Raw genomic sequence first — 56,834 nt, forward strand, 5'->3', positions numbered from 1 at the left:
GTGCTGCGACGCAGGCGCGCGGACGAGGACGTGGAGACCGAACTGGACTCCAGGAACCTGGCCACCGAGAATCTCGCGACCAGCGTGCGTATTCGGCTGGTGGTGACCGCAGGCGGTCACTGCCGGTTCGCGGTCGCGGGTGCGGATGGGGAGTTCGTCGGACTCGGTGGCGGCGCCGACGCGATCTTCGCGGCGACCGCCGGTCGTTGGGTGGGCGCCAAGATCGGGCTGTTCGCGGTCGCCGAGCCTGCTGCCGAGCCTGCGGCGACGGAACCCGGTTTCCTTGCTGTCGACAGGGTTCGGGTGACCGCTCTGCCTGCGGATTCGCAGTAGGACGGCGATTCGGCACGACTAGCCTGCGTCAGTCACCCCCCGGCAACGGCCGCGACCCGCAGCGCCCTGACGGCGGCTGCGGGTCGCGGTCATGCAGTCATGGTGTGGCTGGGAGGAATTGCTCGCGTCAGGACACGCCCGCGCCGTTGCCGACGATCGAGGGGATGCTCGACGCGGAGTCCGCGTTGTAGGAGTAGGGCACTCCGACGAAGCTGCCTCGGGTGTTGGGCGAACCGGAGTTCGAGTAGACGTTGTTGCGCTCGACCAGGTCGCCCGGGTCGGAGCTGGCGTAGCCGACCTCGGTGGGGGTGTCGACGCCCTGGAAGTAGTTGCCCTCGACCAGCACCGAGGCGTTCTCGGTCGACGCGATGCCGTACTCGTTGCTGTTGAGGTAGTAGTTGTTGAACACGTGCACGCCCCGGCCGTAGCGGATGCGCGGGTTACGGGTGTTGGTGTTGTCGTAGAAGTTGTGGTGGTACGTCACCCGCAGGTGGTTCGCGTCCGCGCTGTGGTTGTCGCTGTGGCCGAGCAGCGAGGTCTTGTCCGTTCCGTCGAAGTGGTTCCACGAGACGGTGACGAAGTCCGACTCCCGCTTGATGTCGAGCGAGCCGTCATAGCCGGGCAGGAACGTGTTGTGGTCGATCCAGATGTTGGTCGAACCGTCCTGCACGTTGACCGAGTCGTCGTCGGCATTGGCGAAGGTGATGTTGCGGATGATCACATTGTGCGCGCCGTCGACGTCGATGCCGCCGCCGTTGATCCGGGCGTTGTTGATGCCGATCAACGTCTTGTCCGAGGCGATGTCGTTCATCCCGCTCAGGTTGATCGTGCCGCTGACCTGGATGATCCGGGAACCGCTGGCCTGCATGTTGCTGATGAGCTGGGAGGCGGAGGTCACGGTGACGGTGCTCCCGCCCGCGCCGCCGGTGGTGCCGCCGTTGGTGGAGGCCCAACCGATGGGGCCCGCCTGCAGCACGCCGGGGTCGGCGGTGGGCTCGGCCGGATCGGCCTGAGCGGCGGTCACGCTGGTGATGGCGAGCAGGAGGGCACCTGCGGCGGCGAACGCGGCGGTCAACCGTCTGTTCGGGCGCGAGGTACGTACTGAGGAAGACGTCATTGTCAATCCCTTTCCACGTGCAGCCGATGGGGGATAGCGGGGGTCGCTGCGAACCTTCGGTGGCTATTCGGGGGAATGGAAACCATATGCCGAAGGACTTGGAAAACGTTATCCAAGTTCCGTCATTCTTACCATCACTCCGCGCGATCGCTCAATGAGCCGAACGGTCCAAATTGTTGGTCCGCCGAGCGTATTCTCGCTCGTTTCGGTCTAGATGGGGAGCGGTTGGCTACCACCGTAGTCGGGTGTTGACCAGGAGTTCCCCGGCCAATAGGGTGACGGAAAGCGCTTACTCGGCTGAGATTGGGGCATGGGTGGACTCGCTGAACCGAATGCGAGAAAGCGTTTCTCGTGACCCGATTCCCCGGTTTGCACGGCGGGTGTCCCGAATGGCGAGAAATATAGTGCTGCTCCGGTTGAGTTTGCGGTCGTGCATCGTCGATATTCGACGATGCGGGCATTGTTGATAGATCGAATTGATCGAATGAATAAGGAGCACCATGCGAAGAGCGATTGTCATCGCGCTGGCATCGGCCCTGGCCGTGCCCGCAGCGGGACTGGCCGGGTCGATTACCGCCTCGGCGGACGATGCCATCGAACCCGGTCCGGGCCACCACGGCGAACTCGGTAGACAGGTCCTGCCCGCCAACGACGGGTGGGCCTCGGCCGACGGCGGCACCACCGGCGGCGCGGGCGCAGCCGGCGAGGACGTGTACCGCGTGACCGACCATGCCGAACTCACCGAGGCATTGCGTGCGGCGCAGGACAGGCCGAGCATCATCGAGGTCGAGGGGATCATCGACGGCGACATCGATGCCGAGGGCAATCAGCTGACCTGCCAGGATCACGCAGACCCCGGCTACACCCTCGACGCCTATCTCCAGGCCTACGACCCGGAGACCTGGGGCGATGCCGACCCGAGTGGGCCGCTGGAAGAGGCCCGAGCCCGCTCGGCCACCAACCAGGCCGCGCACCTTCGCCTGGATGTACCCGCGGACACCACCATCGTCGGGGTAGGCGACGACGCCGAGATCCGAGGCACCAGTCTGCGGGTGTCCGGTGTGGACAACGTGATCATCCGCAACATCGAGTTCGAGGCACCCGTCGACTGTTTCCCGCAATGGGACCCCACCGACGGCGAGCTGGGCGCCTGGAACTCCGAGTACGACGCGATCTCACTGGTGGAGGCGACCCACGTTTGGATCGACCACAACACCTTCCACGACGGTCGATTCCCCGACAGTGAACTGCCCGACTACTACGGCGTGCCCTACCAGGTTCACGACGGGCTGGCCGACATCACCAACGGATCAGACCTGGTGACGGTGTCCTGGAACGTGTTCCGCGACCATGACAAGACGATGCTGATCGGCTCCTCGAACACCCGCTTCACCGACCGGGGCAAGCTGCGCGTCACGTTGCACCACAACCTCTTCGACGGCATCCTGCAGCGCGCACCGAGGGTTCGCTTCGGACAGGTGCACATCTACAACAACCACTACGTGATCCGCGAGGGCGAGGGATACCTGTACAGCTACGGCGTCGGCGTCGAGTCGGCGATCCGCTCGGATCGGAACTTCTTCCGGATGTCCGGTGTGCCCGCGGGCGACGTGATCTACAACTGGGGCGGGACCACCGTGCACAGCACGGGCGACATGGTCGCCGACGACCGGGGACGGCGTCGAGTCGACCTGCGAGCAGCGCACAACGACGCACACGGCGGTGAACTGTCCGACGCGGTCGGCTGGAACCCCACCCGGCACACCCGGATCTGGCCTGCGGTCGCGGTGCCCGCTCTAGTGAATGCCAAGGCGGGCTCGGGGCAGCTGCGCTGATCCAGCGTGATCGACGGACCGGCGCGTGCGAAGAGCCGGTCTGAGTCGGAGGCTCCGGGTTCGAGCGACCCGTTGCCTCCGACACTCGATCCTGCGGGGCCGCTCGGCGGCCTCAGTCCTGCGGCGGCTGCGCTGTGGCAGGCAGGTCGAACCAGCAGATCTGGCCGGGCATGGGGCTGATGCCGTCGCGGATCATGGCGGCGACCTCGTGTTCGATGCGGTCGGCGGATTCGGTGGGGGAGGTGGGCCAGGGTGTGAAGCCCTCGGTCTCGGTGAGGGTGCCCGGGACGATGGTCTGCTCTCGGACGAACTGCACCGCTGCCTCGCCTGCCTGTTGCAGCAGGTCATCGGATGAGCCGGTGACCTCACGGATCATGCTCAGCATGTCGTCGAAGGAGAACCAGTCCTCCTCGGCTTCCTCGACGACGTAGCGACGAAGCTCAGCCAGCATCATCGATCCACCCTTCAGTATTGACGTGAATCTTCAACCGTCGCTGATCGGGAAGTTTGATGTCGATAGTGGGCTCGACCGTCGTCTTCGACTTCGTTCGGTACCCGATGCGCGTTCCGTCCGGCAACAAGACCGACGATCCAGCGTAGGTCGCATCGTGTAACCGCTCGCCACCACTACTGAGGGCGTCGAATAGGGCATCAAGCTCCTCGACCGACCGCACCTCCCGTATCGCATATTTCTTTCGGCGCGCAGGGTGCCGACCGATGGCACGTCCCGCATCGATCACATGCTCGGCCGCAGTGAGACCGTCCCAGGCGCCGACTCCTAACGCTGCGGTGACCTCACGTTGGGAACGACGAGTGTGAGCGCCCGGTTCCGACGAGGCGCGTGGTCCGGCAGCAGCCTGTGTTTCGTGTGTATAGGTCGCGCCACCCACCCCATCGGTTAACGCAAGGGCGGCATGGAAACCAAGCACGACGCCTTCGGCCTGGGCGAGACGGTGCTGCTCCTCCGTGATGGTCTGTCGAGCGCGCACGAGCAGCGCGAGGCCCTGTGCTGCGCTCGTGGCCCGTGCCCCCTCCAGGGCTCTCGTGGCGATGTCCAGCGCCTCATCGAGGCGTACGGCCGCTACCGATAGCGCCTGACGAGCCTGCTCGGTCCGCTGTGCGGCGGCCAGCGTTCGCGCGGCCACCTGCCGAAGAATGGACATATCGCACCCCCATGATCACGTTAAGCGATCAGAGGTGACGGACCGGCGATCATTTCCCGGGTTCACCCGGTCGGGACCGGTCCGCGCGACCGCGGACCACGGGACCCGCAGCCCGCTAGGACCAGCCGATGCCCAGATCCGAGAACAACGCGACCCGCTCCGCGCTGGCCTGCACCACCGCGTCGACGCCGTCGATGATCGGGCGACGGGTCGGTCCCTCTCCGACCATCCGATAGTGCTCGGCCGCGAGCTCCGTCGCCGGTCCGTCCAGCCGGATCGCCTCCAGCACCGCCATGAACGAATGGCAGCGGGTGGCGGGCGACAGCAGAGCGACCGATGGATCCGCGACGTGCTCGACGAGATTGCCCAGCAGGTTGGTGCGCGGCCACACCCCGCTCTCCTGCTCGATGCCGTCGACCTCCAGCCGCAGTTCGTCGCGGGTGTACCAGAGACGCACGGTGCCCGTGCTGCCATGCAGCAGGAGAACCGGGTCCCGGGTCTGCTCGGCGCACAGGGTGACCGCGATGGTCACCGGCAGGCCCGCAGCGGTCACCACCCGGACGCAGGCGGTGTCGTCGGTCTCGATCGGATGAGCGCGGAAGCGTTCCACCTCGATGGACCGCACGCTGCCCTGCTCCTGGGCATCGGCGATCCGCAACGCCGAGGCGACGGCGTGGGCGAACGGGTTGGTGAGCGCCCCATCGGTGACGGCGACTCCGTCGAGCACCAGCTTGCCCGCCCAGGCCGAACGCCCGTAGTAGGACGCATCCCGGATCCAGGTTCCCGCGCCGCCGATGCCGCGTAGCTCGCCGATCGTGCCGTCGGCGATCAACTCGCGGGCCCGGTCCAGCGCGGTGGAACCCAGACTCTGGAAGCCGATCTGGCAGGCCCGTCCGGTCTCGGCCGACACCGCGAGCAGTTCCTCGAACTCGGCGAGCGTCGCGGTCGGGGGCTTCTCCACCAGGACGTGCGAACCCGCGCGCATGGCCTGCACCGCGAGTGGCACATGGGTGTGGATCGGGGTGGCGATCACAGTGATGTCGGGGACCTGCCGCGCCAGCAGTTCATCGAGCGAGCCCGTCACCCTCGGCCCACCGAGCCGATCGACGAGTTCGGCGTGCGGCGGGGTGGGGTCGGCGATGCCGATCACCTGGATGGCGCCTCGGTCGGTGAGCCCGATCTGATTGTCCAGGTGGACCCGGCCGTAGCCGTGCGCGCCGACCTGGGCCACCGTCACCGTATTGCCGTTCACTTTCGCCCTCGCATCGTCACGGCCACCGCGGCGAGCAGCATGAGGCCGGTCACCAACGGCAGCATCAACCAGGTCTGTCCGATGATGACGACCGACGCCACCAGCGCACCCAACAGCAGTGCGCTGCCACCCGGATCCCGAACGGTGGTCAGCATGGCCTCGCGTACCGCACTGGTCCAGCCGCTCTCGGCCGTCCAGAGCAGCGCGGCGCGGAGACCGATCACGACACCGATCGCGGACAGTCCGATGAGCACCGGCCGATAGAACTCGGCGCCGGGCATCCCCGCCGCCAGCGCGATCGAATTGAGCACGTACACCGCGAGCACGCCGAGCGGGGCCAGCAGCACGGCCTTCTGCGCGCCGATGATCGCGCCGACGCGCCGCAGATACTGGCCGATCGTGAAGGTGCTGTCGTCGCGGACGCGATGCCGCAACAGATCCGCGCCCGCCGTCACCGCGGCGAAGGCGGTGACCACGGGCAGCGCGGCGAAGAACACCAGCACCCCCAGATAGAGGGTGTCGGCGAACAGCACGAACCGGCCGCCGAAGATGTTGCCACGCCCACCCGTGGTCACCGAGGCCATGGTCAGCCCTTCAATCCCGAGGTTGCCAAGCCTTCGACCAGGTATCGCTGGAAGGCGAAGAAGAACAGGCCGATCGGCACCAGCGTCAACACCGACATGGCGAACATCGGGCCGTAGGCCGAGACACTCGTCTGGTCGATGAACAACCGCAGCGCCAACGGCAACGTGTAGTTGTCCGGGGTGCTGAGGTAGATCAACTGGCTGAAGAAGTCGTTCCAGGTCCAGATGAACGTGAAGATCGCCGTGGTGATCAACGCGGGTCGGGCCAGCGGCAGGATGATGTAGTAGAACAGCCGCAGCGGGCCACAGCCGTCGATCGTCGCGGCCTCGTCCAACTCACGCGGTAGACCGCGCATGAACTGGATGATCAGGAAGACGAAGAACGCCTCGGTGGCGAGGAACTTCGGCAGGATCAACGGCCAGAACGTGTCGACCATGTCGAGGTTCTGGAAGATGATGTACTGCGGGATCAGCACGACGTGGTGCGGCAGCATGAGCGTCATCAGCATGAAGCCGAACATCGGCTTGCTCAGCTTGAAGCGAAGCCTGGCGAAGGCGTACGCCGCCAACACACAGGACAACACGTTGCCGATCACCGAACCACCCGCGATGAACAGCGAGTTGAACAGGTAGGTGCCGAAACTGGTGCCACCGATGCCCTGCAGGGCATCGTCGAAGTTCTGCCAGGTCGGGTTCTCGGGAAGCAACGACAGGCTGGTGATGACCTCGTCGGCGGGCTTCAGCGAGGCGCCCAGCAGCCAGGCGATCGGGTAGAGCAGTACGGCGATGATCGCCAGGATCGAGATATGCCAGATGATGCTGCGCACCCGGCCGGGCTTCTTACTGCTCTTCGGGACGACGGGGGAGGGCCCCCGGTTCTCGGGTGCGCTCAGGGTCGCGGTCGTCATCTACTTGTCCTCTCCGGCGTAGAACACCCACCGGCCGGACGTCTTGAAGAGCAGTCCGGTGAACAGTGCGATGGTCAGGAGCAGCAGCCACGCCATCGCCGAGGCGTAGCCCATCTGGAAGTCTTGGAACCCGCGCTGATACAGGTACAGCGTGTAGAACAGCGTCGAGTCGGCGGGGCCGCCCTGCCCGTTGCTGACCACGAACGCGCCGGTGAAGGACTGGAACGAGTTGATGATCTCCATCACGAGGTTGAAGAAGATCACCGGCGACAGCATCGGCAGCGTCACCGAGGTGAAGGTCTTCCAGGTGCTCGCGCCGTCCACGGCCGCGGCGTCGTAGAGGTCCTGCGGGATCTGCTTGAGGCCCGCGAGGAAGATGACCATCGGGGCGCCGAACTGCCAGACCGCCAGGATGACGATGACGTACATGGCGTAGTCGGGCTGATTGATCCAGCCGCCGGTGTTGATGCCGATGAACCCGAGGACATTGTCGACCGCACCGTCGTCGGTGAACAGCGACCGCCACACCAGAGCGATGCTGACGCTGGCACCCAGCAGCGAGGGCGCGTAGAACGCGGACCGGTAGAAGCCCTGGCCCTTCCTCGGTCGGTTGAGCAATAACGCGACACCGAGTGCGGCCGCCAGCTTCAGCGGCGCCGAGAGGAAGACGTACTGGAAAGTCACGCCCACCGAGGACATGAACCGGTCGTCCTGGGTGAACAGTCGGATGTAGTTGTCCAGACCGACCCATTCGGGCGCGGTGAACAGGTTGTAGTCCGTGAAGGACAGGTACAGCGAGGCCACCATCGGACCGATGGTGAGCAGCACCGCTCCGGCGATCCACGGGGAGAGGAACAGATAGGCGATGCCCGTCTGATCCTTCTTCTTCGACCCCTTGCCAGCGGCGCCAGCCTTATTGGGCTCTGGTGATGCCACTTCTTTGACTTGTTGCGCGACCATGACCTTACCTATCCCGGGGGTGCGGCCGCCGATGGCGACCGCACCCGCACAACGGGCTCTCCTCAGAGCTCTTGCTCAGCGCGTTCTAGGAACTGGTCCACCGCGTCGTCGATGGACAGTTGTCCGAAGCCGACCACCGAGTTGAGGCGTTGCCACTCGCGTTTGAGTGCGCTGTTGCCCGGTGGTGGGGCGGACGGGGGTTCTTCGAGTTGGTCGGCCAGGGCCTCCTCGTATTCGTAGACGAGTTGGTCGGGGCCTTGGAGTTCGGCGCCGACGGCCTCGCGGACCTCGGTGTTGACGGGCATGCCTCGGGAGGTGCCCAGGATCTGTCCGGCTTCGACGTCGTTGAGCAGGAAGTCGACCAGGGCGGCCGATTCCTCCGGGTGCTCGCTGTTGGCTGCGATGCTGATCAGCATGCCGGGCTTGGCGAACTGCCCGACCCGGTCACTGCCCTCGATCCGAGGCATCGGCGCCAGATTGATGCCGTCGGGCAACACCGAGAAGAAGCTGACCGCGGTGCTGTCCCAGGTGAAGTCGGCGAAGGCCGTGCCCTGGGCCAGTGGGGAGTTCTCCACCGCGCCATCGATCTCGGAGGTGATGTTGGCCGGGGTCGATGCCTCGGTGCTGCGGAATTCGTCGAGGAGTTCGAGGTAGGCGGTCAGGTCGTCGCGGTCGAAGCCGAGTTGGTTGTCCTCGGTGTAGAGGTCCTTGTCCTGCTGACGCAACCACACCTGGAACGTCTCCCAGGACCACCCGAAGTCCGTGGTCCCGAACGTCTCACCACCCGAGGCCTCGGTCAGCTCCTGACTGCGCTGCAACAACTCGTCCCAGGTCCAGCCCTCGGCCGGTAACTCCACCCCGGTCTCGGCCCACGCCTGCTCGTTATACGCCCACGCATGGGTGTTCTGCGCCATCGGCAACGCGAACATGCTGCCCTCGATCTCACCCGAGGACGCCAGCAACGGGGTGATATCCGCGGTCCGCAACACGTCCTCATCGAACTCGTGCAAATCCGCCAACACCCCCCGATCCCCGTACTCCCGCAGATACGCATAATCCATCTGGATCACATCAGGAGCGTTACCCCCGGCCACCTCCGTGGCCAACCGCTCGAAATACCCCGAGAACGCCGCATACGACGTGTTCACCGTGATATTCGGATGCCGCTGCTCGAACAACGCAACAGCCTCCTCGGTGATCTCCGCACGATCATCACTACCCCACCAGGTGAATCGCAACTCCACCTGACCGTCGGCGCCATCGCCGCCGTTGCCACCGCAAGCCGCTACCAGTCCAGCCACTGCGATCACCGCGAGCGCCGATCTTCCCCGTCGTAACGGTGAGCGTCGCTGCACACCCATCCGGGCCTCCTGTTTAGGACAAGTGCCGGCCAGGGTGACCGAGCACTCTGGAAAGCGTTTACCGAAAACTAGGCGGCCTATCCGGTGGTGTCAATCACACGGCCGAAACAAGACGGACTCGTGATCAGAGCTGGTGTCGGACTACTTGCGCGCTCACCAAGTCGGGGCTTGGCGCGCGGTCGCGCACCGGTTACGGTGGAAAGCGCTTTCCTGCTGAGAGGTAAGGACGTATGGACACTCAAGTGCTGGGTATCGCGATGAACGGGATCACCGGACGGATGGGCTATCGCCAGCATCTGCTCCGCTCGATCCTGGCCATCCGGGAGGCGGGCGGCGTCGCGCTGTCCGATGGGACACGGGTCATGCCCGAGCCGATCCTCGTGGGGCGCAGCGAGCAGAAGCTCCGCGAATTGGCCAGGCGGCACAAGCTGGATCGGTGGACCACCGACCTCGGTGAGGCCCTGGCCGCCGACGACGTGTCGATCTACTTCGACGCGCAGGTGACCAGCGCGCGCGAGGAGGCGGTGCGCCGGGCCGTGGAGGCGGGCAAACACGTCTACACCGAGAAGCCGACCGCCACCTCCCTGGAGGGTGCGATCGCCCTGGCCAAGGTGGCGAAGGCGGCAGGCGTGAAAACCGGTGTCGTGCAGGACAAACTGTTCCTGCCCGGCCTGATGAAGCTCAAGCGGCTCGTCGAGGGCGGCTTCTTCGGTCGCATTCTCTCGGTGCGCGGCGAATTCGGATACTGGGTGTTCGAGGGCGATTGGCAGCCCGCTCAGCGCCCGAGCTGGAACTATCGGGCCGAGGACGGCGGCGGCATCGTCGTCGACATGTTCCCGCACTGGCACTACGTGCTGGAGGACCTGTTCGGCACGGTCGAGGCGGTCACCGCCAAGGCGGTCACGCATATCGACCGCCGCTGGGACGAGCAGAACCAGGAATACCGCGCCACCGCAGACGATTCGGCCTACGGGATCTTCGAGCTCGAAGGCGGGATCATCGCGCAGATCAACTCCTCCTGGTCGGTCCGGGTCAACCGGGACGAGCTGGTGGAGTTCCAGGTCGACGGCACCGAGGGCAGCGCCGTCGCCGGACTGCGTTCCTGCCGCGTGCAGCACCGCTCGGCCACTCCCAAGCCGGTGTGGGACCCGGACGTCGCGCAGCCCGAGCCCTTCCGCGACCAGTGGCAGGCCGTGCCGGACAACGGCGAGCTGGAGAACGGCTTCCGTGTCCAGTGGGAGATGTTCCTCCGGCACGTCTGCGAGGACGCCCCCTTCCCGTACGACTTCCTGGCAGGCGCACGGGGCGTGCAGCTCGCCGAGGCGGGACTGCAGTCCTCGCGCAGTGGCAGCCGGGTGGAGATCCAACCCATCGCACCCTAGGGATGCGTGCCGGTTCGGCGGTTGCCCCTGCGTCCGTCGAACCGGGATCCTGCATTCGGACACCATGGACGGACACAGCCGATGCGTGGTGTCAGGTGTGTGAAGAGCGAGAACACAGGCCAGAACGAGACCAGGAGGTCGACCAGTGCGGGTGCTCGTCACCGGAGGCAGCGGCAGACTCGGGCGAAGCGTGCTGACCGCAGTGGCCGAAGCAGGCCACGAACCCGTGTGCGTCGACCTGGTCCGCCCACCCGCCGGGCAGGTCCCCTACGAGTCCTTCGCGGTGGACCTGCTCGACACCGGCGAGTGCTTCAGCACGGTCGCCCGGTACCGGCCGGACGCGATCGTGCACCTCGCGGCGGTGCCCGTCCCGTTCCTGCGCACCGACGTTGCGACCTTCCGCACCAACACACAGATGGTCTTCAACGTGTGCCAGGCCGCAGCCGACCTGGGTGTCGGCACGGTGCTCGCAGCCAGCAGCCCCACCCTGATGGGCTACGGCAACCCGGCGGGCTGGCAGCCTGACTACCTGCCGCTGGACGAGGAGCATCCGACCAAGCCGTGGAACGCCTACGCGTTGTCCAAGGTCGTCGCGGAGGAGACGATCCAGGCCTTCGCGCGGCGTTGGCCCGATCGCATCGCCTGCCACGCCTTCCGGCCCTGCTTCGTGGTCTCGCCGGAGGAATGGTCGGGGGCGCCGACCCAGACCGGCGACACGATCGAGCAGCGCCTGGATCGGCCGGAACTGGCCTCGGTGTCGCTGTTCAACTACCTCGACGCCCGTGACGCCGGTGATTTCGTCGCCGCGCTGCTGGCCAAGGCACGAGACATCCCGCCGGGACAGGTCTTCTTCGCAGGCGCGCAGGACGCGTTGGCCAGGGAGCCGCTTGCTCGGCTGCTCCCCGAGCACGCCGGGGTGTCGGCGGAGTCGGCCTCGGGGCTGACCGGCACGGCTCCCGCCTTCAGCAGCGCCAAGGCCGAGCGGCTGCTCGGTTGGCGGGCGAAGCGGAGTTGGCGCACCGAACTCCGGTAGGGCCCACAACACCGCCGATTCGTCGAGACCACGACGCCTTGTTCGAGAAGGGGACGCACGACCGCATGCGCATCACCGAGCTGACCAGCCAGGCCTACACCGTGCCGCTGGAGCGATCGTGGGGTCCGGGCGTCGACCAACACCATCTGATCGTCACCACGATTCGCACCGAGGACGGGCAGACCGGCACCGGCTTCAGCTGGACACCGCTGGTCGGCGCGCATTCCGTGCTCGCCATGCTCGAACACGATCTGCCCAGGCTGGTCGTGGGCGCCGAACTCGCGCCTGCCTGCGTGCTGTGGGATCGCTGGTGGGCCGGACTGCACGAGGGCGGCTCGGGCGGCATCACCACGATGGCGATCGCCGCCGTGGACATCGCGTTGTGGGATCTGCGGGCGAAGGCGGCGGGCCTGCCCCTGGTCGATTTCATCGGCAGGCGCCGGGAGAGCGTCGGGGTGTACGGCAGCGGCGTCAACCTCTACTACGAACTCGACGAACTCCTCGATCAGGTGCGCGGGTTCGTCGCGGCAGGCCAGCGTGCGGTGAAGATCAAGGTCGGTTCCCCCGAGCTGGAACGGGATCTCGAACGGGTGGCCGAGGTTCGCGGGATCCTCGGCGAGCATCGGTTGCTGATGATCGACGCCAATCAGCGTTGGGATCACCCCACCGCCGTGCGGGCGATCCGGTCCCTGGCCGCCTACGACCCGTATTGGATCGAGGAACCGCTGCTGGCCGACGAACTGCCCGGACTGGCTCGGTTGCGTGCCGAGGTACCGGTTCCGGTGGCCGTCGGGGAGAACCTTCGCACCGTCTACCAGTTCCGGGACGCGCTCACGGCGGGAGCGGTGGACTTCGTGCAGCCCAACGCCGTGCGCGTCGGTGGGATCACCCCGTTCCTACGGATCGCCGAGTTGGCCGCGACCTTCGGGGTCCCGACCGCCCCACATCTGCTTCCGGAGCTGTCCGGTCAGTTGGCGATGTGCGTCGGTGCGGTGTCCATGGTGGAGGACATCGACAACGCATCGTTCCAGGCGCTCGGCGCGCTCGCCCAGCCCAGCGGGGTGACGGTGCAGGCCCCGGTGGTGCACACGGCGACCGCACCGGGCCACGGCCTGATCTTCGCTACGGAGCGGCTCACTCCGCTGAACTGAGTCGTCGCCGCGCGGTGTTCACCGGGCGGCCAGCGCGGCGCGGAACCGTTCGTCGTGCTCGTCGACGATCGGGTCCGCCTGGTCGCCGACGAAGACCGCGACCGCCGAGCCACCATGCGCCAGCGTCTCGCGGATCTCGCGCCAGGCCGCGAGATTGGGATGGTCGTAGTCCCGACATGCCTCGGCCGGGCTGAGCATCATGATGGCCTCGTCGAGAGTGGCCGCGTCGACCGGATAGACGGCCGTGCCCGCCGAATGGCCGCACACCGTGGCCAGCACCACAGCCGACAGGAAACCCTCGTCGACGTTGACGGCGGGGAACGAGGCGACACCGTCGACCACACCGCCCAATCCGAAAGCGCTGGGGCGAACCCACCCGGGAAGTGCCTGTTCGAGAAGGCCTCGTGCGGTGGCGATCGCATCGACGGTAGACCATTGCTCGGCCATTTCCACGTTCCTCTCTGCAGCTTCGGGGCAAAGCCTAGGCCCGCCCGCCGCGTCCGCTACTCCGGCGCAGCAGAGCATTGACCGGCTCGGATGTCGACCGGCGAACGGGTGAGCCTGCCTGCCCCGATGCGTGATCCGCGGCAACGTCGACCCGGTGGGTTTGCCCCGCGCGAACCGGGATTCGGTCGAGAATGTTCCACCGTCCACCATGGCGCACTTCTGCGGATACCCGCAGGCGCGATAACGTAGGCACATACCACAGGCTGCTCTGTTTGGCTGTGGTAAAGCCGACTATGTCGGTGCAAACCCGTCAATGGTCCGGTGCGTCTTATTGCTAGTCAGATAGATCGTGCTTTCGCTCGGGGGCGATTCACGAAGGCGGCCTGTGTGGTGGCGATCGCCGTCGCGCGGCCTTGGTGATCCGGCTGTCGAGGAGAGGTTTCCAGATGCGCGTTGGTAGACGGTCGGCGGTGATCGCCGGCGTCGCGATTCTGATCGGCGGCGGACTCGCCGCGTGTTCCAGCGGTCGATCCGGTGCGGAGGCCGCCGCCGAGGAGTTCGCCGAGGCCTGGCAGGCGGGCAACCTCGACGGACCCGCCTATCTCGACCACTCCGGCGAAGAGGCCCAGGAGTGGTACAACGAGATCGTCGACAAGGTGAGCGGCGAGGTGAGCCAGATATCCGTCGGCGAGATCACCATCGACGATGCATCGGCCGAGGCTCGACTCGATGTGTCCTGGGATCTGGGCGCGGGCGGGCAATGGGAGTACGAGAGCACCCTCGACCTGCGCCAGCAGGGCGATGACTGGCGGATCGCCCTCGATGTGGGGGCGATCCATCCGGATCTCGTGGACGGCGAACGGCTGCGGACGCAGACCGCCTCGGCGCAACGCGGTGAGATCGTGGACTTGGACGGCGAGCCCATCGTGGCGGCGCGGCCCGTGGTGGTGGTCGGCGTGCAGCCCAGCGCCGTGACCGACGCCGTCGCACTCGCGGACGTCCTCGGCGCGGCGCTGGCCGCCGACGGGGTCGACACCGGTGACCTCCCGGACCGGATCGCCTCGGCGGATCCGGAGAGTTTCGTGGAGGTGGTCACGCTTCGCGAGGAGCGCTATCGGGAGATCCGCGACCAGATCTACGAGCAGCCCGGCACCGTCTTCCGTGAGGAGACCATGGAACTGGCCCCGACCAGGGAGTTCGCCAGGGCGTTCCTCGGCAGCGCGGGCCCGGTGACCGAGGAGATCATGGAGGACAACCCCGGCCGCTATCGGGTGGGTGACATCGTCGGCCTCAGCGGCCTGCAACGGACTCTGGACGAGCGACTGCGGGGCACCGAGGGCGTCACGGTCCTGATCGACGGAACCGAACGCGAGCTGTACAGCTCGGAGCCCGTCGCGGGGGACACGATCACCCTGACCCTGGACGCCGAGGTGCAGAACGCCGCCGACCGGGCCCTGGCCGCCGAGCCGAGGCTCAGCGCACTGGTGGCCGTGCGGATCAGCGACGGCAACGTACTCGCGGTCGCGGGCGGCCCCGACGGCGGCTACGGCGATGTCGCGCTGCACGGCCGCGTGCCGCCCGGCTCCACCTTCAAGATGGTCAGCGCGCTGGCGTTGCTGGAACAGGGCTCCGTCGACATCGATCAGCCCGTCGCCTGCCCGGCCACGATCGAGGTCGAGGGCTACACCATCAAGAACGCCTTCCCGGAGCCCTTGGGTGAGGTGCCCTTCCGGGAGGACTTCGCGCGCTCCTGCAACACGGCCTTCGTCGCGTTGGCCCCGGAACTGGGCACCGACGGACTCACCCGCGCAGCGGCCGATCTGGGCATCGGCGGCGACTGGGGCGTCGGCATCGACGTCTTCACCGGCTCGGTGCCGCACACCGAGACGGCCTCGGCCCAGGCCGCCTCGGCCTTCGGTCAGGGTGAGACCACGGTCAGCCCCATGACGATGGCCGCCGCCACCGCAGGCGTCGCCGCAGGAAAGTGGAAGCAGCCGAGGTTGGTGGTGGAGCCGGATCAGCCCGCCGTCACCGAGGAACTCGGGGAGCCGCTGGACCAGGAGGCGGTCGACGGTCTGCACACGATGATGCGGGAGGTCGTCACCGACGGCACCGCGACTCGGTTGGCGGAGGTGCCCGGCGAGCCGGTGCACGGCAAGACCGGTACCGCCGAATACGGCACCGAGGACCCGCCGCGCAGCCACAGCTGGTTCGTCGGTTGGCAGGGCGATGTGGCCCTGGCCAGTTTCGTCGAGGACGGCGGGGACGCGGGCGGCCCGGCCACCGCCGCCGCCGAACGGTTCCTTCGCGATCTCAACGAGGACGACTAGGCCCACAGCCGACGAACGCCCCGTCCACCCGAGAACATCCGGGTGGACGGGGCGTTCGACGTTCGACCGAAGCCGGTGGCCCGCGAGTCGCGGACGACGTCAGCTACTGGGCGAAGCGACTCCGGGTGCGAGGAACCTGCGCTCGTTGACCTGCTCGGAGATCCCCGCCCGGTCCAGATACGGCGTGATGCCGCCCAGCCAGAACGGCCAACCCGCACCCAGGATCATGCAGAGGTCGAGGTCCTGAGCCTCGGCGACCACACCCTCGTCGAGCATGATCGCGGACTCCTCGGCCAGGGCCGACAGCGCGCGACGACGCACGTCCTCCTCGGTGAGCACCGTGGAACCCTGCTGCCAGAGTTCGGCCACCTCGGGGTCGATGCGCTGGTTGCCCTGCTCGTCCCAGGTCCACACCGCGGGCTTGCCCGCAGCGACCAGCCGCCGCATGTTCTCGCTGACACCGAAGCGCTCCGGGAACGCCTCGTGCAGCGTCTCGGCGACGTGCGTCGCCACGGCGGGACCCACCAGCTGAACCAGTACCAGCGGGCTCATCGGCAGGCCCAGCGGTGCCAGCGCGCGGTCGGCGACGTCGAAGGGGGTGCCTTCGTCGATCGCGCGGATGACCTCGCCGAGGAAGCGTGTGAGCAACCGGTTGACCACGAACGCAGGGGCGTCCTTGACCAGGACACACGACTTCTTGAGGTTCTTGCCGGTGGCGAAGGCGGTGGCCAGGGCGGCGTCGTCGGTGCGCTCGCCGCGCACGATCTCCAACAGCGGCAGCACGGCCACCGGGTTGAAGAAGTGGAAGCCCACCACTCGCTCGGGGTGCTGTAGCTTCGCGGCCATCTCGGTGATGGACAGCGAGGACGTGTTGGTCGCCAGGATCGCCTCGGGGGAGACGTGCTCCTCCAGTTCGGCGAAGATCTGCTGCTTGAGCGACAGCTCCTCGAAGACCGCCTCGATGACGAAGTCGGCGTCGGAGAAGGCGGCCTTGTCCAGCGAACCGGTGACCAGTTCCTTCAGTCGGTTGGCCTCGTCCGGCGAGATCCGGCCCTTGCCCAGCAGCTTGTCGACCTCGGCGTGGACGTATCCGACGCCCTTGTCGATCCTGGCCTGGTCGATGTCGGTGAGGACCACCGGCACCTTCAGCCGTCGGACGAACAGCAGCGCGAGCTGGCTGGCCATCAGGCCCGCGCCCACCACGCCGACCTTGCCGACCGTCCTGGCCAGGCCCTTGTCCGGGGCACCGGCAGGCCGCTTGACCCGACGCTGCACCAGGTCGAAGGAGTACAGGCCCGCTCTGGTCTCGTCGGACATCAGCACGTCGGCCAATGCCTCGGTCTCGGCGGCGAAGCCGACGTCGAGGTTGTTCTCCCTGGCCAGTTCAAGCAGGTCGACGGCGTGCTGCGGGCCGGGGGCCGCACCCTGGGTCTTGCCGGTGACCAACGCCTGGGCCCTGGCCACGGCGGCATCCCAGCCCGCACCCCGATCGATCTCGGGACGCTCGACGGTGATCTCACCACGCACCACGGCCGCGGCCCAGTCCAGCGACCGTTCCAGGTAGTCCGCCGACTCCAACAGCACGTCGACGATGCCCAGCTTCGCCGCCTGGGCGGGCTTGAGCATCCGGTTCTGGTTGAGCGAGTTCTCCACCATCACCGTGACGGCCGCGTCCGGGCCGATCAGGTTGGGCAGCAGCTGGGTGCCACCCCAACCCGGGAACAACCCGAGGAAGGTCTCCGGCAGGGCGATCACGCCCGCGTTGCTGGCGATGGTCCGGTACTGGCACGACAGCGCCAGTTCCAGGCCGCCACCCAGCGCCGCGCCGTTGACGAAGGCGAAGGTGGGGACCGGCGAGTCGATCAGCCTGCGGAACACCCGGTGGCCGGTCGCGGCGATCCAGTCCGCCTGATCCCGGGAGGTGAGCTTGCCGATGCCCGAGAGGTCGGCGCCCGCAGCGAAGACGAAGGGCTTGCCGGTGACCGCGATGGCCGCAGGCTCGGCGGCGAACGCCGTGTCCAGCGCCTCGTCGAGGCTGATCAGGCTCTGCGGCCCGAGGGTGGACGGCCGGGTGTGGTCGTGCCCGTTGTCGATGGTGATGAGCGCGAACGGGCCGTCCAGACCCGGTACCCGGATGATCCGGGTGAACGCGTGGGTGACGACCTCGTCGGGCATTGCCGCCTTGAGGTCCTCGATGGACAGTGTGCTGCTCACTTGTCGCCCCCGTTCCATGCAGGGTTCTCCCAGATCACGGTGCCGCCCATGCCGATGCCGATGCACATCGTCGTGATGCCGTAACGGACGTCGGGACGCTCGGCGAACTGGCGGGCCAGCTGGGTCATCAACCGAACGCCGGAGGAGGCCAGCGGGTGGCCGCAGGCGATCGCGCCGCCCCACTGGTTGACCCTGGGGTCGTCGTCGGCGATGTCGAAGTGGTCGAGGAAGGCCAGCACCTGGACGGCGAAGGCCTCGTTGATCTCGAAGAGACCGATGTCGTCGATGCTCAGGCCTGCCCGGGACAGCGCCTTCTCGGTGGCGGGCACCGGTCCGACGCCCATCACCTCCGGCTCGACGCCCGCGAAGGAGTAGCCGACCAACCGCATCGCGACCGGCAGACCGAGTTCGACGGCGGTCTCCTCGGCGGCCAGCAGTGCGCTGGTCGCGCCGTCGTTGAGGCCTGCGGCGTTACCCGCGGTGATCCGACCGTGCGGGCGGAACGGGGTACGCAGCGACGCGAGGGTCTCCACGGTGGTGCCCGGTCGGGGTGCCTCGTCCTCGGTGGCCAGGCCCCAGCCCAGCGTGCTCGAACGGGTCGCCACCGGCACGAGGTCCTGGCTGATCTTCCCGGCCTTGACCGCGTCGGCGAACCGCTCCTGGCTCGCGGCGGCGTAGGCGTCGGTGCGGGCCTTGGTCAGGTGCGGGAAGCGGTCGTGCAGGTTCTCGGCGGTCTGGCCCATGACCAACGCGGAGGGGTCGACCAGCTTGTCGGCCAGGAAGCGGGGGTTCGGGTCGACGCCCTCGCCCATCGGGTGCCTGCCCATGTGCTCCACGCCACCGGCGATGGTGACGTCGTAGGCGCCGAGCGCGATACCGCCGGCGGTCGCGGTCACGGCGGTCATCGCGCCCGCACACATCCGGTCGATCGAGAAACCGGGGACCGAGCGGGGCAGACCCGCCAGGAGGGCGGCGGTGCGGCCGATGGTCAGACCCTGGTCGCCGATCTGGGTCGTGGCGGCGATGGCGACCTCGTCGATGCGCTCCGCAGGCAGCTGGGGGTTGCGGCGGAGCAGTTCCCGGATGGCCTTGACGACGAGGTCATCGGCTCGGGTCTCCGCATAGATGCCTTTCGGGCCTGCCTTGCCGAACGGCGTGCGCACGCCGTCGACGAAGACCACGTCCCGAAGTGCACGTCCTGCGACGTTTGCGGCCACGGCGTGCTCCTCCTCAAAAGCTCGGGGTCGGCTGTTCGCAGGCGGCGCGGTGGCGTGAGGGGCCAGCCGTGCTACCCGCCGGTAACAATCACTCTAGCCCTTGCTACCGGCTGGTAACCAGTGGTTGGCGACTAGCCGTTCGAGATTTGCAGGCAGGCCGGAGCACGTCGAACCTACCTTGACGTCTGCGCAGGTCAGGGCGCGGTGGGGACGTCGTCGGCCGCGCTGCGCTGCGCAATGCCCGCGAGCGAGACCTTCCGCTGGTGATCAAGGATCAGAAACACCAGCGCACCGAGTACCGGAATGGCGAAGATCACCAGTACCCAGATCAGGGTCTGCCCGAGGTTCCATCTCTCGGTGGTGACCACGATGAGTAGAGCGAGGATGATCACGGCGCCCCCGGCGCTGATCAACCCCGCTATCACGAGTCCGGAAGTGTCCACGCTGATCTCCCGTCGACGAGTGAAGGCGGATCGTCGGCGCGAATCCGATGGCTGCAGCCGGGATGACCCGCCACCTCCAGGGTGCCGTCAGTGCCTCCGGATTACTACCCTGCGTAGATAATCATGAAACTCGCTGTCGGGGCGCCAACGACGCGGCTGCTCGGCCCGCCCGATCGGTCGCAATGCGCTCCAGCGGTGGTTCGGGTGCCCGGCGCAGGCAATAGCGTTTGAGTCTGCCCCGGGGCATGGCTTTCTACTCTGCCTATGAATCAAGAGTCTCTGCCTTCCGCGCCCTTCGCCCCGCCGGGATCCGGGCGGCCCGACCGCCCGGGCTGGCCCGAGATCATCGCAGGCGTGTTGACCGCGCTCGCAGCTCTGGCGGCGACTCCGCTCCTGCTCAGCCTGTTGTCGGAGGCCGATGCCGCCATGCAGGGGCTCGCCCTCGCGGCATGGTCGGTGTTCACTCCGTTCGCGGGCTTCGCGGTCGCGGCACTCGTGCGCATCCGAGGCTGGGCGGCCTTCGGCGTCACACGCACGACGTGGCGGTGGCTGCTGATCGCCGTTGCGGTCGGTGTCGGCACCTTCATTGTCAAGGGCTTCGTCAACATGGGTGCGGCCGCGGTGTTCGGTATCGACGGAGAGGCCCAGCTGCCCTATGTCGAAGCGGCCGGGAGCGGCCTGCTCCCACTTATCCTGACCTTCGCGTTCATCTCCCTTTTCGTGCCGATCGGCGAGGAACTGCTTTTCCGTGGCGTCCTGATGCGAGGATTGCTTCGCTACGGACCGGTTGTCGCGGTCCTGTCCAGCACGATCGTGTTCGCGCTTTTTCATGGTGTGAACCTCGCATTGCCGAGTGCGGTCGTCTTCGGCATTGCGACCGCAGAGATTGCGCGGCGCAGCGGCTCTATCTGGCCTGCCGTCGTCGTGCACGTGATCAATAACCTTGCGCTGCCGGTGTTCGCCATCCTCGCAATGTGACATCGAACTTGAGTCTGCCCTGGGGCAAGCAGTTCTACTGGGTTCATGACCAAGAATAAATCGCGAGCCGGGGATCACCCCGGGCGGCGCCGGTGGAAACGTATCGCTACGGTACTCCCACTTCTCCTCGTCGCCGTCGCCTGCAATTCCGGGGATTCCGAGCCTGCGGCCGCGAATGCCGAATCGAACCCGGCGGAGTTCTACGATCAGCAATTGGAATTCGGCAGCTGTGAGGGTTTCGCCGTCACTCCGCTGGACGAACAGGCCTTCGCCTCGGATCCGACGATCGAGTGCAGCAGACTCAGCGTGCCCATCGATTACGAGGATCCGGCCGGGGGGACGGCACGTATCGCCGTGCTGCGGGTCCCGGCACGCGGCGAGGCGCAGGGGTCGGTGGTCCTCAACCCGGGCGGACCCGGTTACGGGGGCACTCACATGGCTCCGATGCTCGGTGCAGCCTGGGCCGACACCCCGATCGGGGAGGACTTCGATCTCGTCGGCTTCGACCCGAGGGGCACCGGCGCCTCCGAACCGGCCCTGGACTGCTACACCGACGCGATGCGTGATGACGACGCCACGCCGGGGTCCCTGGTCGGGGACGGCAGTGTCGATCCCGTTCCGTTGGCCGAGCGCTGCGCTGACAGCGTCGGCGGACGCGACGCACTCGCTCACTTCGGGACTCGGGATGCCGCCCGAGACATGGACGTGCTGCGGGCGGCGCTGGGCGACGAGCAGCTCACCTACGTCGGGGCGAGTTACGGCACGCGTCTCGGGCCGGTCTACGCCGAGATGTTCCCGCAGAATGTCCGCGCCATGGTCTTGGACGGCGCGATCGATCCGCAGTTGGGCACCGTCGACGGGCGGATACTCCAGTTCTCCGGGTTGCAGCGTTCCTTCGACGGGATGGCCGAGTACTGCGCGGCAGATCCAGCCTGCCCGTTGGGCACCGACCCGTCCAAGGCCGCGACGGTCCTGCATGAGACCGTTCGCCCGCTGTTGGACACGCCGCTTCCCGTGTCCGACGGGCGCGAGCTCTCCTTCATCGCCGCAATCGACGGGATTCTCATCGGCCTGTACAGCGAGGAGATCTGGCCCGTGGCCATCGATGCGCTGGCTCGACTCCAGGAGGGCCACGGCGATGCGCTGCTCGCCCTGCGGGATGGGTACCAGGGGCGCGGCGCCGACGGCTCCTACGACGATTCGTTGGAGGCGTCACTCGCGATCAAGTGCGCCGACGAGGAGCGGCTGGACCCGGCGGCCAACGCCGAGTATCTGACGGCGCTCATCACTGCCGCCCCCTTCCTCGACTCGGGTAAGGACCTCGGCGACGGCATCCCGTCGCACTGCGAGGGCTGGCCCGGCGAACCCGGCCTGCCCGGGCCGTACGCCACCGACATCCCGGATCTACCGACCACGTTGACGATCTCCGTCACCGGTGATGCCACGACACCGCACGAGGGCGGTATCAGCCTCGCCGAGACCCTCGACGGCAGTCTGCTGACGGTGGACGGCAATCAGCACGGGACCGTTCTCGCGGGCAACTCCTGCATCAACGAGGTGATTGCCGACTACCTGATCGACCTGACCGCACCAGCGGCCGGAGCGCGCTGCTCGCTCTGAGCACGCGAAGAACCAAGACGGTGGGGCCCGTGCGGCTCGGCTGATCCGCCGAGTCTCACGGGCCATTGACGTAACATGGTCGCTCGAATGCGCGCCAAACTCACCGTCATCAAGATGAAAGCACGCCGTGTGGAGCACCAAGCAACTCGCCGACCTCGCCGGAACGACCACCAAGGCGATCCGCTACTATCACCGCGCTCAATTATTGGATGAACCGGAGCGCGGTCACAACGGGTACAAGCAGTACCGCGCACAACATCTGCTTCAGCTGCTTCGGATCCGACGGCTTACGGAACTGGGCCTCTCGCCGGCTAGCGCGGCATCGGCCCTGGAGAACGACAATTCGAGCGAGCTCTACGAGGCCCTGACCGCAGCCGAGCGAGAACTCACGGCTGCCATCGATAAATTCAATGCGATGCGGGAAGACGTTCGAGGTGCGCTGGCGGGCCGCAGCTTCGGGGATCTCGCTCTGCAACTTTCCGATAAGCCGCCGGGGCTGTCCGAGAAGGACTTCGCCGTGCTTCTCGTCATGTCGCGTTTGTTCGACGCCGAGACCGTCCTGACATTCCAGGAAATTCTCCATTCCAGTCCGCGGACTCCGGTCGATGAAGCGTTCGATGCGCTGTCGCCCAACGCCGATCGGAAAGAACGAGAAGCCGTTGCCGAGATGCTAGCCGAACAAACCCGCACCCGAACGCCCGAGAATCCGCCGTATAGCACCCGTGGACAAGGACTGGCCGAAGCAGTCGAGATCATGGAGAAGTCGATAGCGCATCTGTACAACGACGCGCAGATCGAGGCGATCCGCCGCTCCTGGGAGCTCCTTCGCGCGCAGAAGACCGCGTCCGACACCTGAGTCCCCGTCCCGCCGCCAGGGCGCGATGCGCGACCACCGAGGACGGTGCGCACGACCGTCCGGCATCGGTGGGTCGACGAATCTGAAGCTCGTCGACCCACGGCGGCACCCCTGTAGCGAGGACTTCGTCCGCTTCCCGTCAGGGCGTCGCGGCGAGCGCTTCACTCACCTTCGCGGCGGTCAACTCGACCTGCCACGGTCGGGCGCCCCCGGCGCGCAGTGCCGCCGAGGTGCCCTCGACGCTGCGGTCGGCAGGCGGCGTCCAGCAGGTCCGGCGTAGTAGATCCGGCTGCAACAGGTTCTCCACGGGAAGCGAGTGGTGCTCGGCCAGTTCCGTGAGCGAGGCCCGGGCCGAGGTCAGCCGCGCGGCGGCCTCCGGGTCGCGGTCCGCCCACCGGTTGGGCGGCGGCGGGCCGTCATTGGCAGGCGAGGAGGAGGGGAGCTCGGAGTTCGGTAGCGCGGCGGCGGTCCGCAGCGCCGTCATCCAGACGTCCGCGCGTCGCCGCTGGGCCCGGCCGCCGAAGATCGGCAGCGCCACCAACGCAGCCTCGTCGGCGGGCTGCGTCTGCGCGGCCTCGATGATCGCCTTGTCCGGGAGCACCCGCCCCGGCGCGATGTCCTTGGTCCTGGCCAGTTCGTCGCGCGCCTGCCACAACGCTCGCACCGTCGCCAGCTTGCGGGGCGCGTGCATCCGATGGATGCCGGAGGTCCGACGCCACGGCTCGGGGCGCGGAGCGGGCGGCGGCGCGGTGCGCACGGCCTCGAACTCCTGAAGCGCCCATTCGAGCTTGCCCTGGGACCGCAGCTCCGCCTTCAGCGACTCCCGGAGCTGCAGCAGCAGCTCCACGTCCAGCGCCGCGTAGTTCAACCAGTCGGCAGGCAGCGGACGGCGGGACCAATCCGCCGCGCCATGCCCCTTCTCCAACCGGAAACCGAGCTGCTGCTCGACCAGCGCGCCCAACGCGACCCGCGGATAGCCCGCCAATCTGCCCGCTAGCTCGGTGTCGAACAACGTGCCGGGTCGCAGTTCGAGCTCGGCGAGACAGGGCAGATCCTGTGACGCGGCATGCAGTACCCAATCCTGACCGCCGATCGCATCGATCAGCGGGGCGAGTCTGCCGCGCAGCGGAATCGGGTCGACCAAGACGGTGCCCGCGCCCTCACGGCGCAGCTGCACCAGGTAGGCCCTGGCGGAGTAGCGGTAGCCGGAGGCCCGCTCGGTATCCACCGCGATCGGACCCGTGCCCGCCGCGAGTGCCGTGGCGGCCACCCGCAGCGCCGCGGCATCCGTCACCACCGGCGGTACGCCTTCGGCGGGTTCGGTCAGCTCGACGACTTCCCGATCCGACTGACCGACGGGTTCGGAGGCGGGCTCGCAACGGTGTGCATCCACGGCCGCTGACCCTACGTCGAAGTCGACGGCGACGACGAGCAAGGTCATGCGACACGGGATGCGAGCACCTTCTGGAGCCGTGTGAAACACCACGGACTCCAGAAGGCGCCGGACTTATCTGATGACACCTGCGCGCATAGCCAGAGCGACCATCTGGGCACGATCTCCCGTGCCCAGCTTTCGGCCGATCCGCGACAGGTGGCTCTTCACTGTGAGTGCGGACAGGTTCAACGCCTCGCCGATCTCCTTGTTCGATCGACCGTCGGCGACTAACTGCAATACCTCGACCTCGCGTGCGGAAAGCTCACGCGGCGTGTTGTCCGTGCCCGGCACACGCGTGCCCGCAGCAAGGACGGGTGCCACGCTCGGATCGGCATACACGCCACCGTCGAGGACCCTGCGAACCCCATCGGTGACCACCATCGGTGAGGCGGACTTCAGCAGGTACGCCTGAGCGCCTGCCTGAAATGCCGCCCTGACCGCGTAGGGGTCGTCAGAGGACGCCAAGACCACGATCCGAGGCCAACCATGGCCACGGAGTTCCGTGACCAGGTCGATGCCACTCCCATCCGGAAGCCCGAGATCGAGGATCGCGAGGTCGCACGGACCTGTCGCCAGGGCTCGCGCCCTGGCCTCGGCCAGCGATGCGGCCTCATGCACGGTGCCTGCGCCCATCTGCTGCAACCGAGCGGCGATCGCCTCTCGGAGCAGCGGGTGATCGTCAACCACCAATACCGAGAACAGCTCTTCCCGCGGGTGCGGGACCATGTTGGCCGGCAAAGCACCGGCTGGCGTGGTACGAACGGCCTGACCTAAGCCGACGGCAGCCACGTCACTACCTCCCTGGAGTCGGTCGTGCCCCCCGACCGGCACCGGGACTCTCGGTCAATCAGCCGCGCCACTGATCGACCGAAAGTGGTGTCGACTGGGGCAGCGTAGCCGCCAAACGGCGCCAGCGGGACGGTCAATGTGCGATCTATCCCGATTGGGTTGTCACCGAGGTGACTTCTGATAACACGATCGGTGTACAGGCTCGTGACTGGCTAACGCCACGGCGTCGAAGAACGACATTAGTGTCCGACATTGGTCCAGACCTGCGCCGCGACTCCCGCTGTGGATGGCATCCGAGCCGTCCGATGGGCTCAGTCGCGTCTCGCCCGACCGGACCAGTGACCTCGGCATCTCACGGCCGTCCCACCTGCCTGCCGCGCCCATGGAAAGCATCGGCAGCCGGACGTGGCTTCGATAGGCCGCGCGGTGGAGTGTGATCCATCCAACGATCTTCGAACCGACAGCCGTTCGCGTACGAAGGGCAGTCGATCGACGGTGCCCTTCAGTGCCCGAGAACGGGCTGACGGATCGATTTACACCCACCCGAGCGGCCTTCAGAAGTCCGACCATGACGAAACAGCCGGGCGAGGCGACGGAGAGGGACCACGGGGAGCCGGCAACCCGGCCCGGTCGGGGGAACGCGCGACGGTCGTCGTCAGCGAGGGCGGAGCTCGACCACGCCGATCGGCGGCAGTCCCGCAGCGCTGGCCAGCACCTCGCACAACGCCTCGCCATGCGGAGCCAGCTCCGAGTCCGATGCGGTCCAGGAGGCCCGCAACTCCAGGTCATGGGTGTGCGCGGGACCCTCGATCTCGCCGAATCGGGCCGAGGACGTCACGGTGACCGTGCCGCCGAGCGTCGTCCAGCGTGCCCCGCAGCCCTCCAGGGCATCGGTCAGCCACGACCAACCGACCTGCGGCAGCAGCGGATCGCTGGCGAACTCCGAATCGAGCTCCGCCTGGAGATAGACCACGACGCGCAGTTCGCCGTTCCAGATGTCGATGTTGTCCGGATCGTGGAGCACCACCAACCTGCCGGAGGCGAACTCATTGGTCGGGCCGGTCACCTCGGCACTGAGTGCATAGGCCCAAGGAGCGAGGCGCTGCGGCGGCCGGACCTCCTCGAAGGTCAGTTCCGACCGAGGCCGAACCGACTTCAAGGTGCTCACGGCGTGCCGGAACACCTCAGGTACTGGCGTCATCCCGGTCACGAATCGCGACTGTAGAGGCAATCGGGGATGATGCGGGGTTCGCCACGCCGAGCGGGGCCCGGTGATCTCATCATGGCTGGAGCGCCGTACCTCACATTCGGCGCAGGTCGCGCCGCAAGGCCGGCACAACTCGTGGGAAAATGGTGGACGACATGACGAACGCTGCGCTGGTGCCCGCTCGTAGGGACCTCTCCGATGCCCCGTTCCTGATCGCCGCTGCGGGCGGTCGTCCCAGCCGTCCGCCGGTGTGGTTCATGCGGCAGGCCGGACGATCTCTGCCCGAGTACCGCAAGGTGCGAGCGGGGATCCCGATGCTCCAGGCGTGCCTCACGCCCGATCTGGCCTGCGAGGTCACGCTGCAACCGGTGCGCCGCCACGGCGTCGACGCCGCGATCCTGTTCAGCGACATCGTGGTGCCGCTGTTCGCCTCCGGCGTCGACCTGGACATCGTGCCGGGGACCGGACCGGTGATCGCCGCCCCGGTGCGCACGGCCGCCGACGTCGCGGCCCTGCCCGTCCTGGATGAGAAGGGCGTCGAGCCCGTCGCCGAGGCGATCCGGCTCATCACCGCAGAACTCCAGGACACGCCGCTGATCGGCTTCTCCGGCGCGCCGTTCACCCTGGCCTCCTATCTGGTGGAGGGCGGGCCGAGCCGCAACCACGAGCGCACCAAGGCGTTGATGCACTCCGAGCCGGCCATCTGGCACGCGTTGCTCGATCGTCTCGCCGACGTCGCCCTCGGATTCCTTCGGGGCCAGATCGCGGCAGGCGTCGACGCCGTCCAGCTCTTCGACTCCTGGGCGGGCGCGCTGAGCGAGCGCGACTACCGCGAGTTCGTCCTGCCGCATTCGGCGAAGGTGCTCCACGGACTGGCCGACGCGGGGGTGCCCCGGATCCATTTCGGAGTCGGTACCGGCGAACTGCTGGTCGCCATGCGCGAGGCGGGCGCCGACGTCGTGGGCGTCGATTGGCGAGTGCCCTTGGACGTGGCCGCGGACCGACTGTCGGCCGCCGCTCCGGACGCACCCGCCCCGGTCGTGCAGGGCAATCTCGACCCGGCCGTGCTCTTCGCGGGCGAGGATGCGATCGAGCGCGAGGTCGACCGCATCCTCGCCGAGGGCAGGCATGCGGGCGGACACATCTTCAATCTCGGTCACGGTGTGCTGCCGGACACCGACCCCGAGATGATCACCCAGGTGGTCCGGTTGGTCCACGAGCGTGGCGCAGGCCTCGTCGCATCCGACGGGGCAGGCCCGGAAGTCGAAACTCGGTGACCAGGACGACTCTGGGCCCGCACGTCGCGGTCGTCGGCGGTGGCGTCTCCGGACTCACCGCCGCCTACGAGCTACGTCGGCTGCTCGGCCGCTCGGCACGGATCACGGTGTTGGAGCAGAGCCGCCGTCTCGGCGGGAAACTCGCCACCGCGCAGTTCGGCGGTGGCGCCTTCGACGTCGGTGCCGAGGCATTCCTGGTGCGCAGGCCCGAGGTCGTCCAGCTACTCACCGAACTCGGCGCCACCGACGATCTGGTCAATCCGACCTCGGCGGGGCCCACGGTACGAGCCGGTGGCCGGACCGTCGCGCTGCCCGCCGCCGGAACTGTGCAGGGAGTGCCCGGCTCCGTCGAGTCGGTGCGTCACGTGTTGTCGCCGCAGGCCTTGGCCCGGGTGGCAGGCGAGCCCGATGCGCCGCCGCTGCGGCTCGACGGCGGGGACGTGTCCCTCGGCGAGATGCTGCGTGCTCGATTCGGCTCCGAGCTGACCGATCGGCTGGTCGACCCGATGCTGGGCGGGGTCTACGCGGGCAGCGCCGACCGGTTGGGGCTGCGGGCCACCATGCCCGCCCTGGCCAAGGCCATCGAGGACGGCGACGGCTCGGTGCTGCACGCTGCGGCGGGCCTCCTGCCGCCCGCGCCACAGCCCGGACAGGTCCGTCCGCCGGTCTTCGGCACCTTGCGCGGCGGTCTGATCCGCTTGATCGACCGGTTGGCCGAGGCCGCCGGTGCGACGGTCCGGCTCGGACTGCCCGTGCACGCCCTCACCAGAGGTGATGTCGGCTGGCGGCTGGCCTTCGGCGCGGTCCCCAGTCCGGAGTTGCTGGAGGTCGACGCGGTACTGCTCGCGGTGCCGCCGCCTGCGGCCCGCCGACTGCTCTCCGTGGCCGCCCCGGCCGCTTCCGCCGCCTATGGGGCGATCGACGTCGCCTCGACTGTCGTGGTCAGCCTGGCACTGCCGCCCGGTTCATCCCTGCCGGATGCCAGCGGGGTGCTGATCGCCAAGGGCGAGCGGCACGACGACGGGACCCCGTTCACGGCCAAGGCGTTCACCTTCTCCAGCCGGAAGTGGGAGCACCTCGGTGCGGGGCGGGAGTCCTCGGCGCCGCTGTTGGTGCGTGGCTCGATCGGCCGCTTCGGCGAGATCGAGACGATGCAGCGTGATGACGAGGAGCTGATCGCCTCGGTACGCGCCGATCTAGCGGAGCTGACGGGGATTCGGGCCGATCCGGTGGAGAGCCTGGTCACCCGGTGGGGCGGTGCGCTGCCGCAGTATGGAGTCGGTCACGTCGAGGTGGTGCGGCGAATCAGAGCCGAGGTCGCCTGTCTGGCGGGTCTGGAGGTGGCGGGTGCGTCCTTCGACGGTATCGGCCTGGCGGCCTGTGTCGGCGGCGCTCGATCGGCCGCCGCGGCGTTGGCCTCGGGGTTGACCTCGGCTCCGAGCCCAGCCGAGGCGGTGCGAGGATGAGGTCATGTCTGGCGTGAACGCGGACGAGATCAACTCGTCCATTCGGTACACCATGTGGTCGGTCTTCCGTATCGAGCAGGGCATGCTGCCCGCCGATCGAGCCGAGGCCGCCCGGGAGGCGGAGGAGTACCTCGCGGGCCTGGCCGATAAGGGTGTCGTCGTCCGGGGCGTCTACGACGTGTCCGGGCTGCGTGCCGACGCGGACTACATGATCTGGTGGCACGCCGAGGACGTCGACGCCGTGCAGGCCGCGTACAACGGCATCCGGCACACGATCCTCGGTGGGGCCTCCGAGCCGGTGTGGAGCAGCGTGGGCGTGCACCGCCCCGCCGAGTTCAACCGGGCGCACATCCCTGCCTTCCTTGCGGGGGAGGAGCCGCAGAAGTACCTCTGCGTGTACCCCTTCGTGCGCTCCTACGACTGGTACCTGCTGCCGGACGACGAACGCCGCACCATGCTCGCCGACCACGGCAAGGCCGCCCGACCGTTCCCCGACGTGCGAGCCAACACGGTGGCCTCGTTCGCGCTGGGCGACTACGAGTGGCTGCTGGCTTTCGAGGCCGCCGAGCTGTACCGGATCGTGGACCTGATGCGGGAGCTGCGGGCCACCGAGGCGCGCAGGCACGTTCGTGAGGAACTGCCCTTCTACACCGGAATCCGCGTTCCGATCGGCGAGTTGGTCTCCCGACTGCCGTGATTGCCGCTGTGCCGTGCCGACCCGCCGGTCGGCACGGTAGGCGCCGGGCGGGTCAGGACGCGACCAGCACACCCTGATCGGTGACGCTGACGGCGGCCGAGACGCCGCGGGCTCCGCAGTCCGGCCCGTTCGGGTAGGTCGCCTCGGCGGCTGCCGTGATGGTCTCGCTGAGGATCTGGGTGTCCCGCCGGTCGGTCAGGGTCACCGTGACCTCCGCCGGGCCCGTGGCCAGTTCGGTGTAGTCGACGAATCCGGTCAGTTCCCCGGTGGGCACCGCCGACGCTCCACAGACATCCGAGGGGTCATCACCCGAGCAGCCGGTGTCCACGGTCTCGGAACCGGGGCGCAGCCCGTTGCTCGTGCAGTCGCCCGCATCGCGGCACACCGGCAGCTCGATATCGACACAGTCGTCCTGACACAGCCGGACCGTGGCTCCGGAGAGCTCCGATGCCACCTGCGCGGCGATCGTCAGCCCGATCCCGGTGCGTCCGGCTATCGCCGTGCATGCCGTTCCCGCACCGCCCTGCGCCCCACAGCCCGTCAGGACGGCCAAGGAGAACGCGACCGCCAACGATCGAGTCGATCTCTTCATGGCCCTCAGACGGAGACGCTCGCAGGGGCGGTTGCAGTCCGGCGGGCGATAGCGAAGCCCGTGGCGTTTTCTACTCGGCGGGCAGCAGCTTCATCGACACCGAGTTGATGCAGTACCGCTGGTCGGTCGGGGTCTGGTAGCCCTCGCCCTCGAAGACGTGTCCGAGATGGCTGTGGCAGCTCGCGCACAGCACCTCGGTCCGGCGCGACCCGAAGCTCAGGTCCTCGCGCAGGATCACGTTGTCGCCGTCGGACGGGGTGTAGAAGGACGGCCAGCCGCAGTTGGACTCGAACTTGGTGTCGCTGTTGAACAACTCCGCGCCACAGGCCCGGCAGATGTAGACACCCCGAGTCTTGGTGTCGGTGTACTCACCCGTCCAGGCCGGTTCGGTGCCCGCCTGCCGCAGGACCGCGTACTCGACCGGGGTGAGTTCTTCCCGCCACTCCTCGTCGGACTTGACGACCTTCGGAGTGCTCCCACGGACTGGTTCCATGCTCATCACGGTAGTCCTCCTCGGCCTACGCGCCCGTTCTTCAGTCGATCTTCGGCTGCGGACGCCTAGAAGAGAACGGTGCTGGCCAGCACGAGAATGTGCCAGACCAACAGCAGGAACGCGGTCAGGATCAGTGTGACCACCACCACGGCGACCAGCCGCCGCCCGCCCCCGGCCCGATTGGCGGAGTCGGTGAACTCCTCCAGCGCGGACAGCGAACCCTCGATCGTCATATCCGGCCGACGGCGTTCCATCCGGTCCAGATGTGCCGCGAACGCCATCGCCTCCGGATCGTCGCGGTCGAGTCCGATCAGGTCCTCGGTGAACCGGTCCGAGGGAGCAGCCGGACTGAACGCGTTCATCTCGTGGCGGCGAGCGTCGTCGGAATCCATCCACCGACTGCTCTCACCCATGCCCCCACGGTAGCGGGTTCGCCGGTGGCCGCCTGTGGACTCCGGCGGCAATCACCTACCCCGGGCCGGGGCGATACCCGGGTCGCCCGATGCCGGGACCGGCGGTGTGTCACCCACCTCGGGGACCGGCTGCTCGGCCGATCCGATCGGGTCGAATCCGGCTCGACGGCGAGGGGCGCGATTGGCATTTACGCTGGTCCGATGGCGGATGCTGTCGAGATTCTCGTCCCAGGACCGCACGGTGACCGACGGGTTCGGGTGACCAATCCAGACAAGATCTACTTCCCCGAACCGGGTATCACCAAGCGGGAGTTGGTGGACTACTACCTCGCCGTCGCCGAACCGTTGCTCGCCGCGTTGCTGCACCGCCCGACGACCCTGAAGCGCTTTCCCGACGGCGTGAGCGGCGACCCCTTCTACGCCAAGCGCGTCCCGAAGGGCGCCCCGAGCTGGGTGGAGGGCGTCCAGATCACCTTCCCCTCCGGGCGCACGGCCGTGGAGGTCTGCCCGACCGAGCCTGCCGTGCTGGCCTGGGCCGCGAACCTCGGCACCTTCGACTTCCATCCCTGGCCGGTCCGCCGGTCCGACGTCGATCGGCCCGACGAACTGCGGATCGATCTCGACCCGCAGCCCGGAACCGACTTCGACGACGCGGTGCGCGTGGCCATGGTGCTGGGCGAGGTGCTCCGTGAGGCGGGCATCATCGGCTACCCCAAGACCTCCGGCGGTCGCGGGGTGCACGTGCTGGCCCGGATCCGCCCCGACCACGACTTCGTCGGGGTACGTCGGGCGGTGATCGCGCTGGCTCGCGAGGTGGTGCGCCGGGCGCCGGACCTCGCCACGGTGTCCTGGTGGAAGGAGCAGCGCGGCGAGCGGGTCTTCCTCGACTTCAACCAGACCGCCAGAGATCGCACGATCGCCTCGTCCTGGTCGGTGCGAGGCACGCCCCGCGCCACGGTGTCCACCCCGGTGCGTTGGGACCAACTGGAGTCGGTGCAACCCGACGACTTCACGCTGCGCACCGTGCCGGACTGGTTCGCCGAGAACGGCGACGCGCACGCGGGCATCGACGAGCGGGCCTATGACCTGGCCACGCTGCTGGACTGGGCGGATCGGGACGCACGGGACCACGGACTCGGCGACATGCCCTATCCGCCGGACCACCCGAAGATGCCGGGCGAACCGCCCAGGGTGCAGCCGAGTCGGGAGCGACGGCCCGAAGGATGAGGCGGTTGGCGGCTGCTACTCGATGGTGCTGAGCTGTGGCTGTCCGAACCGAGCGTGACCAGACACGGACCGTGGGGCGTTGAATCTTCTCGTGTTCACCGTCATCGGCGGACGCGGCCATCGGCCTCACCCGAGCCGTACCGAGGCGAACAGGGGGAATCGATCGTCCGCTGCGCTTGTTTGCATCCCGGCGATCGGGCATCGCCATCAAGTCGGCAATCGCTCTCCTACTCGCGATCATCAAGAGCGTCGGCCGTGCACGACGGTTGCTCGATTCCTGACCTCGTACAGCCCGATGGCACCGTCGGCTCATAGGCGTCGCGGATCGTGGTGAGATCTCGCGTTCGCCAGGTCTACCGATCCCGGTTGTGTACACGTCCATCTGGTCATCCGAGAAAAAGGAGACATTTCAGTCGGGTCCAGTCGTCTGATACGTTCCTTCACAACTTCTACACTTCGCGAGGGGAGGGGCAATGATCGACACCACCGATCTGCGAGCTGACTGCAGTACGCACGGTCCGCAGAGCGCGCCTGGTGTATCCGCTCCTGTCTCCTCGACACTGCGGCGGAGCCGCTTCTCCGAACGTCACAAGCTGCCGGTAGGTAACAGGATGCCGCCGGGCACCAACGGCTACACCACATCGTGGGGAACCAATGCCCACGGCGAGTTGAGCGCGTGCCCGCCGGGATCTCGCTGATCCTGTTCCCGCAGCCATCCCCTTCCTGCTCATCGGGTGACCGCACGGTCTTACCGTTCGCAGGGAGGGGCCACCCTGCGTTCTTTCGTCATCTTTGACGCTCACCGCTAACCCTTTGCCGTCGGTGCTGGTGTTCTCAGCGGTGGGCTGTCGTTCGCTGTAACGCCTCATGGCGAGACGAATCGTGAAGGGACCATGACGTGTTGCTGGTCGTGTTGGTGGTGGCGCTTGTTCTCACCACCCTGAGCACACCCTTGCTCGACCGCCTGCTCGGGCGTGCTGCAGGTTGGCCGATCATGGCTGTCTTCGTGGCCCTGACGGTGGCCGTTGCCATTCAGGGGCGGCACGTCTTGGTCGGTGGCGGAACGCTCGAGTTCTCCCAACCTTGGATGCCCGAGATCGGTGTGAACCTCGACCTGCGGATGGACGGTCTCGGCTGGCTGTTCTGCATGTTGGTGCTCGCGGTGGGTGCGCTGATCATCGCCTATTCGACGCGGTACTTCCCGCCTGGACGTCGGGGCGGTTTCTACTTCCTGATGACGGCCTTCGCTACGGCGATGACCGGTCTGGTTCTTGCCGACGATCTGGTGCTGCTCTTCGTGTTCTGGGAGCTCACCACGATCTGCTCGTTCTATCTGATCGGTCTGTCCGGGCCGTCGGCGAATCGTCCTGCGGTGCGCACCTTCCTCGTCACCGCCTTGGGCGGGCTGGCGCTGTTGACCGCCGTCGTTCTGCTGATCGTGCGGACCGGGACCAGCAGCCTGAGCGCGATCCTGGCCGATACATCCTGGATGCAGGACACCGGCTTCGCGACCGTGGTCGCGTTGCTGGTGATGCTGGCGGTCTTCACCAAGTCGGCTCAGTTCCCCTTCCATTACTGGCTGCCCGACGCGATGGCGGCCAGCACTCCGGTCAGCGCCTATCTCCATGCCGCGACGATGGTCAAGGCCGGGGTGTACGTCGCCATGCGGTTCTCCGCAGCGTTCGGTGACTTCGCTGTGTGGAACCTCGGACTCATCTCGATCGGCTTGCTCACCGCTCTGATAGGGGCCGTCTTCGCGCTTCAGCGACACGACCTCAAGGAGCTCGCGGCGTACTCGACCGTCAGCCAGCTCGGCTTCCTCATCATGGTGATCGGCATCGGTACTCCTGCCGCGTTGATCGCAGCGGCTGTGCACACCGTGGCACATGCGTTGTTCAAATCGGCGCTGTTCATGACGGTCGGAATCATCGATCGTCAAGCCGGTACCCGAGACATCCGAAGGCTCAGCGGGCTGCGTTCCGCGATGCCCGTCACCGCGATCGTGGCCAGTCTGGCGGCGTTGTCGATGGCGGGGATACCGCCGTTCCTCGGCTTCGTGAGCAAGGAGACCCTGTTCGACGCACTGCTCGCGGCACCAGGGCCTGCTTGGGTGGTCCCGGCTGTGGGCGTCGGAGCTGTGATCGCGGCGGCGTTCACCTTCGCCTACGCGTTCCGATTCGTCGTCGGCGTGTTCGGCGGCCCGCCGAACGAGGCATCGCCTCGCGAGGCCGGTGTCTGGTTCCTCGCTGCGCCTGCGGTGGCCGTCGTCGGCGGCCTGCTCCTCGGCCTGGGCGCTCAGTGGCTCAATCCACTCGTCGACCGAGTCGCGGTCGACGCCGCCCCCGGGAGTGGGCACGCCGACCTGAGCCTGTGGCACGGATTCAATGCGGCGCTGTTGATGTCGGCTGCCGCCATCGGGCTGGGCGCGCTTCTCACCTGGCGTTCGGCCTCTGGTGAGGCCTTGGCGGGCCGTCGGTTCTTCCCCGTGTCTGGCACGGCGGTCTTCGAGGTGCTGTATCGAGGGGTGATCGCGTTGGGCGTCCGGGTGGGCGATCTCACCCGCAGCGACTCGCCAGGGCGACACATGGCGGTGCCGATCGTGTTGATCGGCGCTCTCACCGCCGTCGTCGCCACTGCGAACCTCGACTTCGGATCTTTCACGGCACCCACGTCCAGGACGCTGGACTGGATCCTGGTGGTGTTGGTGGTGGCCGCAGTGCTCTCCGCGACTATCACCCGCTCGCGGCTGGCGGGCCTGGTCCTAGTGGGCGTGGCCGGTTTCACCGTTGCGCTGTGGTTCCTGTTCCTCGGGGCGTTCGACGTCGCGCTGACCCAGCTGCTGGTGGAGATCCTCACCGTCGTCGTCGCGGTGCTCGTCCTGCGGCGGCTGCCCCGGAGGTTCCATCGAGCAACCCGGCGAAGGACGGTGCTGACGGCTGGAATCGCCATTGTGGCCGGACTCAGCGCGGGCCTAGCCGCTTATCTGATGACAGGTCGTCGAGAGCTCTCACAGGCTGCGGAGTACTTCCTCTCCCACGTCGAAGACGACACCGGCGGTACCAACGTCGTCAACACGATCCTGGTCGACTACCGGGCGATGGACACGATGGGTGAGCTCACCGTTCTCGGCGTCGCAGGCCTGGTGATCATCTCGGTGTTGAAGTCCAGCGGCCTGATCTCCGGAGGTGGAGAACGGCAACCGAAGGTTCCCCCGAGCAGCGCGGTCTGGAACGCCGACGAGAACACCGTCATCGTGCGGACTGTGGCGCGATGGCTGATGCCGCTGTTGGTGCTCTGGTCGCTCTACTTGCTCCTGCGGGGACATTACGAGCCCGGCGGCGGATTCATCGCCGGGCTGGTCGGGGGCGCGGGATTCGCGCTGGTCTACCTGACGGCGGCGAGCGAATCGGCCGCCCGTATCCGACTGTCGTCGCCTGGGCTCATTGCAACCGGAATCGTCGTAGCGGCAGGCTCCGGGCTGCTGGGCTATTTCGACGGATCCTTCCTGCGCCCACTGCACGCCGACATCTGGATGCCCTGGGGCGACTTCCATTTCACCACTGCGCTGATCTTCGACGTCGGCGTCTATCTCGCGGTCATCGGTGTGCTGCTCACCGCGCTCAACCATCTCGGACTGCGGCAGCCGCAGACGATGGGAGTCCGTCCCCGTCCCCCTCGGGGCCGTAGCAGTTCACGACGAGGACGCGCCGCAACAGGTCGGTCCTCGAAGGGCCGCGCGACTGGAGGTTCCCGATGACGCTCGCCATCACGATCGGCGCTCTGATCGCCGGCGCGGTGTTCCTGATGCTGCAACGCGGCATGGTCCGCATCGTGCTGGGCTTCGTGCTCCTGGGACACGGGGTGAATCTGTTGCTGATGTCGGCAGGGGGCACGTTTCGGCGCGACCAGCCGCTACTGTCCTTCGGCTCCGCCGAGGCCGCCGCCGATCCGCTCCCACAGGCATTCGTGTTGACCGCGATCGTCATCGCCTTCTCGATCACGATCTACATGCTGACCCTCGCCGCCACCGGCACCGACGACGACACCGAGGACGCCTCATGAACGCCGCGCTGCTGCCGCTCGTCGTGATGGTGCCCCTGATCAGCGCCGCCCTGCTCGCCATCGTGTCTCACCGGTGGCCGCGCAGGATCCTGCTGCTTGCGCCCAACCTCGGCGCGCTGGTGGCCGGGGTACTGCTGATCCAGGCCACTGGTGACGGCTCGGTCTACGCACACAACATCGGACTCTGGCAGGACGGGATCGCGATTCCGTTCGTCGTCGACGTGTTCAGCGCCCTGATGGTGACGACCACCGCGTTGCTCACCGTGACCTGCTCCGCGTTCGCCATCGCCACCGGCGAGGAGGAGCGTGGCCGGTTCTTCGGACCACTCGTCCTAGTGCTCTCGGCGGGGGTGTACGGGGCCCTGCTCACCGGCGACCTGTTCAACCTGTTCGTCTTCATCGAGGTCATGCTGCTGCCCTCGTACGGCCTGCTGGCGATGGCGGGTGCGCTGCGCAGTCTGCGGGGCGGACGGATCTACGTCACGGTCAACCTGCTCACCTCCACGATCTTCCTAGCCGGCGTCGCCTTGGTCTACGGCGTGACGGGCACGGTGCACCTCGGTGAACTGGTCGGAGCGGCCAGAGAATCGCCCCTGGTGGCGTCGGCGATGGCGGTGGTCCTGCTTGCCTTGTCGATCAAGGCGGCGGTGGTGCCAGTGCACGGCTGGCTAGCCCGCACCTATCCCGCGACCTCCCCTGCGGTAACCGCCCTGTTCTCCGGTCTGCACACCAAGGTTGCGATCTATGCGATCTACCGTCTGTACGCCCTGCTCTTCGAAGGCGACGCCACTTACCTGTGGATCGGCCTGGTCGCGTTCACCGTGACGATGCTCATCGGAGTGCTGGGCGCGGTTGGCGAGAACACCACCAGGTCCATCCTGGTCTTCCACATGATCAGCCAGATCGGATACATCCTGCTCGGTGTCGCCCTGTTCACCCCGCTGGGGTTGATGGCCGGAATCTTCTACCTGATCCATCACATGATCGTGAAGGCATCGTTGTTCCTGTCCACCGGAGCGATCGAGGACGCCTACGGGACGAGTCGCTTGGAACGTCTCGGTGGCATCGCACGACGCGAGCCGCTGCTGGCGCTGGTGTTCATGGGAGCCGCGCTGTCCTTGGCGGGCCTGCCGCCGTTCTCCGGGTTCGTCGCCAAGCTCACCCTGGTCAGCGCCACTATCGAGGACGGACAGTGGATCGTCGCCGCCGTCGCGGTGGCCGTCAGCTTGATCACGTTGATGTCGATGCTCAAGATCTGGGGTGGGCCATTCTGGGGCTCGGGGCCCGAGCCGGATGGTCAGCCGGATCGAGATCAGAGCAGTCCGTCAACGGGAGGGGTAGCGGCCCCAGCTCGGCCGACGGTCCACCCGAGGGTACGGCCAACCGTTCTGCTCCCGGCGCTGATACTCACCACCGCCACGCTCTGCATCGGGCTGGGCGCCCAAGTCCTGCTTGATCTCAGTGCCCAGGCGGCGTCCGGCTTGCTGGACCCCGCTGCCTACCTCGAAGCGGTGACGAACCGATGACCTCACATCTGCGGTGGCTGATCCGCCTGCTGTGGTTCCCCGTCTACTACGCGCTGGAGGTCATCAAGTCCTCGACCACCGTCGCGCTCGACATCCTCACACCGGGCAGCCGAGCGACGCCCGCCTTCGTCGAAGTCCGGCTGCGGTGTACCACTGATCTGGAGATCACGATGCTGGCCAACATGATCTCCCTGACCCCGGGAACCGTGACGGTCGCCGCCCGCAGGCGTCCCGCGACACTCTGGGTGCACGGGATGTACGTCGACGATCGCGATTCTTTCCAGGAGGAGTTGTATGCGATGGAGGACCGGCTCCTAGCGGTGACCCGCCGCAGCGGTGCGCCCGACCGCCTGCCCGCATCCCGACGGACCACGAGCGGGGGACCGGCATGACCATCATCGACATCGGCCTCGGAGCAGTCGGCCTAGCCATGATCATCGCGACCTACCGCATCCTCCGTGGTCCTTCGAGCGCCGATCGCGCCGCAGGCGCCGACGTCATCTTCTTCGGCTTCGTCGGCCTGGTCGCTCTCCTCGGACTGCGGCTGGAGACCGAGTTGGTGATCGATATCGTACTGGCCTGCACACTCGTCGGGTTCCTTGCTGCTTTGTCGCTGGCGCGTCTGATCGCGGGAGGCAAGCGATGAACTCGATCTTGGACGTTCTCGGTGTCATCTGCATGGTCACCGGCGCGATCGTCTTCGCCGTGGGCGCCTTCGGGCTGCTGCGCCTCCCCGATTTCTACTCTCGATTGAGCGGGGTGAGCATCGCAGCCGGCCTCGGTACAGCCTTGCTTCTGCTGGGACTTCTCCTGCACTTCCCGACGCTGGAGAACACACTGAAACTCGGGCTCGCCCTGCTCATCCAGCTCGCCACCGCAGCCGTGGGTGGCAATGCGATGGCCAGGGCCGGCTATATCGCCGGAACCCCCGCAAGCCCGAGGACCCGATACGACGACCTGGCGATCGGTAAGGCAAATCCGACGTCGGAGGCCGACGACTCCTGAGGGGAATTCACCGCAGAACGGGCCTTCGTCATGGTGGTCGGCGCCAATCGAAATCCAGGTAGGCCGGGCATGGGGAAGGAGGAGATGCGATATGGCGGACCTTACGACGATCCTGCAGCTGGTCACCCTGCTTTGTTGCGCTCCTGCGGTCTATCTGTTCCGCGCAGCCTGGCGGGCGAGGAAGCTCAGTGCGTCACTGGGCAATGCCGAGGCTCTGCCGATCGGGTCGTTGTCCGCATACTGCGGCACCGACGTCGAGGTCAACATCAGTGGGAACGCCCTTTTCGGCTCGGCCGCCGAGCTGACCGCCCCCTACTCCAAGCGGGCCTGCGTCTGGTACCGGTCCGAGGTGTGGTCCCATCAGCCGAGGGACGGCAGGCAGGGAAACCGGCTGAAGCTGGATCTGCTGTTCGTCGAACAGTCCCGTTCCTCGTTCGTACTTCGCGATCGCACGGGGGAGATTCTGTGCCGGCCGGGGGACGCGCAGCCGCACAAGCCCAAGGTGACACATGACTCCTTCGTTCCGGACGACGCCGCCGATTCCGGACAGGCTGAGATCGGGCCCGATCCCAACAATTCGTACCTGCCAGAAGAGGCACTCTTCTCCCCTGGCCACCGCTACCGAGAATGGTCGATCGCCCCTGGACAGCAGTTGTCCGTCAAGGGTGTCGTCAGATGCGATGCGGGACGCGTCGCCATCGAGGGACGAGGTGACGACGAACTCTTCTTCTCCCCGCATACCAGGCTCGGGATAAGGGCAACGAACTTTCTTCGACAATGGGTAGGTTTCACTTTACTGCCGCTGTCTGGAATCACCTTCCTGCTGATTTCATTGGAGTAGACAGGCCGCGCCGCCTACGCTGAGGGAGGACAGCGGCCTTGATCCGCATCACGAGAGTTGTTCCCTGACAGGGTCGGCTCGTCCACGCGGCGCTGCTCCCATGGAGCAGGACCCGATTCCAATAGGAGCAGTGGAGTCACCGGAGCCGACCTCGGGCGGCACCGGTCGCCATCGGACGGGGCATCTAGGATCGCCTCCGACCTCGTTCGTAGCGCAAGGATGATCGGTGAAAACTGACAACACCCCCCCGAGGGGCACCCGTGACCTGCTTCCCGCCGCCGTCGCCGACCGCGATCATGTGCTGGCGGCCATCACGGAGGTCTACCGGCATCACGGCTACCACCGCATCGAGACCCCGGCGCTGGAGGACATCGGCAGGCTGACCGGCGGTCAGGGCGGCGAGAACGAGAAACTCATCTACCGGGTGCTGCGTCGTGGCATCACCGAACCGCTCGCCGAGGGCGTCGGACTCGCCGACCTGGTCGACCTTGGGCTGCGCTTCGACCTCACCGTGCCGTTGACCCGGTTCTACGGGGCGCACCACGCGCAACTTCCGATGCCGTTCCGCTCCTTCCAATTCGGACCGGTGTGGCGGGCCGAGCGTCCGCAGAAGGGCCGATACCGGCAGTTCAACCAGTGCGACATCGACATCATCGGCGAGGAGAGCGTGCTCGCCGAGGTGGAGTTGATCGAGGCGACCATCGGCGCGCTCGACGCCGTCGGGCTGACCGGGACCACGGTGCGGATCTCCGATCGGCGGTTGCTCGCCGCGCTGGCCGAGCACGCGGGGCTGCCCGCCGAGTCCTGGGATGGTCTCTTCATCACCCTCGACAAGTTGGACAAGATCGGCTGGGAGGGCGTCACCAAGGAGCTCGTCGAGTCGCGTGGGCTGCCCGCCGAGTCCGTCGCCGTGGTGCGCACCCAGATCGAACGGCTGCAGGCGGTGTCGATCGACACGCTCGTCGACACCCTGGCCGACGCGCTGCCCACCATGGACGAGCGGGCGCTGACCGACCTGGGCACCACGGTCGCGGCCCTGGCGCCGCTGGCCGAGACCGCGGGCTCGAGCTGGGAGTTCGATCCGACGCTGGTCCGGGGCATGGGCTACTACACCGGCCAGGTCTTCGAGATCGTGCACCCGGATGCCGGTTCCTCGTTGGCCGGTGGCGGGCGGTACGACCGGTTGATCGGCCGTACCCTCGGCCGCGATGTGCCCGCCTGTGGCTTCTCCATCGGTTTCGAGCGCATCGTCGATCTGCTGGGCGGGACGCGGCGCGATCAGCAGGTCGCGGTGCTGCATGAATCCGAGGTGGGCATCGACGAGGTGCTGTCGGTGGCGCGGGCTTTGCGGGCCGAGGGGCGTTCGGTCGCGCCGGTTCGTCGACGCGGCAAGTTCGGTGCCCAGCTGGACCGGCTCACCGAATGGGGCTTCACCTCGTTCGTGCACCTGAGCGCGCGCCGCGACCCGGCCGCCGCCCTGGAGGAACGAACCCTCGGCTGACCGGCCGCGCCGGATGATTCGACGTCGGTGCCCCGCCTGCCATCGCGCCGGTGAGGGGCACCGACGGGTCGATGCGTCGGACATTCACTCATACGCACCCGACGATATGCACGGTGGCGCACCTGCCGAAGTCGCCCCACCGTTCGGAAAGGCCCGGTCGCGGGTGGTGCAACGGCACGAAGGCGCGCCGGGCGGCCCACTCGGCGTCCATCAGGTGAGAAGAATCAGCCGAGGGAATCTCACGTTCGGTGATGTCGTCGACTACTCAGTGGTGGCGAGGTGTTCAGTCGGGCGGTGGTGTCCGGTACTCGGCGTGCGCGGCAGCATCGGGAGACGTCCGTTGGTCGCTGTCCCGGAGGTCATCATGAGCGAAGTTCGAACCCCGCCGCCCGCACTCGATGGCTGCGGCTGTTGTTCGGGGTGCACCGGCCCCGGTTGTGGTTGTTGCCAGGGCTGTTGAGCACGAGGCCTGCCAATGCGGTCGAGGTGGCGAGCCGGACGGGCTCGGAACGGGTCGGCATGGGCGTGGATCGCGGGGGCAGGCCACACCTGCCGGTCACGGCGGGCAGACGACCGTCTCGTCAGGCAGTGCGCCGTCGACGAGGTAGTCCTCGGCGATCTCCGTGGCGCAGGTCGAGGCACCGAGCGCTCCATGCCCGGCGCCCTGCCAGTCCACCAACACACTGCTCGACAGTGCCTCGGCTGCATTGGCGGTGCCCAGACCCGGGGTGACCGGGTCGAGGGCGGTGGCGATCACCGGGATCGGCGGCAGCGCGTCCGTGTCCGCGATCTCGGGTTCCTCGGCGGGAATGGGCCATGAACTGCACAGCATCAGCTGTTGCGCCATGATCCCGCCGAAATGGGCATGCCGACCGCTCCACTCGGTGACCAGCTCGGCCACCCGCGTCGGCGGAATCCGATCGCGTGTGTCGTTGCAACCGTTGATCAGCATGGCCTCGAAGCGTGCCTGGTCACCGTTGACCGAGCCCAACAGCGGGGCGACCAGTTCCAGGAGGCCGTCGCCCGAGCCGTCCCCGGCCTGAGCGATCCGGTCCGCCAATCCGGGCCAGGATGCCCGGTCACCGAGCCCGAGCAGGATGGCATTGATCGCCAATCCCTCGGTGAGCGGCGGCCCGTCGGTGATCAACGGCTGTTCGGCAAGACGGTCGAGTAGCTCGCGCAATGCCGCCGACGGGTCCGTTCCGAGCGGACAGTCCGGACGATTCGCGCACTCGGTCAGGAAGGCGTCCAACACCGCCTCTGCGGAGCGGGCCCGTTCCTCGGCGAGTCCGATCGCGTCGAGATTCGGATCCGGCGCGCCATCGAGGATCAGCCTGCCGACCGTCTCGGGAAACCGCTGGGCGTAGTTGGCCAACACCTGGGAGCCCTCGCCCCGACCGATGGCATGCAGCCGATCCAGGTCGAGTTCGGCCCGGAGCTGTTCGAGATCCCCAGCCGAACGGATTCCATCGAATGCCCTGGTCAGCTCGTCCAGGATGAGCGTGCATTCCTTCGCGGCGGTCTCGGTGGCGTTCTGCAGGCCGGCCAGCTCCTCGGGGGTGGCGGCCCGAGGGCTGTAGGACAGCGCGGTGGTGCGGTCGTCGGGCGGTACGCAGCTGGTGTCGAAGGAGCTTCCGGTGCCTCTTCGGTCCATTCCGATGATCGAGAAGGTCGACAACAGTTCGGGTGACAGTGTCTCGGCCAATCGCGCGGCGAACAGGGTGCCCGGCTCACCGGCCACGTCGTTGACCACCACCAGCGGGGTCGGCCCGTCACCGACCCGCATCAGATTCACCGGAGTCGAACCCATCCCGGGTAGCCCGGGGGCCTCCAGCGGCGCGACGAGTTGAGCGCAGTCATAGGTGGTGTCGGTAGGTCCGGTTCCGCCCATCCGCGCCCTGATCACCTCGGTGCAGTCCGCCCACTGGAGTCGGCTGCTCTGGGGAACCTGCAGATCGGGCACCGGCACCTCGACCTCGACGTCGGTATCGAAGCTCTCCTGCTCGGACTCGTCGAGCAACAGCGGCACGGGCGGCCGTTCGGATCCGCCGACCGTGCAGGAAGCCGAGGTGAGAAGCACGGCCATCGCGGTGCACACCACGGTGACCCACCGATTCGTTCGCGGCACGCGTTGCCTCCTTGCACTCTCGGATGTCGCTGTCGTATCGGTGTGACCGGCGGCGGGCGTCTCGACGGGGCTTGCGTCGGCCATCGTGGACGAGGCGGGCACACCCGCTCCGACGGCCGCTTTCGCGCCCCAGGCTACGCAGTCGGCGCTGTCGGGTTTCCCGGTGATCCAGCTCGATCGCCGTCACGGTCGGCCGTGCGCGTTCGATCCGACGAGGTCATGCCGCGTTCGACCGAGCGGCTACCCGGCGGACGTGTTCCCGACGCGGATCACCCGCCGTGCGCAGCTTGCCCGCTGCGAGGTGAGACGTGCATACGGTGCGCCGCGCTCTAGGTCTAGCGCGCCCGCAGACCGATGCGGTCAGGATCCCGGCTGCTGCCGGACCTCCCCGGCGAGTACGGCGTTCACGTCGTAGCGGACCGGCTCGTCCAACTGGTCGTACCGACACGTTGCCGGCTCGCGATCCGGCCGCCAGCGGCGGAACCGGGTGGTGTGTCGGAATCGGGCGGGCTCGGCCCCCTCGGTGTGGTCGTAGGCGACCTCGACCACGCGCTCCGGCCGCAGCGGCACCCATTGCGCGCTGCCCTTGCGCCACCGACTCTCCCCGCCAGGAACCCGCCGTCCGTCCGAGGCGTGCTCGCCGAGCCAGGGATGCTCCTCGGTGGCCTCGACACCGCCGTCGGAATCGCGGTCGATCCGGAGTCCGTCGAATTCCTCGGCCAGCGCTCGCCGTCTCGCCGCCGTGAAGGCGCCGACCACACCGACGTGGTGCAGCACCCGGTGGTCGTCGTACAACCCGAGCAACAGCGAACCCACCGCCGTACCGGGCGGTGTCTTGGCGTGCCAGCGCAGCCCGGCGACCACACAATCGGCGGTCCGCTCGTGCTTGATCTTGATCATGCTGCGGCGCCCTGGGGTGTAACCACCGTCCAGCAGCTTGCAGACCACGCCGTCCAGACCGGCGCCCTCGAACAGATCGAACCAGACCAGCGCCGTATCGGGATCGGTGGTCGCCGGGGTCAGTCGCAGCGCCGAGCCACCAACTCGGGCGTCGAAATCGACGAGCAGGTCGCGCCGCAGGCTCAAGGGCTCACCACGTAGGTCCCGGCTGCCGAGCGCCAGAATGTCGAAAGCGATGAACTCGGCGGGGGTGGCCTCGGCGAGCATGCGAACCCGGCTCTGAGCCGGATGGATTCGCTCACCGAGGGCGTCGAAATCCAACCGGCCCGCTCGGGCGACCACCAACTCGCCGTCGAGGACGACATCCTCGGGTAGCGCCTCGGCCAAGCGATCGAGGACCTCGGGGAAATACCGATTCAACGAGCGCCCGGTGCGGGACTGCAACAGGATCTCCTCACCCGCGCGGAACACCAGACAGCGGAAGCCGTCCCACTTGGGCTCGAACAGATAGTCGCCCACGGGGAGTTCCGAGGCCGGGCTCGCCAACATCGGCTCGATCGGCGAGGACAGTGGAAGCGCCATTCGGTCATGTTCTCGCGGCCCGCCGATGCCGGCATGTTGGAAACCGGCGTTTCCGCAGGCAGTCCGGCGTCGAGCTCAGCGAACCCGGCTCGCGCGGGCGGTGTCGAGTTCCAGATGCACCACCGAGGCCAGCGTGGTCAGCCCCAGCGAGTCGCGGGCCCGTACGAGGACCCGGTGTTCGAGGTCCGACCAGACGCCACGCACGTCGGTGCCCTCGCGCAGCGCCACCACGAGGCGCAGGGTCGGCCGTCGGCGCTCGCCGACCAACATCGCGCGAACCCGATGGACGCCGGGGATTCGCTCCGCATCCGAACGCACGGCCTCGGCGATGGCGGCCGAGGTGACCACCAGCCGATCGTGGTTGTCGTCGACGAAGGTGAGGTCGGGATGCTGTTGAGGCCGCAAGGCGACCAGCAGGCCGCCGATGCCGAGCGCCAGCAGGAGCACCCCGAGGGCGATGGCGGCCGAGATGGCGGCCGTCGGATGCGTCCGAAGCCACTCCAGCGCCAGCGGATCGGCGATGGGACGCTGCGCACGGAAAGCCCCGAACAGGCCTCGGCCCACGAGCAGCGCCGTGCCGCCCGCCACGAGGCCCATGACGCCCACGGCCGCCACCAGCCCGCGCTCCACCGTGGCCGATCGCACCCCAGAGGTGCTGCGCAGCCGTTGCGAGCGGCGGGCGCGGCTCATCGACGTGACCTGGGCGCCCGCAATGCCACCGAGACCCTCGGATACTCGCGCAGCGGGAGATCGGCCACTACGTCGCGGATGAGGAGCTGGAGCCGGGGCAACAGCTCGCCGTCCTCGTCATCGGAGCCGACGGCGCGCACCCGGATATGCCGATGGTCGGCGTTGACCCAGACATCCGAGACCCCGTCCTCGGCGCGCACCCGGCGCACGATCAGCCTGGCTATCGAGCGACCGGAGGTGGTGACCGAGACATCCGGGCCCGGATCGTGCAGGTGCAGCACCCGACGTCGCGCCATGATCGCCGCCACGCACAGCAACGCACCCACCCCGATCGCCAGCAGCGAGGCCAGGGTCGGCGTTCCAGCCGACCAGGAGAGTTCGCCGCCCAGATCGAGCCAGGCGCGCCACGGGACGATCAGCGGATCGGAGGCAGGGCGCAGCCGGGTCCAGCCGATCTCCAGCAGCAGTAGTGCTCCCATGATGGCGAGGACCAAGCCGATCAGGATGGCGAGCAGTCGGACGAGCAGTCGCATCGGCACACCTCTCGGCTCGGTCGAATGTGGATGCTCGACGGGTGCGGTTCGCTCAGCGGACGCGACGGGTCTCCGGGCGCAGTCCGGACACGACGACCTCGACCGACAGCACCGAGATCCCGGTGATCCGACCGACCTCGGCGACCACCCGCTCGCGCACCTGCCAGGCGGCGGCGCGAATGTCGCAGGGATAGCGCAGGGTCACCTCGAGTCGGACCCGCAGGCCGGCCGCCGTCGCGGGATCGGTCCAGGTTCGAACCAGTACCCGTCGTCCGCCGTGCTGCCGATCGGTCAACACCTCGGGGACCTGTTCGGCGGCGCACCTGGCCACGGTGCGCACGACGCCGGGGGCGATGGTGAGCGTGCCCGCCTCCGAGGTCGTCGACGGTCGTGGGCGCCCGCCTGCCTCGACCAGTGCCGTCGTGCCGACGGGCCGCGACTCCTGCGGCGGGGCGGTCTGCTCCTCGCGGCGGCCTCGATCATCGGGTCGGGACCGGTTTCGTCTGCGGTCCAACCGGGATCGTCGTGCACCGGTGGACTTCGTCGAGTCCGTGCCGGTCTCCGTCGCCGGCGCGGTGGAGGTGATGGTCCCGGCCGCAGGCCGGGGGAGCCTGCCCTCGTGGTCGGCGACGGTGCTCAACGGTCCGCACCCCGATCCCGGCCGAGAAGTCCGGTGAGATCCAGTTCGCCCTCCAGCGCCCGGCCGACTCCCAGTCCGATCACCCCGACGACCAGACAGATCACGAATGCGGAGAACCCGCCGAGGGAACCGGCCAAACCGAGGGCGAGTCCGGTGATCAGACCGGCTTGCGTGGTGGTCATAACGAGCCTCCTGGGGAATCTGGGCCGACTCGGCCCGCTCATCGGACGCGGGAGGGCCTGCCGCCGCCGGTGCCGGGTCCGCGGATCAGCTGCAGCAACCGGGTGAGCAGACCGACGCGACGGCGGAAGACGATCGGGCCGTCGAAACGGTTCGTGGAGTGGGTCTGCCCATTGCCGGACCCGATCGGCCCTGGTCCGAGTTCCGCGTGACGCCGGGCGTCCTGCAGTTCGCGTAGCCCCTCGGCGAATCGTGCGGGATCACCACCGAGGTCGGGATGGTGTCGGCGGACGAAGGCTCGCAGGGCCGCGCGTTCCTCGGCGCCGATCCGCCTGTCGCCGGTCATTCGACTCGGGGAGCGGCGGGCTCGGGCCGGTCCTCTTCCGGCAGCCGGATGTCGTTCACCGCGATGTTGACCTCGATGACCTCCAGCCCGGTCATCCGCTCGACGGCCGTGGTGACGTTACGACGCACCGCTCTGGCCAGCTCCGCGATCGAGACGCCGTATTCGACGATGACGTCCAGGTCCACGGCGGCCTGGCGCTCGCCGACCTCCACCTGGACTCCTGCGGTGGCCGACGTGCCTCCGCCGGGGATGCGTTCCCGAATGGCGCCGAAGGCGCGGGAGACACCGCCGCCCATCGCGGCCACCCCGGTGATCTCCCTGGCCGCGATGCCCGCGACCTTCTGCACCACGGCGGGCGAGATGCTGGTCTTGCCCGGCCCGCGCTCCGAGGTTCCCCAGGCCTGGGCCGAACCGCTCGGCAGGCTCGTGTCGACGGCGCCCGGCTCGCCGGTGTCGGTCGTCGGGATGCCCTGAATGATGGTGGCCCCTCGGATCGTCGTGCCGCCCAGCGCCGCCCGGTCGTTGCCCTGTCCGTTGCCCGCTGCCAGCCCGTTGCTCTGTGTCACGGCGGTGGTCCCTTTCCTCGCGACCATGCCCGCCGTCGAGTGGGCCCGACGTCGGTGAGCGCGAGTCGGCTCTGCCGATGCCGGGGGAGACGGGCCTGTCCGCCCCGTGGTGCCCGCTCGCGGACCGGCCTACCGACTCCCCACACCATCGGGTGGCGCCGGTCTCACCCGTTCTGGTCGTCGCGTGCGACTCGGCCCCGGGCGGCGATCCGCAGGCGTGGCCGAGTGTGGCTTGGGCCCCTTCAGACGCGATCGATCAGTCGAGATCCCTGACATGCCGGAGGAAGAGCTGCCCGTCGGCATGCAGTACCGAGCGCAGCGTCATCGACCTCGGTGGGGCCACCGGGGGAGCCGCCGCCGAGATCCGGGGGGCCGCGCCGCCCTCCAACAGCGGCGCCATGGTGAGGCAGAGTTCATCCACCAGATCGGCCTCGATCAGCGAGCCCAACAACCGGGGCCCGCCTTCGCAGCAGATGCGGCGCAGCTCTCGCCGGTCCAGTTCGGCGCGCAGCTCGGACAGGTCGACGGTGTCGGTCCCGACGACCACGACGTCGGCGCCCGCCTCGGTCAGTGCCGCCCGCCGGGCCCAGGGCGCGGCGGAGGTGGTGAACACGATGGTCTGCGCGGTGGCCTGACCGATCAGCGGGCTCGCGGGGTCGATGTCGCCGCTGGCCGTCACCACCGCGATCGGCGGTAGTGGGCTTAGTCTCAGTCGGGCGCGTCGGTTGGCTCGGACCTCCCGGGGGCGCACCCCCTGATAGCCCTCCGTGATCGCCGTGCCCGCGCCGACCAGGATCACGTCGGACAGGTCGCGCAGCAGGGCCAGTATCCGCCGGTCGGCAGGGCTGGACAGTGCCCGCGACCTGCCGTCACCTGCACTGACAGCGCCATCGAGACTGCTCACGAAGTTGACCCGCAACCAGGGCCGGTCCAGTGGTTCCGGGTAGGCGTAGGCCGCCTCGACCTCGAGTTCGGTCAAGGCCTCCTCGGTACCGGCGGCGGGGGTGCTGGGGAAGAGACGCTGCACGATTCCATCCTGGTGCGAGGTTTAGGCTCAGGGGTATGCCCGCCATCCATCTGACCGACCGTGCTCCCGAGGTCGGCGCGGACGAGCTGGTGGCGGCGATGTGTCCGCCCCCGAGATTCGACGGCGTCCGATTCGATACCTACCTGCCCGACCCGGCGCAGCCGAGCCAGTCGGCGGCGTTGGCCTCGTGCCGGGAGTTCGCCGGTCGGATCGGTACCGCGCCCGCACGACGGTCGTGGTGGCGATCGTTGACCGGTGGTGAACGCAAGCCCGCAGGCAAGCCAGGACTGTATCTCGACGGTGTCTTCGGCGTCGGCAAGACCCACTTGCTCGCCGCGATCTGGCATGCGGTTCCGGCGCCGAAGGCCTTCGGCACCTTCGTTGAACTCACCCACCTGGTCGGTGCGCTGGGCTTCGCCGAGACGGTCCGGCGGCTGTCGGGCTACCGGTTGCTGGCGATCGACGAGTTCGAGCTGGACGATCCGGGGGACACCATGCTGGTCACCCGGTTGATCGCCGAGCTGACCTCGGCGGGCGTGTGCGTCGCGGCGACGTCGAACACCCTGCCGGATCGACTCGGCGAAGGCCGGTTCGCCGCCGGCGACTTCCTTCGCGAGATCCACGCGATGGCCGAGCGCTTCGAGATCGTGCGGGTCGACGGAGCCGATTACCGACATCGCGGGCTGCCCGACGCGCCCGATCCGGTCTCGGACGCCGAACTGCTGGCGCGAGCCTCGGCCGCGCCCGGCGCGAGCTACGACGACTTCGACGCGTTGTGCGCACACCTCGGCACGCTGCATCCCTCGCGTTACGGCAAGTTGGTCGAGGGCGTGAGCATCGTGCACCTGCGTGGGGTCCGACCGGCCACCGGGCAGGACGTCGCCCTGCGGTTGGTGTCCTTCGCCGACCGGCTCTATGACCGCGCGGTGCCGGTGGTGGTCTCCGGAACGCCGGTCTCGAAGCTGTTCACCGAGGAGATGCTGCGCGGTGGTTACCGCAAGAAGTACCTCCGGGCGATCAGCCGGTTGATCTCGCTGTCGCGGGTCTCGACGGACCTCGACGCCGAGGACGTCTCTCCGGCGCCCGCCTCGCCGCTGCGACCGGCCTGACCCCGGTTGGGCAGACCGGTCGCCTGCGACCTCAGCCTGCGAGGACCTCGCCGATCGCGTCGATACCGGAATCCAACTCCGCCTCGGTGATCACCAGCGGCGGAGCGATGCGCAAGGTCGTGTCCTGGGTTTCCTTGCACAGCACGCCTCGATCGAGCAGTGCGGCGGTGGCCTCCCGCCCGGTCGGGCCCTCGGGAGCGATCTCCACCCCCGCCCACAGCCCGCGCCCTCGGACCGAGGTGACACCGTGGCCGATCAGTTCGGCCAGGCGTCGGTGCAGATGGTCGCCCAGTTCCCTGGAGCGCTGTTGGAACTCGCCGGTGGCCAGCAATCGGATGACCGCCCGCCCGACGGCGCAGGCCAACGGGTTGCCGCCGAAGGTCGAACCGTGCTCGCCGGGGCGAAGGACTCCGAGGACCTCTCGACTGCCGACCACGGCCGAGACCGGCACGATTCCGCCGCCCAAGGCCTTGCCGAGGGTGTAGAGATCGGCTCGCACGCCATCGGCGGCGCTGGCCAGCAGCTCACCCGTCCTGGCAAGCCCGGACTGGATCTCATCGGCGATCAGCAACACCTGGTTGGCATCGCAGAGCGCGCGAAGCTCCGCCAGGTAGCCCGCTGGGGGGACCACCACACCGGCCTCGCCCTGGATCGGTTCCACGAGCACGGCGGCGGTGCGGTCGGTGATCGCCTCGCCGACGGCCTGCGCCGAGCCGTAGTCCACCACGACGAAACCCGGGGTGAACGGACCGAAGTCGGCCCGTGCGGTCGGGTCGGTGGAGAAGGAGACGATGGTGGTCGTGCGGCCGTGGAAGTTCGATCCGGCGACGATGATCTCGGCTCGGCCGTCGGGAACCCCCTTGACCTGGTAGGCCCATTTCCTGGCCACCTTGATGGCTGATTCCACGGCCTCGGCGCCGGAATTCATCGGCAGCACCAGTTCCGTCTCGGTGAGCTCGGCCAGTTCCCGGCAGAACAGGCCGAGCTGATCGTGATGGAAGGCCCGGCTCGTCAGCGTCACCCTGCCCAGTTGCTCGACGGCCGCCGCGACGAGATCCGGATGCCGATGGCCGAAGTTCAGTGCCGAGTAGCCCGCGAGCAGATCGAGGTAGCGCCTGCCGTGCACGTCGGTGACCCATGCGCCCGCCGCGTCGGCGATGACCACCGGAAGCGGATGGTAGTTGTGCGTACTCCACTGCTCGTCGAGTGCGATGTACTCGTTCGCCGACAGCGGCCCGACCGTCCCGTCGCTCGCCGATGCCGTGATCGCATTCCTGGTGCTCGCCGTCATGGCCATCAGGCTAGAGGCACTCCACCGTCATTTCAGTGGGCGGATCCGGCTTATCGGCTGCGATTCATTGCGCGTAACAGAGCCGAGGCGGCGGTTTATTGTGATGGACTCTCGTGTTCCGGGAGCCGGCGGACCGCCGTGAATCCGCGCGCGGGTCGATGTCGAGATTCGATCTTCGGCGGCGGTGATCGGTGCAGTCCGGCCCTCTCGCGGTGATCGACACGCGATGAACGCGGCTCGGAATCTCTCAGCCTTTCCGACGAGAGCCTGGTCGGGTAGCGGCCATCCGGGGGTCGAATTATTGCGGTGGAGTTACGCATCGTCGCGGAATCCACTGTGTATCCCCGCTCTGCCGAGTGGATCTTCGGCCAGATGGTCATACCTGGCAACGGAAACTTCCTCCCCGAATGCACGCATGGTACGTAGTGATCTCACGTACTTACTGGGAGGTAACTGTGCGCCCTGCCCGCATAGCCTGCGCATTCGCCGGAACATTGATGGCCCTCACCCTCGGCGCACCGGCCGCCTTGGCCGACTCGGACCCCGTCGACTACGTCGCCCTCGGCGATTCCTATGCCTCCGGCACGGGAATCGGCAACTATCACCCGGATAGTGGGGGCTGCCAACGCAGTCCGGGCGCCTACCCAGAGCTATGGGCGGCCGCCAACGACGTCTCCTCCTTCACGTTCGCGGCCTGCTCCGGCGCGGTCACCGATGACGTGCTCGCCAACCAGCTCGGCGGGCTCAACGCCGACACCGACCTGGTGAGCCTGTCCATCGGCGGCAACGACGCGGGATTCGTCGAGGTCATCAGCACCTGCACGCTCCTGACCACCGAGGCCTGCCAGTCGGCGGTCAACCGGGCGAACACCTTCATCGAGACCGAGCTGCCCACCAAGCTGGACAACACCTACGGGGCCATCGGCGCGGCCGCCCCCAACGCCCAGGTCGTCGTGCTCGGCTACCCGAGGCTCTACGAACTCGGCGGCAACTGCGTCATCTCCGAGACCAAGCGGACGATGCTGAACGAGACCGCCGACCTGCTCTCCGACGTCACCGCCGCCCGGGTCAGCGCGGCCGGATACTCCTATGTCGACGTACGCGACACCTTCGCGGGCCGGGGAGTCTGCTCCGCCAGCCCGTGGATCAACGGCATCTACTGGCCGATCGGTGAGTCCTTCCACCCCAACGCCGCAGGCCACACCAACGCCTACCTGCCCGCGTTCAGCGCGGCGGCGCCGACCTCCTCCACCGCCGTCCTCGCGGCGGGCTGAGTAGCCCGACCGCGAGCAGCGAACCCTGATCACCCTCGCCGAGGACTTCCGCGCTAGACCTCGGCGAGGGTGATCAGTCCATCCTGCAGGGCTCGCGCCAGCAGGTCGGCCTTCGTGGAGGCGGTCCGGCCCGCGTGCTCGTACTTGAACCGGATGCGTTCGAGGTAGGAACTCACCGTCCTGGCGGAGAGCCCGAGTTCCTCGGCCACCGTGGACTTGGACGGGCAACGCAGCCAGGTGCGCAGCACATCGACCTCGCGGGGCGACAGCAGCGGTGGCGGCGGGGATGGCAGCGGCGTCGCATTCGAGCCACGAGCAGCCAGCCGCGTCGCATTCACCAGTTGGCTCCTGGTCACTCGGCGGGGCAGGCACCGCACCGCGCCCGAACCGGCCTCGTTCCACGGCCAGTTACCCGCATGGAGCAGGACCTGCCGACCGGATTGGGTCAGCTTGCGTACCTGCGCGGCCCGCATCACCGGGTCGCCCTGCTGGACGCCGTACAACACCACCTCGGCATCCAAGCCGGGGCGAGTCCACGCGACGGCGGGATCCGCCCCACCGGCGACCACCGAGATCCAGGGACTGGCCAGTTGGTACCAGGCGGCGAAACCCGCGCTCACCGCAGGCTCGTCATGGACGATCACCACGGTGATGACAGCACTCTTGTTGACCACACTCTTGTTGACCACGGCAGTCTCGGACATGCACGCCTCCCAGCCCTAGCACCTCCAGGCCACCGCTTCCATGCGTCTCCCCCGAGGCGGTAGCCGAATCCGGCAGCGCACCGGATATGTCGACGATGCTAGGAAGCGACGGTTAATAAATGGCTGGTGCTGTGTGGTCGCGGGTACAGGACGAGTTCGGCTGCACCGCCGGAAATCGGTTCAGTCCTGCACGGTCACCGAGACCGAATGCCCGTCGAAGCTCAGGTGGCCCGCGACCGCACCGGCCTCGGGCAGCGGCTCCGGAATGCTCCAGGCGATGTCCTCGATGTTGTCGATCCCCTCCGGGGTTCCCTTGAGGTGGTAGTACACCGAGGCGCCCTTGTACGGGCACCGCGACGTGGCATCCGAGGGCGTGAGCAGCTCGACGGCGACGTCGTCGACGGGCAGGTACCAGCGCACCGGCAAGCCGGTCTCGAAGAGCGCCACGGCATTCCGGCTGTCGCCGACCACCGTCCCATCGATCCGGACGATCACCCGCCTGCCGGAACGACGGGTGTCGACGCGGTGGAAGGGGTCACGCGGATGGCCCACCAGCCGCTCGTCCTCCTCGAACCAGGCATCCATCCGTTCCTGATAGAACGCCACCAGCCCCCGGAGATCGGGGGAGCCCGGCAGCGGCTCCGGATACGACCAGGCGGCATCGTGGACCGTCCGACCATTGAGGCTCAGATGCCAGTACCGGGCGTCGCCCTTGTAGGGGCAATGCGTGCGGCTGTCGCTCTCGATGAGAACGCCGGGGCGGACATCGGCCAACGGCAGGTACCACTGCGGGAGCAACCGGGTCTCGTGCACCATCGTGGCGCGCACGGTGTCCACGATGATCTCGCCCGCGAACTCGCCGCGGATTCGGCGATCCAGGCCGTACAGGTAGATCACGCTGGCGGGCGCGGCCGCAGCCAGATCGAAGTTCAAGGTGCCCGCGAGCGGCTTCGCGAATGGCCCGTTGCCCATGGTCAGTGACATGGATCGACGATAGTGTCCGGCCGGGGGTTTCGTCAGGACGAAACCCATCGGGAATGCGCTCAGGTCTCGGTGGCCTCGGTATCGCGGTTGCGAGTCCGCAACGCCTCCAATGCCTTGTCGGCATGCACCGACATCCGAACCTCGCTCTTGATCACGGCGAGCACCCGTCGGTCCGTGTCGATGACGAAGGTATGCCGCTTGATGTCCAACGGACCGAAGCGGCGGCGAACTCCGAAGAGCCGGGCGACCTCCCCGTCGGCATCCGACAGCAGCGGATAGTCGAAGGTGTGTTTGGCGGTGAACTCCTGTTGCCTGCTCACCGAGTCGCCGCTGATGCCGACCCGGACCGCGCCCTGCGCACCGAACTCCGCCGCGAGATCACGGAAGTGACAGGCCTCGGCGGTGCAGCCGACCGACATCGCGGCGGGGTAGAAGAACAGCACCACCGGGCCGGACTCCAGTAACCCCGTCAGACTCCGGGGATTGTCCTGCTCGTCGGGAAGAGTGAAATCGGGGACGACGTCTCCGGTCTGCACCAGCGCACTCGCTTCCGGTCGGTGGTGGCGGGCGGCGGACGTCGTCGGCGCCGATACGTTGCGTACCGACGGCGATCGCCGAGGCCCTCGCGGTGCAGGCTCGCCTGCAAATCACTCGCGCGATCTCATCGCGTTTCCCGCCTGCGGATCGGCGAACCTGCGCCCCGCATCGTAGACCGATCAAGGAACCATCGGTAGGGCACGCCCCAAATCGTCACCCGAATGGGAGTCCGACGCGAAGCGGAATCCGGAATGTCGATCGCGTGCCGTGATGACCGAGACCGTCGGACGTCATCGCCCGACGCCCGACGGTCGTACCCGGTCTTTCAGTGGACATGCTCCAGATAACGCGCCGCGGTCAATTCCGCGATCTCGGCGGGATCGGTGTTCCAGATCGTCTCGTTGAAGATCTCGACCTCGATCGGCCCGGTGTACCCGGCGGCATCGACGGCCCGACGCATCCGACGAAGCTCGATGCAGCCGTCGCCCATCATTCCCCGGCCGAGCAACACGCCCTCGGGCAGCGGCGTGATCCAATCGCACACCTGGAATGCCGAGATCCGACCGGCGGCCCGCTCGATCGCGCGGTAGACATTCGGGTCCCACCAGATGTGATAGGTGTCCACGACGACCCCGACCTGCTCGGCGGGGAAGTGCATCGCAAGGTCGAGCGCCTGATCGAGAGTGGCGACGACGCACCGATCCGAGCAGAACATCGGATGCAGCGGTTCGATCGCCAAGCGGACGCCGCGCTCACCCGCATACGGCGCCAATTCGGCCAGGGAGTCCAGCACCAGCGCGCGAGCGCCGTCGATGTCTTGGCTCCCGGCGGGCAGCCCGCCGGAGACCAGCACCAGCTCCGGGACACCGAGTTCGGCACATTCGTCGATCGCGGCCCGATTGTCGGCGAGATCCTTGATGCGTTGATCGGAATCGGGCGAGGTGAAGAATCCGCCTCGGCACATCGAGGTCGGGACCAGGTCGGTCTCGCGCAGCAACGCGGCCGTCTTGCGTAAACCGTATTCGGCCACCGGTTCGCGCCATAACCCGATACCGGGTATCTCCGCCCGCAGACAGGCCGCCACGGCACCGGGCAGATCCGCGTATTTGACGGTCGCCTGGTTGAGGCTCAATCGGCTCAGATCGCTCACTGCGTCACCCCTGCCATCTCGAGGAACAGCCGCATTCGTTGCTCGGCCAACGCGGCATCGGGCAGCAGCCCCGCCTCATCGGCCAGCCGGTACAGCTGCGCCAGGTGCGCGACCGACCGTGCGCTCTCCAGGCCGCCCACCATCCGGAAGTGCTCCTGATGTCCGGACAGCCAGGCGAGGAAGACGATCCCGGTCTTGTAGTAGTAGGTGGGCGTGCCGAAGATGTGCCGGGCCAACGGCACCGTGGGCGCCAGAATCCGGTCGTAGGCGGCGGTGTCTCCGACGTCCAACGAGCGCACCGCGGCCGAAGCGGCCGGGGCGATCGCATCGAAGATACCCAGCAGCGCGTCGCTGTGGCCCTGCTCGTCGCCCTTGATCAGCTCGGGATAGTGGAAATCGTCCCCGGTGTAGCACCGGACACCGTCGGGAAGTCTGCGGCGCACCCCGATCTCGCGGTCGGCGTCCAACAGGGACATCT

At 67.7% G+C, this 56,834-nt stretch carries 56 protein-coding genes (2 of these 56 running past the window's edge); 23 read left to right on the top strand and 33 right to left on the bottom strand.

From position 1 onward, the window contains the following. A protein-coding gene (locus BKA25_RS06535) for a glycoside hydrolase family 43 protein (RefSeq protein ID WP_069851292.1) crosses the window boundary here: on the top strand, positions 1-333 show its 3' end. It extends 1,314 nt beyond the left edge of the window; 333 of the gene's 1,647 nt are visible here — the last part of the coding sequence; the start codon falls outside the window, past its left edge; the stop codon is at positions 331-333. Between the two features lie 127 nt (positions 334-460). On the opposite strand, the gene BKA25_RS06540 is transcribed toward BKA25_RS06535, so the two are convergent. Then, a complete protein-coding gene (locus BKA25_RS06540; protein ID WP_069851290.1) occupies positions 461-1,450 on the bottom strand; it encodes a pectate lyase family protein in 990 nt (329 codons plus the stop codon). 500 nt (positions 1,451-1,950) lie between these two features. Between BKA25_RS06540 and BKA25_RS06545 the strand changes: the two genes are divergently transcribed. Continuing rightward, positions 1,951-3,285, top strand: coding sequence for a pectate lyase family protein (locus tag BKA25_RS06545; protein WP_069851288.1), 1,335 nt, complete (start codon positions 1,951-1,953; stop codon positions 3,283-3,285). Positions 3,286-3,397: 112 nt separating this feature from the next. Here the strand turns inward: BKA25_RS06545 and BKA25_RS06550 are convergent, their stop codons facing one another. The 7 genes from BKA25_RS06550 to BKA25_RS06580 form a co-directional block, all read right to left on the bottom strand. Then, positions 3,398-3,739, bottom strand: coding sequence for a hypothetical protein (locus tag BKA25_RS06550; protein ID WP_236750350.1), 342 nt, complete (start codon positions 3,737-3,739; stop codon positions 3,398-3,400). Continuing rightward, complete coding sequence (locus BKA25_RS06555; protein WP_157421206.1) at positions 3,726-4,430, bottom strand: hypothetical protein; 705 nt, start codon at positions 4,428-4,430, stop codon at positions 3,726-3,728. The genes BKA25_RS06550 and BKA25_RS06555 overlap by 14 nt, the downstream gene beginning before the upstream one ends. Positions 4,431-4,563: 133 nt before the next feature. Next, positions 4,564-5,700, bottom strand: coding sequence for a Gfo/Idh/MocA family protein (locus tag BKA25_RS06560; protein WP_069851284.1), 1,137 nt, complete (start codon positions 5,698-5,700; stop codon positions 4,564-4,566). Further along, entirely contained in the window at positions 5,697-6,275 is a 579-nt protein-coding gene (locus BKA25_RS06565; RefSeq protein ID WP_157421205.1) for a hypothetical protein, read from the bottom strand. Before BKA25_RS06565 ends, BKA25_RS06560 begins: the two co-directional genes overlap by 4 nt. A gap of 11 nt (positions 6,276-6,286) precedes the next feature. Continuing rightward, positions 6,287-7,192, bottom strand: coding sequence for a carbohydrate ABC transporter permease (locus tag BKA25_RS06570; RefSeq protein ID WP_084643302.1), 906 nt, complete (start codon positions 7,190-7,192; stop codon positions 6,287-6,289). Then, positions 7,193-8,152, bottom strand: a complete 960-nt coding sequence (locus BKA25_RS06575) for a carbohydrate ABC transporter permease (RefSeq protein WP_084643301.1) — start codon at positions 8,150-8,152, stop codon at positions 7,193-7,195. Positions 8,153-8,214: 62 nt separating this feature from the next. After that, positions 8,215-9,453, bottom strand: a complete 1,239-nt coding sequence (locus BKA25_RS06580) for an ABC transporter substrate-binding protein (protein WP_236750349.1) — start codon at positions 9,451-9,453, stop codon at positions 8,215-8,217. Positions 9,454-9,743: 290 nt separating this feature from the next. On the opposite strand from BKA25_RS06580, the gene BKA25_RS06585 reads away from it, so the two are divergent. The 3 genes from BKA25_RS06585 to BKA25_RS06595 all read left to right on the top strand — a co-directional run bounded on the left by BKA25_RS06585 (position 9,744) and on the right by BKA25_RS06595 (position 13,079). Continuing rightward, the gene (locus BKA25_RS06585; protein ID WP_069851279.1) at positions 9,744-10,895 is read left to right on the top strand and encodes a Gfo/Idh/MocA family protein; all 1,152 of its coding nucleotides are present in this window, start codon (positions 9,744-9,746) and stop codon (positions 10,893-10,895) included. A gap of 145 nt (positions 10,896-11,040) precedes the next feature. Next, a complete protein-coding gene (locus BKA25_RS06590) occupies positions 11,041-11,928 on the top strand; it encodes an NAD-dependent epimerase/dehydratase family protein (RefSeq protein ID WP_069851277.1) in 888 nt (295 codons plus the stop codon). A 65-nt stretch (positions 11,929-11,993) separates the two neighbouring features. Beyond that, positions 11,994-13,079: a mandelate racemase/muconate lactonizing enzyme family protein gene (locus tag BKA25_RS06595; RefSeq protein WP_069853963.1), complete on the top strand. Its 1,086-nt coding sequence runs from the start codon at positions 11,994-11,996 to the stop codon at positions 13,077-13,079. Between the two features lie 18 nt (positions 13,080-13,097). Here the strand turns inward: BKA25_RS06595 and BKA25_RS06600 are convergent, their stop codons facing one another. Next, on the bottom strand, positions 13,098-13,526 hold the full coding sequence (locus tag BKA25_RS06600; RefSeq protein WP_069851275.1) for a hypothetical protein: 429 nt from the start codon (positions 13,524-13,526) through the stop codon (positions 13,098-13,100). 446 nt (positions 13,527-13,972) lie between these two features. On the opposite strand from BKA25_RS06600, the gene BKA25_RS06605 reads away from it, so the two are divergent. Continuing rightward, on the top strand, positions 13,973-15,856 hold the full coding sequence (locus tag BKA25_RS06605; RefSeq protein ID WP_069851273.1) for a penicillin-binding transpeptidase domain-containing protein: 1,884 nt from the start codon (positions 13,973-13,975) through the stop codon (positions 15,854-15,856). A gap of 99 nt (positions 15,857-15,955) precedes the next feature. On the opposite strand, the gene BKA25_RS06610 is transcribed toward BKA25_RS06605, so the two are convergent. The 3 genes from BKA25_RS06610 to BKA25_RS06620 form a co-directional block, all read right to left on the bottom strand. Beyond that, a complete protein-coding gene (locus tag BKA25_RS06610; RefSeq protein WP_236751005.1) occupies positions 15,956-18,031 on the bottom strand; it encodes a 3-hydroxyacyl-CoA dehydrogenase NAD-binding domain-containing protein in 2,076 nt (691 codons plus the stop codon). Positions 18,032-18,066: 35 nt separating this feature from the next. Next, positions 18,067-19,287: a thiolase family protein gene (locus BKA25_RS06615; protein ID WP_069851269.1), complete on the bottom strand. Its 1,221-nt coding sequence runs from the start codon at positions 19,285-19,287 to the stop codon at positions 18,067-18,069. 194 nt (positions 19,288-19,481) lie between these two features. Beyond that, on the bottom strand, positions 19,482-19,730 hold the full coding sequence (locus BKA25_RS06620) for a PLDc N-terminal domain-containing protein (protein WP_172803848.1): 249 nt from the start codon (positions 19,728-19,730) through the stop codon (positions 19,482-19,484). Positions 19,731-20,084: 354 nt separating this feature from the next. Here BKA25_RS06620 and BKA25_RS06625 point away from each other — a divergent pair, with 354 nt between their 5' ends. From BKA25_RS06625 to BKA25_RS06635, 3 genes are all read left to right on the top strand, one after another. Then, positions 20,085-20,708, top strand: a complete 624-nt coding sequence (locus BKA25_RS06625) for a CPBP family intramembrane glutamic endopeptidase (RefSeq protein ID WP_216637752.1) — start codon at positions 20,085-20,087, stop codon at positions 20,706-20,708. Positions 20,709-20,753: 45 nt separating this feature from the next. Next, positions 20,754-22,328: an alpha/beta hydrolase gene (locus BKA25_RS06630; RefSeq protein ID WP_069851262.1), complete on the top strand. Its 1,575-nt coding sequence runs from the start codon at positions 20,754-20,756 to the stop codon at positions 22,326-22,328. Between the two features lie 127 nt (positions 22,329-22,455). Next, positions 22,456-23,184 (top strand): helix-turn-helix domain-containing protein, encoded by a 729-nt coding sequence (locus BKA25_RS06635; RefSeq protein WP_069851260.1) that lies wholly within the window; start codon positions 22,456-22,458, stop codon positions 23,182-23,184. 139 nt (positions 23,185-23,323) lie between these two features. Here BKA25_RS06635 and BKA25_RS06640 read toward each other — a convergent pair whose 3' ends face one another. From BKA25_RS06640 to BKA25_RS06650, 3 genes are all read right to left on the bottom strand, one after another. Further along, positions 23,324-24,625 carry an HRDC domain-containing protein gene (locus BKA25_RS06640; RefSeq protein ID WP_084643299.1) on the bottom strand — a complete coding sequence of 434 codons (1,302 nt, stop codon included), beginning with the start codon at positions 24,623-24,625 and terminating at the stop codon, positions 23,324-23,326. A gap of 66 nt (positions 24,626-24,691) precedes the next feature. Next, positions 24,692-25,408, bottom strand: coding sequence for a response regulator (locus BKA25_RS06645; RefSeq protein ID WP_035272912.1), 717 nt, complete (start codon positions 25,406-25,408; stop codon positions 24,692-24,694). A gap of 655 nt (positions 25,409-26,063) precedes the next feature. Beyond that, entirely contained in the window at positions 26,064-26,609 is a 546-nt protein-coding gene (locus tag BKA25_RS06650; protein ID WP_157421204.1) for a DUF3000 domain-containing protein, read from the bottom strand. A gap of 161 nt (positions 26,610-26,770) precedes the next feature. Here BKA25_RS06650 and hemE point away from each other — a divergent pair, with 161 nt between their 5' ends. Genes hemE through hemQ form a run of 3 tightly spaced genes read left to right on the top strand, consistent with a single transcriptional unit; the run spans position 26,771 to position 30,055 of the window. Beyond that, positions 26,771-27,892, top strand: a complete 1,122-nt coding sequence (gene hemE / locus BKA25_RS06655; RefSeq protein WP_069853961.1) for a uroporphyrinogen decarboxylase — start codon at positions 26,771-26,773, stop codon at positions 27,890-27,892. Next, complete coding sequence (gene hemG / locus BKA25_RS06660; RefSeq protein ID WP_084643298.1) at positions 27,889-29,358, top strand: protoporphyrinogen oxidase; 1,470 nt, start codon at positions 27,889-27,891, stop codon at positions 29,356-29,358. Before hemE ends, hemG begins: the two co-directional genes overlap by 4 nt. Before the next feature lie 4 nt (positions 29,359-29,362). Then, entirely contained in the window at positions 29,363-30,055 is a 693-nt protein-coding gene (hemQ, locus tag BKA25_RS06665) for a hydrogen peroxide-dependent heme synthase (RefSeq protein ID WP_069851257.1), read from the top strand. Positions 30,056-30,107: 52 nt separating this feature from the next. Here the strand turns inward: hemQ and BKA25_RS06670 are convergent, their stop codons facing one another. The 3 genes from BKA25_RS06670 to BKA25_RS06680 all read right to left on the bottom strand — a co-directional run bounded on the left by BKA25_RS06670 (position 30,108) and on the right by BKA25_RS06680 (position 31,553). Continuing rightward, on the bottom strand, positions 30,108-30,647 hold the full coding sequence (locus BKA25_RS06670) for a hypothetical protein (RefSeq protein ID WP_157421203.1): 540 nt from the start codon (positions 30,645-30,647) through the stop codon (positions 30,108-30,110). Between the two features lie 70 nt (positions 30,648-30,717). Then, positions 30,718-31,140, bottom strand: a complete 423-nt coding sequence (msrB, locus tag BKA25_RS06675) for a peptide-methionine (R)-S-oxide reductase MsrB (protein ID WP_069853959.1) — start codon at positions 31,138-31,140, stop codon at positions 30,718-30,720. A 65-nt stretch (positions 31,141-31,205) separates the two neighbouring features. Beyond that, on the bottom strand, positions 31,206-31,553 hold the full coding sequence (locus BKA25_RS06680; protein ID WP_375791844.1) for a hypothetical protein: 348 nt from the start codon (positions 31,551-31,553) through the stop codon (positions 31,206-31,208). Between the two features lie 201 nt (positions 31,554-31,754). Here BKA25_RS06680 and ligD point away from each other — a divergent pair, with 201 nt between their 5' ends. The 9 genes from ligD (at position 31,755) to hisS (ending at position 41,715) form a co-directional block, all read left to right on the top strand. After that, positions 31,755-32,780: a non-homologous end-joining DNA ligase gene (gene ligD / locus BKA25_RS06685; protein WP_069851252.1), complete on the top strand. Its 1,026-nt coding sequence runs from the start codon at positions 31,755-31,757 to the stop codon at positions 32,778-32,780. 898 nt (positions 32,781-33,678) lie between these two features. After that, positions 33,679-36,537: a DUF4040 family protein gene (locus BKA25_RS06690; RefSeq protein WP_084643296.1), complete on the top strand. Its 2,859-nt coding sequence runs from the start codon at positions 33,679-33,681 to the stop codon at positions 36,535-36,537. After that, the gene (locus BKA25_RS06695) at positions 36,534-36,842 is read left to right on the top strand and encodes a sodium:proton antiporter (RefSeq protein WP_069851250.1); all 309 of its coding nucleotides are present in this window, start codon (positions 36,534-36,536) and stop codon (positions 36,840-36,842) included. The genes BKA25_RS06690 and BKA25_RS06695 overlap by 4 nt, the downstream gene beginning before the upstream one ends. Further along, positions 36,839-38,368, top strand: coding sequence for a monovalent cation/H+ antiporter subunit D family protein (locus BKA25_RS06700; RefSeq protein ID WP_069851249.1), 1,530 nt, complete (start codon positions 36,839-36,841; stop codon positions 38,366-38,368). The genes BKA25_RS06695 and BKA25_RS06700 overlap by 4 nt, the downstream gene beginning before the upstream one ends. Next, positions 38,365-38,760 (top strand): Na+/H+ antiporter subunit E, encoded by a 396-nt coding sequence (locus BKA25_RS06705; protein ID WP_069851247.1) that lies wholly within the window; start codon positions 38,365-38,367, stop codon positions 38,758-38,760. The genes BKA25_RS06700 and BKA25_RS06705 overlap by 4 nt, the downstream gene beginning before the upstream one ends. Beyond that, positions 38,757-39,014, top strand: coding sequence for an MrpF/PhaF family protein (locus tag BKA25_RS06710; protein ID WP_069851244.1), 258 nt, complete (start codon positions 38,757-38,759; stop codon positions 39,012-39,014). Before BKA25_RS06705 ends, BKA25_RS06710 begins: the two co-directional genes overlap by 4 nt. After that, positions 39,011-39,373 carry a monovalent cation/H(+) antiporter subunit G gene (gene mnhG / locus BKA25_RS06715; RefSeq protein ID WP_069851243.1) on the top strand — a complete coding sequence of 121 codons (363 nt, stop codon included), beginning with the start codon at positions 39,011-39,013 and terminating at the stop codon, positions 39,371-39,373. The genes BKA25_RS06710 and mnhG overlap by 4 nt, the downstream gene beginning before the upstream one ends. 91 nt (positions 39,374-39,464) lie before the next feature. Further along, positions 39,465-40,214, top strand: coding sequence for a GIDE domain-containing protein (locus BKA25_RS06720; protein ID WP_069851241.1), 750 nt, complete (start codon positions 39,465-39,467; stop codon positions 40,212-40,214). 226 nt (positions 40,215-40,440) lie between these two features. Beyond that, complete coding sequence (gene hisS, locus BKA25_RS06725) at positions 40,441-41,715, top strand: histidine--tRNA ligase (protein ID WP_069851239.1); 1,275 nt, start codon at positions 40,441-40,443, stop codon at positions 41,713-41,715. 556 nt (positions 41,716-42,271) lie between these two features. Here the strand turns inward: hisS and BKA25_RS06730 are convergent. The 9 genes from BKA25_RS06730 to BKA25_RS06770 all read right to left on the bottom strand — a co-directional run bounded on the left by BKA25_RS06730 (position 42,272) and on the right by BKA25_RS06770 (position 49,307). Next, positions 42,272-43,843: an alpha/beta fold hydrolase gene (locus BKA25_RS06730; protein ID WP_172803847.1), complete on the bottom strand. Its 1,572-nt coding sequence runs from the start codon at positions 43,841-43,843 to the stop codon at positions 42,272-42,274. 360 nt (positions 43,844-44,203) lie between these two features. Next, positions 44,204-45,325, bottom strand: a complete 1,122-nt coding sequence (locus BKA25_RS06735) for an ATP-dependent DNA ligase (protein WP_069851237.1) — start codon at positions 45,323-45,325, stop codon at positions 44,204-44,206. Between the two features lie 75 nt (positions 45,326-45,400). Continuing rightward, positions 45,401-46,015 carry a hypothetical protein gene (locus BKA25_RS06740; RefSeq protein WP_069851235.1) on the bottom strand — a complete coding sequence of 205 codons (615 nt, stop codon included), beginning with the start codon at positions 46,013-46,015 and terminating at the stop codon, positions 45,401-45,403. Next, positions 46,012-46,548 (bottom strand): DUF6286 domain-containing protein, encoded by a 537-nt coding sequence (locus BKA25_RS06745; protein ID WP_069851233.1) that lies wholly within the window; start codon positions 46,546-46,548, stop codon positions 46,012-46,014. The genes BKA25_RS06740 and BKA25_RS06745 overlap by 4 nt, the downstream gene beginning before the upstream one ends. A 52-nt stretch (positions 46,549-46,600) precedes the next feature. Then, positions 46,601-47,188 carry an Asp23/Gls24 family envelope stress response protein gene (locus BKA25_RS06750; protein WP_172803846.1) on the bottom strand — a complete coding sequence of 196 codons (588 nt, stop codon included), beginning with the start codon at positions 47,186-47,188 and terminating at the stop codon, positions 46,601-46,603. After that, on the bottom strand, positions 47,185-47,370 hold the full coding sequence (locus BKA25_RS06755) for a hypothetical protein (protein WP_069851231.1): 186 nt from the start codon (positions 47,368-47,370) through the stop codon (positions 47,185-47,187). Before BKA25_RS06755 ends, BKA25_RS06750 begins: the two co-directional genes overlap by 4 nt. 38 nt (positions 47,371-47,408) lie before the next feature. Beyond that, the gene (locus tag BKA25_RS06760; RefSeq protein WP_069851229.1) at positions 47,409-47,714 is read right to left on the bottom strand and encodes a hypothetical protein; all 306 of its coding nucleotides are present in this window, start codon (positions 47,712-47,714) and stop codon (positions 47,409-47,411) included. Then, positions 47,711-48,136 (bottom strand): Asp23/Gls24 family envelope stress response protein, encoded by a 426-nt coding sequence (locus BKA25_RS06765; protein ID WP_069853955.1) that lies wholly within the window; start codon positions 48,134-48,136, stop codon positions 47,711-47,713. The genes BKA25_RS06760 and BKA25_RS06765 overlap by 4 nt, the downstream gene beginning before the upstream one ends. 400 nt (positions 48,137-48,536) lie before the next feature. Further along, positions 48,537-49,307 (bottom strand): pyrimidine reductase family protein, encoded by a 771-nt coding sequence (locus BKA25_RS06770; protein WP_069851227.1) that lies wholly within the window; start codon positions 49,305-49,307, stop codon positions 48,537-48,539. 35 nt (positions 49,308-49,342) lie between these two features. Between BKA25_RS06770 and zapE the strand changes: the two genes are divergently transcribed. Then, positions 49,343-50,416 carry a cell division protein ZapE gene (gene zapE, locus BKA25_RS06775; RefSeq protein ID WP_069851225.1) on the top strand — a complete coding sequence of 358 codons (1,074 nt, stop codon included), beginning with the start codon at positions 49,343-49,345 and terminating at the stop codon, positions 50,414-50,416. 31 nt (positions 50,417-50,447) lie between these two features. Here zapE and rocD read toward each other — a convergent pair whose 3' ends face one another. After that, a complete protein-coding gene (rocD, locus tag BKA25_RS06780) occupies positions 50,448-51,707 on the bottom strand; it encodes an ornithine--oxo-acid transaminase (RefSeq protein WP_069853954.1) in 1,260 nt (419 codons plus the stop codon). Between the two features lie 497 nt (positions 51,708-52,204). Between rocD and BKA25_RS06785 the strand changes: the two genes are divergently transcribed. Further along, entirely contained in the window at positions 52,205-52,981 is a 777-nt protein-coding gene (locus BKA25_RS06785; protein WP_069851223.1) for an SGNH/GDSL hydrolase family protein, read from the top strand. A gap of 53 nt (positions 52,982-53,034) precedes the next feature. Here the strand turns inward: BKA25_RS06785 and BKA25_RS06790 are convergent, their stop codons facing one another. The 5 genes from BKA25_RS06790 to BKA25_RS06810 form a co-directional block, all read right to left on the bottom strand. Next, on the bottom strand, positions 53,035-53,685 hold the full coding sequence (locus BKA25_RS06790) for a helix-turn-helix transcriptional regulator (RefSeq protein WP_069851221.1): 651 nt from the start codon (positions 53,683-53,685) through the stop codon (positions 53,035-53,037). 180 nt (positions 53,686-53,865) lie between these two features. Next, on the bottom strand, positions 53,866-54,669 hold the full coding sequence (locus tag BKA25_RS06795) for a DUF427 domain-containing protein (protein ID WP_069853953.1): 804 nt from the start codon (positions 54,667-54,669) through the stop codon (positions 53,866-53,868). 59 nt (positions 54,670-54,728) lie between these two features. Beyond that, positions 54,729-55,205, bottom strand: a complete 477-nt coding sequence (locus BKA25_RS06800) for a peroxiredoxin (protein WP_069851219.1) — start codon at positions 55,203-55,205, stop codon at positions 54,729-54,731. Between the two features lie 326 nt (positions 55,206-55,531). Further along, complete coding sequence (locus BKA25_RS06805) at positions 55,532-56,347, bottom strand: sugar phosphate isomerase/epimerase family protein (protein WP_069853952.1); 816 nt, start codon at positions 56,345-56,347, stop codon at positions 55,532-55,534. Between the two features lie 5 nt (positions 56,348-56,352). Next, on the bottom strand, positions 56,353-56,834 hold the 3' end of the coding sequence (locus BKA25_RS06810; RefSeq protein ID WP_069851217.1) for a dihydrodipicolinate synthase family protein. 676 nt of this gene lie beyond the right edge of the window; 482 of the gene's 1,158 nt are visible here — the last part of the coding sequence; its start codon lies beyond the right edge, outside the window; the stop codon is at positions 56,353-56,355.

This window comes from Actinoalloteichus hymeniacidonis (genome assembly GCF_014203365.1).
GTDB classification, from domain to species: Bacteria; Actinomycetota; Actinomycetes; order Mycobacteriales; family Pseudonocardiaceae; genus Actinoalloteichus_A; species Actinoalloteichus_A hymeniacidonis.

Coding starts and splice junctions, on each gene's coding strand:
- BKA25_RS06540 (WP_069851290.1), bottom strand. CDS start 1,450: ATGACGTCTTCCTCAGTACGTACCTCGCGCCCGAACAGACGGTTGACC.
- BKA25_RS06545 (WP_069851288.1), top strand. CDS start 1,951: ATGCGAAGAGCGATTGTCATCGCGCTGGCATCGGCCCTGGCCGTGCCC.
- BKA25_RS06550 (WP_236750350.1), bottom strand. CDS start 3,739: ATGATGCTGGCTGAGCTTCGTCGCTACGTCGTCGAGGAAGCCGAGGAG.
- BKA25_RS06570 (WP_084643302.1), bottom strand. CDS start 7,192: ATGACGACCGCGACCCTGAGCGCACCCGAGAACCGGGGGCCCTCCCCC.
- BKA25_RS06575 (WP_084643301.1), bottom strand. CDS start 8,152: ATGGTCGCGCAACAAGTCAAAGAAGTGGCATCACCAGAGCCCAATAAG.
- BKA25_RS06585 (WP_069851279.1), top strand. CDS start 9,744: ATGGACACTCAAGTGCTGGGTATCGCGATGAACGGGATCACCGGACGG.
- BKA25_RS06595 (WP_069853963.1), top strand. CDS start 11,994: ATGCGCATCACCGAGCTGACCAGCCAGGCCTACACCGTGCCGCTGGAG.
- BKA25_RS06600 (WP_069851275.1), bottom strand. CDS start 13,526: ATGGCCGAGCAATGGTCTACCGTCGATGCGATCGCCACCGCACGAGGC.
- BKA25_RS06605 (WP_069851273.1), top strand. CDS start 13,973: ATGCGCGTTGGTAGACGGTCGGCGGTGATCGCCGGCGTCGCGATTCTG.
- BKA25_RS06610 (WP_236751005.1), bottom strand. CDS start 18,031: ATGCCCGACGAGGTCGTCACCCACGCGTTCACCCGGATCATCCGGGTA.
- BKA25_RS06630 (WP_069851262.1), top strand. CDS start 20,754: ATGACCAAGAATAAATCGCGAGCCGGGGATCACCCCGGGCGGCGCCGG.
- BKA25_RS06640 (WP_084643299.1), bottom strand. CDS start 24,625: ATGACCTTGCTCGTCGTCGCCGTCGACTTCGACGTAGGGTCAGCGGCC.
- BKA25_RS06650 (WP_157421204.1), bottom strand. CDS start 26,609: ATGACGCCAGTACCTGAGGTGTTCCGGCACGCCGTGAGCACCTTGAAG.
- hemE (WP_069853961.1), top strand. CDS start 26,771: ATGACGAACGCTGCGCTGGTGCCCGCTCGTAGGGACCTCTCCGATGCC.
- hemQ (WP_069851257.1), top strand. CDS start 29,363: ATGTCTGGCGTGAACGCGGACGAGATCAACTCGTCCATTCGGTACACC.
- BKA25_RS06670 (WP_157421203.1), bottom strand. CDS start 30,647: ATGAAGAGATCGACTCGATCGTTGGCGGTCGCGTTCTCCTTGGCCGTC.
- msrB (WP_069853959.1), bottom strand. CDS start 31,140: ATGGAACCAGTCCGTGGGAGCACTCCGAAGGTCGTCAAGTCCGACGAG.
- BKA25_RS06680 (WP_375791844.1), bottom strand. CDS start 31,553: ATGGGTGAGAGCAGTCGGTGGATGGATTCCGACGACGCTCGCCGCCAC.
- ligD (WP_069851252.1), top strand. CDS start 31,755: ATGGCGGATGCTGTCGAGATTCTCGTCCCAGGACCGCACGGTGACCGA.
- BKA25_RS06695 (WP_069851250.1), top strand. CDS start 36,534: ATGACGCTCGCCATCACGATCGGCGCTCTGATCGCCGGCGCGGTGTTC.
- BKA25_RS06700 (WP_069851249.1), top strand. CDS start 36,839: ATGAACGCCGCGCTGCTGCCGCTCGTCGTGATGGTGCCCCTGATCAGC.
- BKA25_RS06705 (WP_069851247.1), top strand. CDS start 38,365: ATGACCTCACATCTGCGGTGGCTGATCCGCCTGCTGTGGTTCCCCGTC.
- BKA25_RS06710 (WP_069851244.1), top strand. CDS start 38,757: ATGACCATCATCGACATCGGCCTCGGAGCAGTCGGCCTAGCCATGATC.
- mnhG (WP_069851243.1), top strand. CDS start 39,011: ATGAACTCGATCTTGGACGTTCTCGGTGTCATCTGCATGGTCACCGGC.
- BKA25_RS06720 (WP_069851241.1), top strand. CDS start 39,465: ATGGCGGACCTTACGACGATCCTGCAGCTGGTCACCCTGCTTTGTTGC.
- BKA25_RS06735 (WP_069851237.1), bottom strand. CDS start 45,325: ATGGCGCTTCCACTGTCCTCGCCGATCGAGCCGATGTTGGCGAGCCCG.
- BKA25_RS06740 (WP_069851235.1), bottom strand. CDS start 46,015: ATGAGCCGCGCCCGCCGCTCGCAACGGCTGCGCAGCACCTCTGGGGTG.
- BKA25_RS06745 (WP_069851233.1), bottom strand. CDS start 46,548: ATGCGACTGCTCGTCCGACTGCTCGCCATCCTGATCGGCTTGGTCCTC.
- BKA25_RS06755 (WP_069851231.1), bottom strand. CDS start 47,370: ATGACCACCACGCAAGCCGGTCTGATCACCGGACTCGCCCTCGGTTTG.
- BKA25_RS06760 (WP_069851229.1), bottom strand. CDS start 47,714: ATGACCGGCGACAGGCGGATCGGCGCCGAGGAACGCGCGGCCCTGCGA.
- zapE (WP_069851225.1), top strand. CDS start 49,343: ATGCCCGCCATCCATCTGACCGACCGTGCTCCCGAGGTCGGCGCGGAC.
- rocD (WP_069853954.1), bottom strand. CDS start 51,707: ATGACGGCGAGCACCAGGAATGCGATCACGGCATCGGCGAGCGACGGG.
- BKA25_RS06785 (WP_069851223.1), top strand. CDS start 52,205: ATGGCCCTCACCCTCGGCGCACCGGCCGCCTTGGCCGACTCGGACCCC.
- BKA25_RS06790 (WP_069851221.1), bottom strand. CDS start 53,685: ATGTCCGAGACTGCCGTGGTCAACAAGAGTGTGGTCAACAAGAGTGCT.
- BKA25_RS06795 (WP_069853953.1), bottom strand. CDS start 54,669: ATGTCACTGACCATGGGCAACGGGCCATTCGCGAAGCCGCTCGCGGGC.